Source organism: Variovorax sp. FG153, from assembly GCF_057809595.1.
In genome coordinates this window covers 1-53,914 of the sequence record NZ_JBMDKG010000057.1, presented here as the reverse complement: position 1 = coordinate 53,914, position 53,914 = coordinate 1, and the positions used below count along the sequence as shown (strand labels likewise).

Here is a 53,914-nt window from a genome sequence, read left to right as displayed (position 1 = left end):
TCGATTGGTGCAGCGGTGACGGGCCTCGCCAACTGGACAACCTGCTCTGGCTCGCGTCGGACCTCGCTCGCAAGGCCGGGGAGCTGTTTCAGCTGAGCGAGCTGGCGCGACGAGGACCGCTCGAGACTGGCGGGTAAGTACCGATCCGCGGGCCGCGGTTTCCCGGCCCGCCCTCTCAGGCCTGAACGCCCGAAGCGAGCACTGCATCGGCGTACGACGACAGCCTCCGGATCGTCTCCCGCATGTCGCCTTCTGTCGCATCCGGATGAATGGCGCAAATCCGCAGCACGGTTCGATTGCGCAAGCGCGTCGTCAAGACCGTCGCAAAGCCCTCCTGAAGTGCTCGCGATGAAATCTCGCTGTTCAGCGCATCGAGCGCCTCCGGGCTCATGGCCGCATGCGTCATGCAGAAGGTGACGATGCCCAATTGCGCGGGCGACACGATGTCCCAGCGAGGATCCTTCTCGAGCTCGTCCTGAGCCCAGGCTGCCAACCGGCAACCATGCGCAATGGCCTCGCCCATGGCGTCCGACCCCAGCACCTGCAAGGTGAGCCACAGCTTCAGCGCGCGTGCCGGTCTCGTGAGTTCCACGCCGAGGTCCCAGAAATTGATCTGGTCGGCGTCGGTGTCGGCCTGCGCATCGAGCAGGTATTCGGGTCGGGTATGGAAGACCTGCGAGAGGTGCTTGCGCTGACGCACGAAGACCATCCCGCAGCCATACGTCTGGAACAGCCACTTGTGCGCATCCCAGCTCAGGCTGTCGGCCTCGCCGATGCCGTCGAGCAAACCCCGATGCGATGGCGACAGCGCGGCGGATGCGCCGTACGCTCCATCCACGTGCATCCACATCTCGTGTGCATCGCACAGCGCGCGAATCCGTCGCAGTGGATCGATGCTGCCGGTGTTCGTCGTGCCCGCGCTCGCAACCACGGCGAAAGGCCTGAGCCCATCGGATATGTCCTGCTCGACCGCGGCCGCCAGGGCCGTCATGTCCATGCGGAACGCGGCGTCGGTGGGCATGCGGCGAATCTGATGCGGCAGCAGCCCGAGGATCTTCAGACCCTTGGCAACGGATGAATGGGTTTGCTCCGAGACGTAGACAACCCCTTGCAGGCGCTGCGCCGGCTCGAGCTTGAAGTCGCGCGCCATCGCAAGCGCCGTCAGGTTGGCCATGGAGCCCCCCGACACGAACAGGCCACCAGCCGAAGGCGGGAGTCCGACCTGCGCCGCCAGCCATCGGATGAGCGCCGCTTCGATGACGCTGGCCCCCGAACTCTGCAGCCAGCTGCCGGCGTGGACGTTGTGAACGGCGGTCAAGTAGTCGCCCAGGGCCGACAGCGGCGAAGACGGTCCCGGAATGAAGGCCAGGAACCGGGGATGGTCCATGCGCGCACGCCAGGGGTAGATCTCCTCCAGCATCTGGTCGACCACCTCTTCCAGCGGCCGGGCCCCTGCGGGCACGCCGATCGCGCGAAGCGACTCGGCGCTGGCGTGATCGATCACGTCCACCGTACGTTGTTGGCGGGATGAAGGGCCGATCGGGCTCATGCGAGACAGGACCCGCGCCCATGCTTCCGGTGGCACCTCTCCGAGCAGGCGGCTGGGTGGGGCTCCTTCTGATGCCGAGGGAGGAAGGGCGAGGTCCGAAAGTGCAGGCATGTTGTTCACCGAATGATGTTCTGTCTTTGGCTTATTATCCCGAACGTCATTCAGCCGCCCTAGCGCTTTCAGAACCATGGCCAAAAATACGAACCAGCTTCAACCGGAGAGCAAGGCACCCGCCCGGCTGGACGCCGTCGACCGAAGACTGTTAGGGCTTCTGGCGAACGACAGCACGCTCAGCTATGCCGCGCTGGGCGAATTGCTTCACCTGTCGGCGCCCGCGGTGCACGAGCGGGTGAAGCGGCTCAAGCGCGACGGGGTGATCCTCGCGACCGTGGCGCGCCTCGATGGCGCGAAGCTGGGGCGGCCGCTGCTGTGCTTCGTGCAGGTGATCACCAGCACCGTCAAGCGTGCCCGCCAGATCGCGGCGCTCGAATCGCTTCCGGATATCGAGGAGATCCACATCGTCACCGGCGACAGCGGCCTCCTGTTGAAGGTGCGCACGCGCGATGCGCAGGCGCTGGAAGTGCTGCTGGCGCGCATCCACGAGGTCGAGGGCGTGGAAGGAACGCGCACGCAGATGGCGCTGCGCTCGCTGGTCGAACGCGGGCCCAGTCCGCACGCGGCGGATTGACGACAGGGCCCGCGCGCTCGGCTCAGCGCAACGACCTGAACGCCGCCCGCACCTCACGGCTGAACAGCTCCGGCTGTTCCCAGGCGGCGAAGTGCCCGCCGTTGTCGACCTCGTTCCAATAGATGAGCTTGTGATAGGCCCGGTCCGCCCAGCTGCGCGGCGCCTGATAGATCTCGCCCGGAAACACCGTCACGGCCGCGGGCAGCGAGATGTCCACCGCATTGAAGTTGTTCGAGTGGTCCTCCCAATAGATCTGCGCCGCCGAGGTCGCGCTGTTGGTGAGCCAGTACAGCGAGATGTCGTCGAGCATCTCGTCGCGCGAGAGCACGCGCTCGGGCACGCCGCCCGAATAGGTCCAGGTCGCGAACTTGTCGTAGATCCAGGCGGCCTGGCCCACGGGTGAGTCGGCGAGGGCGTAGCCCAGGGTCTGCGGGCGCGTGACCATCATGGCGGAGTAGCCCGAACTGTTCCTGTAGAAGTCGTCGAGCTTGTCGAAGGCGGCGCGTTCCTTCGGCAGCAGGCCGGCGGGCGCGGGGCCGCCGGCGGCGAGGATGGCGGCGATTTCGGCGGGCACGGTGCCGGGCATGTTGACGTGGATGCCGATCAGGCCCGGCACCTTCTGGATCGCCATGCGGTGCGAGATCACGGAGCCGCAGTCGCCGCCCTGCGAGACGAACTGCTTGTAGCCGAGCCGCGCCATCAGCACGCCCCAGGCGCGCGCGATGTGGTTGGAGTCCCAGCCGGTGGCTTCGGGCTGGCCCGAGAAGCCGAAGCCCGGCAGCGAGGGCAGCACGAGATGGAACGCGTCTTCGGCGCGGCCGCCGTGCGCGGTGGGGTCGGTCAGCGGGCCCACGACCTTGAGCAACTCGAAGATGGAGCCGGGCCAGCCGTGGGTCATGATCAGCGGCATCGCATCGGCGTGGCGCGAGCGGATGTGGGCGAACTGGATGTCGAGGCCGTCGATGGTGGTCACGAACTGGGGCACGGCATTGAGCCGCGCCTCGCCCTTGCGCCAGTCGTAGTCGGTGGCCCAGTAGCGCACCAGCGACCGCAAGGTGGCGAGGCGCACGCCCTGCGAGGTGTCGGCCACGGTCTCGGCGCTGGGCCAGCGCGTGGCGGCGAGGCGTCGGCGCAGGTCGACGAGCGCCTCCCGATCGACGGCGACGCGGAAGGGCCGCACCGAGGTGTCGTCGGGGCCGGTGGCCGAAGGCGGGCGCAGCATGGCGAAGGCGCCGGTGGCGGCCGACGCGGCGCTGAAGGCCATCGAGGTGGCGAGCAGGCGGCGGCGCGTGAGGGAGGAAATCGGTTCGGTCATGGCGTGGTCTCTGTGAAGTGAAAGCCACTCGATTGAAGCCAGCCGATGTATCCCGCATGTGTGAAGAATCGGCCGATTCGCATGCCTGTGTATTCGAAGCACGGCGCGACACACGGCCATACAAATCCACCGCGCGCCGGCTCCGCGAAGCCCGTGTCGGCGCTGTGGCTCGGGTATCCTCGGCGCGCCCCGACGCCCGCAGACCCCCCCACCCGCCATGAGCGACGCACCGCCCTCCGGGGCCGACGACATCCTTCACTTCGGTCCCTTCACGCTGCGCGTGGGCGAACGCCTGCTCGCGCGCGACAGCGAACCGGTGGAGCTCGGCGGTCGCGCGATGGACGTGCTGCTGGTGCTGGTCGCGAAGGCCAACGCGATCGTGAGCAAGCAGGAGCTGATGGCGCGCGCTTGGCCCGGCATGGTGGTGTCCGACGGCAGCCTGCGCTACCAGATCACGATGCTGCGCCAGGCCTTGAACGACGGCCAGGACGGCGCGCGCTACCTGTCGAACGTGGTGGGCCGCGGCTACTGCTTCGTCGCGCGTGTCACGCGTGGCGAGGCCGTGGCCGAGGTCCGGGCCGACGCAGCAGCCGCGGTGGGGCCGATCGAACCGGGCCTGCCGGCGCAGCCGCTGGAACTGCTGGGCCGCGCCAAGGACCTGGCGGCGATTCCGGCCCAGCTCGCCCGGAGCCGCTTCGTCACCATCGTGGGCTCGGGCGGCGTGGGCAAGACCTCGGTCGCGATCCGCGTGGGGCAGGACATGTTGAGCGGCTTCGACGGCGCGGTGGTGTTCGTCGACCTCTCGATGCTGGCCGACCCCGGCCTGGTGCCGAGCGCCATCGCCTCGATGCTCGGGCTGTCGGTGCGATCGGCCGATCCGGTGCCCAGCCTCATCGCCTACCTGCGCGGGCGGCGGATGCTGCTGATCCTCGACAACTGCGAGCACGTGATCGCGGCGGCCGCGTCGCTGGCCGAGCGCATCTTCCAGGCCGCGCCCGGCATCCACCTGCTCGCGACCAGCCGCGAGGCGCTGCGCGTGCCGGGCGAGCACATCCATCCGCTCGACCCGTTGGCCATGCCGCCCGACCAGCCCGGCCTGCTCGCGCGCGACGTGCTGCTGTATCCGGCCACGCGCCTGTTCGTGGACCGGGCCGGCGCGAGCGGCGCGATGCCGGCGCTCGACGATGCCGACGCGCAGGTCGTCGCGGGCATCTGCAGGAAGCTCGATGGCCTCGCGCTCGCGATCGAACTCGCGGCGCGCCGCGTGACCACCTATGGCCTGCGCCAGACCGCCGCGCTGCTGGACGAGCGGCTGGCGCTGTCGTGGCTCGGCCAGCGCACGGCGCGGCCGCGCCACCAGACGCTGCAGGCCACGCTGGACTGGAGCTACGAGCTGCTCGACCCGCGCGAGCGCGCGGTGCTGTGCCGGCTCGCGGTCTTCGTCGGCCGATTCTCGCTCGAGGCCGCGCGGCAGGTGGTGGCCGACGAGGCGATGACGCAGGCACAGGTGGTCGACGCGATCGCGAGCCTGGCCGAGAAATCATTGCTCGCGGTGCATCGCGCGGGCGGCTCCGCGCAGTACCGCCTGCTCGAGAGCACGCGCGCCTATGCGCTCGCCAAGGCCGATGCACACACCGCCGAGGCGAGCGCGCGCCGCCATGCGCTGCACTTCCGCACGCGGCTCGAGCGCATGGCCGCCGAGCACGATGCGTTCTCGGGCGACACCGCGCGCGCCTCCGACCTGGCCGACCTCGGCAACGTGCGCTCGGCGCTTGCGTGGTGCTTCGACCGCGGCGGCGATAGAGACCTGGGCCTCTCGCTGGCGGTGGCGGCCGTGCCGGCCTTCATGGCGATGTCGCTGCTGGCCGAGTGCCATGCCTGGTCGAAGCGCGCGCTGGCCGAACTCACGCCCGCCGCGCGCGGCAGCGCGGTGGAGATGCATCTGCAGGCGGCTGTCGGCCTCTCGCAGATGTTCACGCGCGGCAACAGCGACGAGGTGCGGCATGCGCTCGAGCGCAGCCTGCAGGTGGCCGAGGCGCTCGGCGACGGCGCGAGCCAGGTCCAGCTGCTGGCGCGGCTGCAGATCTTCCACGAGCGCATCGGCGATTTCGTGGAGTCGCTGAGCCATGCGAATCGCTGCGCGCGCGTGGCGGCCTCGATCGACGACCCGACCGCCCGGGCCATCGCGGATTCGCTCGTGGGGCTGTCGAACCACCTGCTGGGCGACCAGGCCGGCGCGCGGCATTTTCTCGAGGCCGCGATCGCGGGGTCGACGCTGTCGCAGCAGGGCACCAGCATCTACTCGGGCTTCGACTTCCACAACCGCGCCTGCATCTCGCTGGCCCGCACCCTGTGGCTGCAGGGCCATCCCTCGCAGGCGATGGCGCTGGCACAGCGCGCGGTCGAGGAGGCACGCGCGCTCAACCATCCGGTCACGCTGTGCATCGCGCTGATCTGGGCCGTGTCGGTCTATCTCTGGGCTGGCGATCTCGAGCGCGCCGAGCGCGACATCGACAGCTTCATCGCCTTCGCCGAATCGCATTCGCTCACGCCCTACCTCGCGGTGGGCCGCGGCGTGAAGGGCGAGCTCTGCGTGCGGCGTGGCGACGCGGAGCAGGGCGTGCGCGCGCTGCAGGGCTGCCTGGTCGAGCTGCGCGAGTCGCGTTACGAACTGCTGACCTCGGCCTTCAACCTCACGCTCGCGGAAGGCCTGGTCATGACCGGCCGGCACGACGAAGCCCTGGCCTTGATGGACGACACGCTCGCGCTGGTCCATGCCAAGGGCGACCTCTACAACCTGCCGGAGCTGCTGCGCGTGAAGGCACGCGCGCTGTCGGGCGGGCCGGCGCCGCGCCTCGCGCAGGCGCGGCAATGTCTCGACGAAGCGCTGGCGGTCAGCCGCCAGCAGGGCGCGCGCTCTTGGGAGCTGCGCGTGGCGATGGACCTGGCGCGGCTGTGGGCCGATGGCGAGCGCGCGCAGGAGGGCCGCGATCTGCTCGCGGGGGTGTTCGCCAACTTCGCCGAGGGCTTCGAGACGACCGACCTGCAGGAGGCCGCGCGCCTGCTCGACGGCGCGGAGGATGCGGTGGGCTGAGGGCAACCGCCGCCGTCCCGCTCACTAAAGCTGCACGGCCTCCACCGTCGTCGCCAGTTCCCGCAGCCGCCGCAGGCAGTCGCCCTCGGGATAGCCGAGCACCTTCTAGCGCGGCACGGCCAGCGGCAGTCGTTCGAGCAGGTGGCCCGCATGCCACGGCCAGCGGCAGTCGTTCGAGCAGGTGGCCCGCATGCTCGGCGAAATGCGGCCACGCGACGATGGTCGGGGTTTCGCCCGCGACCTCGCAGAGAAAGACCAGGTCGGCTTCGGGCAGCCAGGTGTCGACGCCCTTGGGCAGCACCGCATAGCTGACCAGCGCGCCATCGGATTCGCGCCGCAGCAAGCTGTGCTTGGCGACGAAGACGTCGACGCCCGAGCTTTCATGCGCCTTTTCCAGCACCCCCTGCTGGTCGTTGTAGTCGACCGCCTTTTCCTCGCGAAGCAGCGCCGTGAGCTGCACGCCGGCCTGCCCGGGCGGGGTCCACAGCGACCAGGTCCTGTCGCGCAGCCTGAACATCTCGGCGCTCAGCGGGCGCGATTGCTCGCGCAGCACCCGGCGCGCGGTGGCGATCATGGTCTCGAGCGCCGCCGCATCGCCGGCACCGCAGAGCAGCAGGCAGGTGCGGTTCGGCGCCATCGCCACCGGGTCGCCATCGAGCGGCAACTGCCAGGCCAGTTCGTGCAGGAAGATGCGGCCCGCGTCGTAGTAGTCGCCGTAGTTCGACACGTAGAGCCCGGGCGCGAGCTGGCCGAAGGCCGGCGCGGCCTTGTGGCGCAGGTTGTCGACCGCGATCTCGCGTCGGGCAGCAGGCGTTGCAGCTCCTGCAGGAGCAAGCGGGCGACCTGTTCGGTGCCGGGCTTCCGGTCGAAAAGGCGGCGGATGAATGACAGCAAGTTCCCCTCCTGCGAACCAGTATAGGCAGCGCCCGTGTCACGCCGGCCCCTCTTTCCGGGCGAGGTCGGATGCTACGGAGAATGTATGATTCATATATGTTTCGTATATTCGACATGCATTGAGGTTCGAGCATCCATGGCTTCCGGCATCCACATCAAGTCCCCCGAAGAGATCGAGAAGGCGCGCCAGGCCGGCCGCCTCGCGGCCGAGGTGCTCGCCATGATCGAGCCGCACGTGGTGCCGGGCGTGAGCACCGAAGCGCTCGACCGCATCTGCCACGACTACATCGTGAACGTGCAGGGGCTCGTTCCGGCCAACGTGGGCTACCTGGGGTATCCGAAGACCATCCTCACCTCGGTGAACCAGGTGGTCTGCCACGGCATTCCCTCGCCCGACAAGATCCTGAAGAAGGGCGACATCGTCAACATCGACGTGGCCGTCATCAAGGACGGCTGGTTCGGCGACACCAGCCGCATGTACTTCGTCGGCGCGCCGAGCGTGCTCGCGCGCCGGCTGGTGGAGACGACCTACGAGGCGATGCGCGCCGGCATCCTCGCCGTCCGGCCCGGCGCCACGCTGGGCGACGTCGGCCATGCGATCCAGTCGGTGGCGCAGCGCGAGCGCTTCGGTGTGGTGCGCGAGTTCTGCGGCCATGGCATCGGGCAGGTCTACCACGAGGACCTGCAGGTGCTGCACTACGGACGCCGCGGCGAGGGCCTGCGGCTCGTGCCGGGCATGGTGTTTACCATCGAGCCGATGCTCAACGCAGGCGGGCGCGAGATCCGCCACCTGCCCGACGGCTGGACGGTGGTGACGAAAGACCGCTCGCTCTCGGCCCAGTGGGAGCACATGGTGGCGGTCACGCCAGAGGGCCACGAGGTGCTCACGCGCTGGCCCGACGGGACCGGAAGCTACCCGCCGGTCTGAAGGCCGTTCGTCGAAGCGGTCCGCATCCGTAGACATCGATGGCGGCCCGGATGCGCGAATCTCCTACTTTTGCCGAGCGAGATGGCTCCCAGTCTGTGTGCATCTGTCTTTCAAGGAACCGACGCACATGGCAACCAGCAGCATCCTCGGCGGCGAGCACGCCCCGACCGCCCCCAAGGGCACCGACGCCGACGCCCTCGGCCCCAGCGATTCCAGCGACAGCGGCAGCGATGCCGCGGGCGTCGACCGCGCCGTCACCGACGGCGGCGAGGAGCCCGCTACCAACGCGGACATCCTGCCCGACCGCGTGGGTGTGTTTCCGGACGCCGCGACGGAAGTCGCCGAGGCCGTCGACGATCCCGAAGCGCTGAGCGCGGAAGAACTTGCCGACGAGGACGGCGAGGACGACGAAGAAGAGACCGCCTGATGCCAGGCGTTCCCGATGCGGCCGCGCGCCTGAAGCACACGCTGCGCCACGTGTTCGGCCATGCTCGCCTGCGCGCGGGCCAGGCCGAGGTTATCGAGCGCGTGATGGCGGGCCGGTCGACGCTGGCCGTGATGCCCACCGGCGCCGGCAAGTCTCTGTGCTACCAGCTGCCGGCCTTGCTGCTCGAAGGCCGCACGCTGGTGGTGTCGCCGCTCATCGCGTTGATGAAGGACCAATGCGACAAGCTGCAGGCGCTGGGCATCGGCGCCGTGCAGGTCAACAGCGCACTGAGCGCCGAAGAGCTGGAACGGGCCGAACAAGCGATCGACGACGGCAGCGCGCGCATCGTGCTGGTCACGCCCGAGCGGCTCTCGGACCCCGCGTTCGTGCGGCGCTTGTCGACCCATCCCGTGGCGTTGGTCGCGGTCGACGAAGCGCATTGCATTTCCCAATGGGGCCATGACTTCCGGCCCGCCTTCCTCGAGATCGGCCCGGCCGTCCGCGCGCTCGGCGGCCCGCCCGTGCTCGCGCTCACGGCCACGGCGGGCGAGGAGGTGGCGGCGGACGTCATGAAGAACCTGGGCATTCCGCGCGCCGGCGTGATCGATACCGGCGCCTACCGCGCCAACCTGCAGTTCGCGGTCGAGCAGATGACGCAGGAACAGGATCGCCAGCGCCGCATCGTCGAACTGGTGCGCGAGGAGGCCGGCAGCGGCATCGTCTACGCCGCCACGGTGAAGGCCGCGCAGGAGGCCTTCGATGCCCTGAAGGCGGCCGATCAATCGGTCGCGCTTTACCACGGCAAGCTCGGTGCGCGCGAGCGCGCCGAGGCGCAGGAAGCGTTCATGGCGGGCAGCGCGCGCGTGATGGTCGCCACCAACGCCTTCGGCATGGGCATCGACAAGCCCGACATCCGCTTCGTCGTGCATTGCCAGATGCCCTCGAGCCTGCATGCCTACTACCAGGAGGCCGGTCGCGCGGGCCGCGACGGCGAGCGCGCGCGCTGCGTGTTGCTGTTTCACGCCAAGGACCGGTCGGTGCAGCAATTCTTTCTCGCGGGCCGCTATCCGCAGCTCGAGGACCTCGATGCCGTGTACCGGCAACTGCTCGCGGAGCCACCCGAGTCCGAAGGCTGGACCGCCGCGAACCTGCTCGATGCGCTGGAGCGTCCGCGCACGCGCATGCAGGCGGCGATCGCCTTGCTGCGGCAGCAGAAGCTGCTGGCCATCGACCGGCGCGGACGCATCGCGCTGCGCCAGGCGATGGCCGAGCGCGCCGACTTCGGCGCCATGCTCGACGGCTACAAGGCGCGGCGCGAGCAGGACCGCGAGACCCTCGAGCGCATGCTGGCCTATGCGCAGTCGGGCCAGTGCCGCTGGCAACTGCTGCTCGACGACCTCGATCCCTCGGCCACGGCGAAGCGCTGCGGCACCTGCGACAACTGCCGGCGCATCGCGGCGCACGAGGCCGCGATGGCGCAGCCCATCGTGGTGAGCGAGCCAACCGCCAAGGTCGCGAAAGCCGCGACGCGCGAGCGCATGCCCTTCGCCGAGAGCGATCCCGTGAAGGTCAAGCGCTTCGGCGCCGGCGTCGTCGTGTCCTCGACCGACGGGATGGTCACGGTGGCTTTCGAGGATGGCAGCCGGCGCTGCTTCCATCCCGACTACGTGAGCCGCCGGAGAGCGGCGCGCAAGTCGCCCGCCGTACTCGCGATGTCGGGCGCCGCTAGCTTCGCGGTGCCCGTGCCGGCCTGATCCGCCGCGTGCGGCGCATCGCCAGCGCCATGAACAGCGCGCCGCCGGCGAACATGGCCAGTGGCGATGCCAGCCGGCGCGGCGCGCGACGGACAGGCCCGGGCGGCGCGCGACCGGTCGCGACCTGGCTGTCCGTGCCCGCCTCCGCCTGCCGTGCGGCTTCCTCCGTGGCCGCCTGCGCCTTGCCCGCGGCCACCGAGCCATGGGCATTGGCATAGACCTTGGTGAACTCCGCGCCCAGGAGGAAGATCTGCGCCGCGTAGTAGACCCAGGCCAGCAGCACCACCAGCGAGCCCGCGGCCGCGAAGGATTCGTTGACGCCGCTCTTGCCGAGGTACAGGCCGATCAGCACCTTGCCGATCTCGAACAGAACCGCCGTCACGAGGGCGCCGATCCACACGTCGCGCCAGGCAATGGGAGCGCTCGGCATGAACTTGAAGATCATCGCGAACAGCACGGTGAGGATCGCGAGCGAGACCAGGACGTTGAGGCCCTGCAGCAGCGTCTCCCATCCCGGCAGCAGCGCGGCGCTCCAGCTTCCCAGGGCGGCCAGCGCGGCGCTCACCACGAGCGAGACCATGAGCAGGAACGCGAGGCCGAGGATCAGTCCGAACGACAGCACGCGCGCGCGCAGGATGCCCCACACGCCCTGCGGCTTCACGCGCTCGGGCACGTGCCAGATGCGGTCGAGCGCGCTCTGCAACTCGGCGAAGACCGTGGTGGCGCCGACGACCAATACGACGATGCTGATCGCGCCCGCAATCAGGCCACGCGAGGGCTCGCTGGCGCTTCGGATCAGCCCCTGCACCGCCAGCGCGCCTTCTTCGCCGATGAGGCACGAGAGCTGTGCCGCGATCTGGCCCTGCACGGCTTCGGCGCCGAACAGCGCGCCGGCCACCGCGATCACGATCACCAGCAATGGCGCCAGCGAGAACATCGTGTAGTACGAGATCGCCGCGCCCATGCTCGGCGCGAAATCGTCGATCCATGCCATCACGGCGTCCTTGCACAGGCGAAGAAGACCGGGCGAGCGGGCGGTGCGGGTCGAGGAAGAGGCCATCGCCGACACCGTGCCCGCACCCTCGCTCGCCGGCCGTAGGAAACCGGCGGTTCATGGCGTGGGTCGCGCGGGGTGCGCATTGGCTGACAGGGGAGGGCGCGTATCCCCCACCCGGGCCGATACGGCATGGCGGTTCATTGAAGTCTTCTCTTTATCACTTCAGGAAAGACTTCTTCATGAACCGAATCACCCGAATCCTTTGCGCGAGCGGTTTCGCGCTGGCCGTCGTGCCCGCCCTGGCCCAGTCCGGTGGCAGCGGCGGTGGCGGCGGCGGGCCAGGCCTGAACAGCTCGGACAGCGTCGCGACGCAACCGAAGAATGGCGGGACCTCGGCCGCCACCCAGCCTTCGGCGACCAGCCAGGGCAATTCGATGTCGGGTGGCAACCTGAGTCCGCAGGGCAAGGCGTCGAACCAGAAGACGCGTCCGGGCACGAGTTCGTCGACGGGCTCCCGAATGGGCGAGAACCCCAACACGCAATCCACGGGACAGGGTCGGACGACGAGTCCTCAGTAAGCCGGCGTGGGGATCACTCCGGCTCGATGCCGGCGGCCTTGATGACCTCGCTCCACCGGCGCGACTCGCTGGCCTGAAACCGTGCGAGCTCCTCGAGCTCGGGCGTCCATGCGGAGGCGCCCGCGGCCTGCAGGAAGCCTTGCGTCCGGGGCCCGACGACCGCCGCGGCCAGCGCCTCGCGCAGCTTCGCCACCACCGGCGCGGGCGTGGCGGCCGGTACATAGGCGGCGAACCAGTAACCGAGGTCGTAGCCCTTGAGGCCCGACTCGTCGAACGTGGGCACGCCAGCGAGGGCCGGCCTGGCCGAAGAGACGGCGATCGCGCGCAGGCGCCCGCCCTCGATCTGCGGAATGCCGGTCACGGTGTCGACGATCATCATGTCGAGCTGCCCGCCGATGAGGTCGGTCATCGCGTTGGGGTTGTTGCGATAGGGCAGGTAGAGGAGGTCGGTGCCGCTCATCTGCTTGAACATCTCGCCGGCGATGCGGCTCGACGAGTTGCCGGCGCCGAACGAGAGCTTGCCCGGTGCCGCGCGCGCGGCGGCGATGACGTCGGCGAGGGTCTTCAGGCGCGAATCCGGCCGCACCACCAGCACCATGCCGCCGCGTCCCAGGCCGGTCACCGGCTTGAAGTCCTTCACGGGATCGTAGGGGAGCTTCTTGAACAGGTGCGGGTTCGCGACCTGCGTGGTGTTGGTCGTGATCAGTACCGTGTAACCGTCGCCCGCGGCGCGGGCCACCTCCTGGCTCGCGATGAGCCCGCTCGCGCCGCCCTTGTTCTCGACGACGACCGGCTGCTTGAAGCGCTCCGCGCCAGCTCGACCGACTCGTCGCGCTCGCGGGGCGAAGCGAAGTAGTAGGTGTGGTCGCCGCGATCGAGCGCGAGCCCGAACGGCATCACCAGCCTTCCCTCGGCGAGGTCCTTCTCGACCAGCGCCTTCTGCGCCATGGCCACGCCATGCCCCTCGACCGCCGCCTGGTAGGACAGCAGCGAGGTCTCGTACTTCATGCCCTGGTAGGCGTTGACGCCGGGCGCGCCGGCCGCGCGCAGCCACAGGGCCCAGTCGTCGATGCGCGCGAGCGAATGCAGCAGCGTCTCGGAGGCCAGCTCGTGCGGCTCCCGCGGCACGGCGGCGCCCACGCGCGGCGCCATCACCGGCACGAGTTCGTTCGGCACCAGCTTCTGCACGATCAGCCGCGGCCAGTGGCCGTCGCCGAGTTCGATGCCGGCGTCGATGTCCTCGCGGCTGAAGTCCAGCGGCGCCGCCGATGCGGTCAGCTGGACGTCGATGCCCGGATGCAGCTGATGGAAGCCCGCGAGCCGCGGAATAAGCCAGCGCACCGCGAAGGTGGCCGGCGAGCGGATCCGCAGCACGCGCCGCCGGTAGCCGCCACCCATCGCGGCGTTGGTGGTCTCGCGCAAGGCCATGAAGAGCGGCGTGATCTCCGCCAGGTATTTCGCGCCCGCGGGCGTGAGAGACAGGCCGCCATGCTCGCGCCGGAACAGCTGGAAGTTCAGGAACTCCTCGAGCACGCGGATCTGCCGGCTGACGGCCGCCGGTGTCACGAACAGTTCCTCGGCCGCCTTCGAGATGCTCAGGAGGCGCCCCGCGGCCTCGAACATCTTCAGCGGGTTGAGCGGCGGCAGCGGCGTCATGGTCTTCAGTGCGCTGCCACGTACAGCGCATGCGGCGAGGGATCGGGCCGCGCGAAGGCCTCGCGCATGCGCGCGGCCTCTTCGGCCGGGCCGCGGCCGAACATGCGCTTGAACTCGCGGCTGAACTGCGAGGGGCTTTCGTAGCCCACCTGCGCGCTGGCATGCGCGGCCGTGACCTGGTGGCGCGCCATGATCAAACGGGCCTGGTGCAGGCGCGTGGTCTTCAGGTACTGGATCGGCGAGGTCGAGGTGACGGCCTTGAAGTGCGCATGGAACGAGGTGGGGCTCATGCCCGCTTCGTCGGCGAGGCCGTCGATGTCGAGCTTCCGGTCGAAGCGCGCATGGATGGTGCGTATGGCCTTCGCGATCTTGCCGAAGTGGCCCTGGCGCGTGAGCGAGGCCCGGATGGCGCCGCCCTGCTCGCCGGTGAGAACGCGGAAGTAGATCTCGCGCACCAGGTCGGGCCCGAGGATCGGCGCCTCGAGCGGCGAGTTCATCGCCTCGAGGAAGCGCAGCACGGCGCGGGCCAGGCGCTCGTCCATCGGGGTCGACATCAGGCCCCTGGGCGTCGCGCCTTCGGCCAATCCGTGCTCTTCGAGCTTCATCATCAGCTCGGCCGCGACCTGGAAGTCGAGGCGGAAGTAGATCGCCAGCAGCGGCTCCTGCGCCGATGCGTCGGTGTCCATCGAGAAGGGAACGGGGACCGACACGGCCAGGTAGTGCTGCGCGTCGTAGAGATAGACCTCGTCGCCGAGGAAACCGCGCTTGCGGCCCTGCAGCACGATGACGATGCCGGGTTCGTAGAGCACCGGCGCGCGTGCCAGCGGCCGGTCGGAGCGCAGGATCCGGACATCGGGCAGCACGGTCAGGTTGTAGCCCTCGATCGGTGCCAGGGGCTGCACCAGGTCGACCATCTGCCGCTGCACAGGGGAGACCTTGGGCGGTGCATTGCGTGGACGAGCGTCGTTCATGGGAGCCGCGAATCTGCCACAGCCGGGCCGCCGGGTCCACGGCTTTGCAGTTTTAGGCAAGCCATGTGTGCGACTCGGCATATCGCGACCGTGCTGCGATTTCTACGATCGGTGCCTGATCTTCAAGGAGCCGACCATGACACAGACCACAGTAAAAACCTTCCTCATCACGGGCGTCAATTCGGGATTCGGAAAAGCCTTCGCGGCAGCCGCCCTCGCGCAGGGGCACACGGTGCTCGGTACCGTCAGGAGCGAAAGCCACAAGGAAGCCTTCGAGCGCGGCGCGCCCGGCCGATCGCATGCCGTGGTGCTCGACGTCACCGATTTCGACGCGATCGAGCGATCCGTTCCCCGGTTGATCGCCGAGCACGGGCCCATCGACGTGCTGATCAACAACGCGGGCTACGGGCACGAGGGCACGCTCGAGGAGTCCAGTCTGGCCGAGATGCAACGCCAGTTCGACGTGAACGTCTTCGGCGCGGTCGCGATGATCAAGGCCGCGCTGCCCTCGATGCGCACTCGCCGCCGCGGCCACATCGTCAACATCACCTCGATGGGCGGCTTCATCACCATGCCCGGCATCGCCTACTACTGCGGCAGCAAGTTCGCGCTCGAGGGCATCTCCGAGGTGCTCGGCAAGGAGGTCGCGGGCTTCGGCATCCATGTCACCGCCGTCGCGCCGGGCTCGTTCCGCACCGACTGGGCGGGGCGCTCGATGGTGCGATCGGAGCGCAGCATCGCGGACTACGACGCGCTCTTCGATCCCATCCGCGAGGCCAGGCAGGCCAAGAGCGGGGCGCAGACCGGCAATCCCGCGAAGGCGGCGCAGGCACTGCTCGCGCTGGTCGATGCGCCGAATCCGCCGGCGCACCTGCTGCTGGGCACCGACGCGCTCGCGCTCGTGCGCGCCAAGCTCGCGGCGATGTCAGAAGAGATCGATGCCTGGGAAGCGGTGACGCGCTCGACCGATCACGCCTGAGGTTCGCGCAGCAGCGCATGCAGCGCCGCGGCCATGTGGGCCTGCATGGAAGCCGCGGCACCGGCCACGTCGCCCTCGCAGATGCGCGCCACGAGTTCGGCATGGCCGTCCTGCACCTGCTGCAGGCTCTTGCGAGTCTTGCGCCGCTCCATGCCCTGGCGCGACTGCGATTCCAGCGACGCGCGGATAGATCCGATCATCTGCCACAGCAAGGGGTTGCCGCTGGCGCGCGCGATCTCGACGTGCAGCTCGGTGTCGAGCGCCGCATAGGTGGCCGGGTCGTGCAGGCAGCCCTGCATGCGGGTCACCAGCGCCGTCATGCGCTCGATCTGGGCCGGCTGCCGGCGCGCGGCCGCGAGCGCCGCGGATTGGCCTTCGAGTGCCGCGCGCACGGCCATCAGGTCCTCGGTGGAGTTGTCGAGCACCTGCAGCGCGCGTGCGAAGTAGATCGACATCGCGGTGGCGTCGAGGTCGCGCCGGATGATCGGGCTCTTGCCGTTGGCGATGTCGACCACCCCCATGCCCTTGAGCGTGCGCAGCGCCTCGCGTACTACGGGCCGGCTCACGCCGAGGATCTCGGCCAGCCGGCCTTCGCCGGGCAGCGCGGCGCCGGGCGCCAGCCGCGAGCGCTCGATGTAGCCCAGCAGGCTCTGCACGGCCTGCTCCGAGAGCGGCACGCGCTCGAGCTTGTCCAGGACGAAGGGGTGGGCGGTCATCGTCTACCTATCATATAGGGTGAGAGCTTGCGACCCACGCGGGCGCCCCGTTCAATCGGGCCATTGATTACCGGCCGACCGAACGAACGAGACAAGCATGTGGAAAGACGATGACGAGCTGTTCCAGCTCATGAAGACCAAGCTGTTCCCCGCCGTCGTGGGCGACATCCTCGACACCATGGGGCTCTTGCGGCAGTTCCTGCCGCCCGCCATCAGGCCGGTGGAGCGCTCGATGGTGATCGCGGGCCGCGCGATGCCGGTGCTCGAGACCAACTGCTTCGCGCGCACCGAGCCCGAGGGCAAGACGCCGCTGAGCCGGCAACCCTTCGGACTGCTGTTCCAGGCGCTCGACGATTTGAAGCCCCACGAGGTCTATGTCGCGACCGGCTGCGCGCCGCAGTTCGCACTCTGGGGCGGGCTCATGACGACACGCGCCCAGCACCTGAAGGCGGCGGGCGCGGTGCTCGACGGCTATTCGCGCGACACCAACGAGGTGCTCGAGTTGGGCCTGCCGGTCTTCTCGCTCGGCGGCTATTCGCAGGACCAGGGCCCGCGCGGCAAGGTCGTCGACTACCGCGTGCCGGTGGAGATCCAGGGCGTGCGCGTGCGTCCGGGCGACATCGTCTTCGGCGATCAGGACGGCGTGCTGATCGTGCCGAAGGAGGCCGAGGTCGAGGCCTTGCGCCGCGCGCTCGAGAAGGCCAGTACCGAGAACGCGGTGCGCACCGCCATCCGCAACGGGATGAGCACGGTCGAGGCCTTCGAAACCTTCGGCGTGATGTGACGGGACCGCCTCGCCTCTCTCTCGTACCCCGCCGCCCATTCACAAGGAGACTCAGATGTTCGATTCGATGTCGCGCCGGCAACTGCTGGCGGTCGCGGCCGGTGCCGCCATGGCCGGCCTGTCCGGTGCCGCCGTGGCGCAAAGCGCCGCGGAAATCCAGAAGAAGGGCCAGCTCACGGTCGGGCTGCTCGTGGACTTTCCGCCCTACGGCACCACCAATGCGCAGAATCAGCCCGACGGCTACGACGCCGACGTCGCGCGGCTGCTGGCCAAGGACCTCGGCGTCAAGCTCAACCTCGTGCCCGTCACCGGCCCCAACCGCATCCCGTTCCTGCTGACCAACAAGGTCGACCTGCTCGTGGCCTCGCTCGCGATCACGCCCGAGCGCGCCAAGCAGGTCGACTTCTCGGCGCCCTATGCGACCGCCACCGTGATCCTGTACGGCGCGAAGAAGGTCGACATCAAGAGCGCGGCCGACCTCAAGGGGCGGCGCATCGGCGTGGCGCGCGCGAGCGTCCAGGACGTGGCGCTGACCGCCATGGCACCCGAAGGTACCGAGATCCGCCGCTTCGACGACGATGCCTCGGGCATGCAGGCGCTGATCTCGGGCCAGGTCGATGCGATCGGCTGCTCCACCACCGTGGCCGCGCAGATCGCCAAGCGCGTGCCGCCCGATACCTACGAGAAGAAGTTCACCGTGCGCGAGCAGGTCATGGCCATCGCGATGCGGCCCGGCCAGGCCGAGCTGAAGAAGACGCTCGACGAGTTCGTCGCGCGCAACCGCGCGAATGGCGAGCTCAACAAGCTGTATCAGAAGTGGCTGGGGACGGACTTTCCGGTGATTGCGGCGTCCTGAGATCGTCGACCCGACGGGCGCGGCGCGCGCCGGTTTTGCGTTAGGGTCGAGGCATGAACCCAGCGCCTGTCTCGCCCCTTCTCGTCGTCAGGAACCTGGGCTTCGCCTACCCCGGCCGGCCCGCGCTCCTGTCCGCCTGGAGCGCCAGCATCGGCGCCGGGCTGACCCAGATCCACGGCGACGACGGGAGCGGAAAGTCGACGCTCCTGCGGCTGCTGGCAGGGCGCGTTCGCGGCGAAGGCCAACTGAACCTTGCTGGAGCGCGCCTGGACGAAGACCGGGACGCCTATGCCGGGAACGTGTTCTTCGTCGACCCGGAGACCGATGCATTCAACGAGGTCCTGGCGAAGCAGTGCACCGCGTCGTTGAGTGCCGGCGATCCAGGCTTCGATGCATCGAAGTGGCAGGCGCTCGTGGAGGGCTTCTCCCTGACGCCGCATCTCGAGAAGCCGATGTACATGCTCTCCACCGGGTCGAAGCGAAAGGTCTGGCTGGCGGCGGCGCTCGCATCGGGACGCGCGCTCACCTTGCTCGACGAACCGACCGCGGCGCTCGATGCCAACTCGATCCGCTGCCTGTGGCGCGCCCTCTCCGAGAGCGCCGGCCGATCCGACCGCGCGATCGTGATCGCCAGCGCCGAGCGAATCGAGTCCGTACCGCTTTCGGGTCGGATCGAGCTGCCGTCACCATGAGCTAGCGCTCGGTGGCCGGCGCGGTCCACAGATCGCGTGCCCGGTCAGAGCTGTGTTTCGATCGCTGCCTTGTCGATCACCGACCACACGTCGCGGATCCGCTGGTCGACGACCTCATAGAAGACGTTCTCCGCGAACGCGATGCGCCGTCCATTCACCGCCAGTCCCATGAACGTGCCTTCGGGCGTGCACTCGAACACGAGCCGGCTCGCGACGCGCGGCGGCTCGCTCACGAGAAAGTCGATGACGAAGCGCAGATCGGGAATCTGCGCGAAGTCGTTCTCGAGCATGTCCCTGTAGCCGGCGAGGCCGAGCCGGACGCCGTTGCGCCGGACGTCCCGGTGCACGAAGTCGCCCAGGCGCGCCCAGTCCTGGGCGTTGAGGCAGTCGATGTAGCGGCGGTAGAAGATGGCGAGGTCGGAGGCGGTCATGCAGCACAGCATAGGAGCCGGCATGCGCCGCGTCGCGTGCCTGGCGGCGAGAAGGCGCATTTGCCGGCAGTGCGCCGACAGGGTTCCCCGAGTCTTCAAGGTGTGACGCAGTTCTCATTCCGTGCCTGCCAGCCCGCGATGGTCTGGTTTTCCCTAGGAATTTGGCAATGTTAAGCGCTTGCGCAAGCGCTTACGTCGTTGAAAAATGCCTCCAACGGCGGTGAATGCCGTTTTCAAGGAGGCACGAGTGCTAATAAAGATTCGCCACGCCGCGGCGTGCATCGCCGTCGTGTTCGCCCACGCGGCGGCGCCCGGCGCCTTCGCTGCCCAGCCCGTCATCGGCCTGGTCACGAAAGCCGACACCAACCCCTACTTCGTGAAGATGAAGGAAGGCGCCAAACAGGCCGCGGACGCCGGTGGCGCGAAGCTGCTCACGGGCGCCGGCAAGTTCGACAACGACAACGCCGGGCAGGTCACGGCCATCGAGAACATGCTCGCGGCGGGTGCCACGACGCTGCTCATCACCCCGAGCGACTCGAAGGCGATCGTGCCGACGATCAAGCGGGCGCAGGCCAAGGGCGTGATGGTGATCGCGCTCGACAGCCCGACCGATCCCATCGAGGCCAGCGACGCGCTCTTCGCGACCAACAACTACACGGCCGGCGAGTTGATCGGCCGGTATGCGAAGGCGGCACTCGGCGGGAAGCCCGCGAAGATCGCGACCATCGACCTGTTCCCCGGGCACCCGGTGGGCGCGCAGCGGCACAACGGCTTCCTCGCGGGCTTCGGCCTGCCCGGCGTGGCCGATGCCAGGAGCAACCAGCTGTCGACCGCGCCCGAGGTGGTCTGCATGGCCGACAGCTACGGCGACCAGCCGCGCGGGCAGACCGCGATGGAGAACTGCCTGCAGAAGTCTCCCGACATCAACCTCGTCTACGCGATCAACGAACCCGCCGCCGCCGGCGCGTACCAGGCGCTGAAGAAGGCGGGCAAGGAGAAGGGCGTCGTCATCGTCGCGGTCGACGGCGGATGTACCGGCGTGAAGAACCTCAAGGCCGGCATGATCGACGCGACCTCGCAGCAGTACCCGCTGCGCATGGCAAGCCTCGGCGTCGAGGCCGGCATCGCCTTCGCCAAGACCGGCAAGAAGGCCAGCGGCTACACCGACACGGGCGTCACGCTGATCACCGACAAGCCGATGCCCGGCATCGACAGCAAGGACAGCGCCGTCGGCCTGGAGCTGTGCTGGGGCGCCAAGTAGGCGCACGCGCGAGCACCCGGCCACCGTTCACCCGTTTCTTCCTCCAGCCGCCATGGCTCGCATGGCGGCCGGGCGCAGCCATGCCGCACGCAGGGCACCACCGCCAACCACGAGGCCGCCATGAGCCATGCATCCCCCACTTCATCGTCGCTCGGCCGAACGGCCGGCCCGTCGCCGGGCCCGAGCCTGCGGCATCGCCTGCCCAGGCTGTCCTCCCTCGGCCCGGTCATCGCGCTGCTGCTGGCCTGCACCTTCTTCTCGTTCCAGAGCGATCGCTTCCTGAGCGTCGAGAACTTCTCGCTGGTGCTGCAGCAGGTGATGGTGGTCGGCACCATCGCCATCGGCCAGACCCTGGTGATCCTCACGGCCGGCATCGATCTCTCGTGCGGCATGGTGATGGCGCTCGGCGGCATCGTCATGACGAAGCTCGCGACGGCCGCCGGCCTCGATCCCTACCTCGCGATCGCCTGCGGCATGCTGGTGTGCGTGGCCTTCGGCCTGCTCAACGGCCTGCTCGTGACACGGGTGCGGCTGCCGGCCTTCATCGTCACGCTCGGCACGATGAACATCGCGTTCGCGATCACGCAGCTCTACTCCAACGCGCAGACCGTGACCGACCTTCCGTCGCCGCTGACCTGGTTCGGCGGCACGGTGTCGGTGGGCGGCGTGGAGATCAACTACGGCACCGTGCTCATGCTCGGCCTCTATGCGCTGATGGGGTGGGTGCTGCGCGACACGCGGCCCGGCCGCCATGTCTATGCGGTGGGCAACAACCCCGAGGCCACGCGCCTGACCGGCATCTCCACCGATCGCGTGCTGCTCGGCGTCTACATGGTCGCCGGCCTGTTCTACGGCATCGCGGCCCTGCTGTCCGTCGCGCGCACCAGCGTGGGCGACCCCAACGCGGGGCAGACGGAGAACCTCGACGCCATCACGGCCGTGGTGCTCGGCGGCACCAGCCTGTTCGGCGGGCGCGGCCTCCTCCTGGGCACGCTGCTCGGCGCGCTGATCGTGGGCGTGTTCCGCAACGGGCTCACGCTGATGGGCGTGTCCTCGGTCTACCAGGTGCTGATCACCGGCGTGCTGGTGATCCTCGCGGTGGCCACCGACGAACTCTCGCGCAAGAAGGGATGAACATGAACGCCAGAACACCTCCCCCGCTCGTGATGCAGGCGCGCGGCCTGGTCAAGCGCTACGGCCAGGTCACCGCGCTGGACGGCGCCGACTTCGACCTGCGCGCCGGCGAGATCCTCGCGGTGATCGGCGACAACGGCGCGGGCAAGTCCTCGCTGATCAAGGCGCTGTCGGGCGCGACCATCCCGGACGAGGGCGAGATCCTGCTCGACGGCCGGCCCGTGCAGTTCAAGTCGCCGATGGATGCGCGCCGCAAGGGCATCGAGACGGTGTACCAGGACCTCGCCGTGGCGCCCGCGATGACGATCGCCGAGAACCTGTTCCTCGGTCGCGAGCTGCTGCGCGACAGCCTGCTGGGCCGGCTGTTCCGCATCATCGACAAGAAGCGCATGCTGGCCGAAGCCGAGGCGCACATGAAGCTGCTGCAGATCGGCATCCGCTCGATGGTGCAGGCGGTGGAGACGCTCTCGGGCGGCCAGCGCCAGGGCGTGGCGGTCGCGCGCAGCGCCGCCTTCGCGCGGCACGTGGTGATCCTCGACGAGCCCACGGCCGCGCTCGGCGTGAAGGAGGGCAACATGGTGCTCGAGCTGATCCGGCGCGTGCGCGACAAGGGGCTGCCGGTCATCCTGATCAGCCACAACATGCCCCACGTGTTCGAGATCGCCGACCGCATCCACATCGCGCGGCTCGGCCGCCGCGCCGCGGTGGTCAACCCCAACGCGATCGGCATGAGCGACGTGGTCGCGGTCATGACCGGTGCGAAGCGGCCCGAGGACCTCCCCGCGGAGGCACTGGCTTGAGCACGATGCATCCAGGGAGCTCCCCGTTCGAGGGAATAATCGTGTCCGCCCGGCTTTTGGCGCCGGGCGATCAACAGGAGCAGCTTCCCCTTGCCAACCATGAACGACGTCGCGCTCGCGGCGAAGGTCTCCACAGCCACCGTGTCGCATGTGCTGAACGGCACCCGCGTGGTCCATCCCGACACGGTGCGCGCCGTCGAGGCGGCGATCGCCAAGGTCGGCTACACGCCGAACATCCTCGCGCGCTCGCTGGCGCGCTCGGCCTCGAGCACGATCGGCGTCGCGATCGCGGCGGTGTCGAACCATTACTTCTCGGGCACGGTGCATGCGATCGAAGCCGAGTGCAGCCGACTCGGGCTGGCGATGCTGTTCGTCGACACGCACGACGATCCGGCCCAGGAGCTGCGGGCCATCAAGACGCTGCACCAGCGCCGCGTGGACGGCATCCTGTTCGCCCCGGCCGCCGATCCCGAGCGGCGGGCACTGAAATACCTGCAGGAAGCCAACGTGCCCACGGTGCTGGTCGACCGGCTCATGTCGACGGACTTCGACCAGGTCGGCGTGGAGAACGTGGCATCGACCGCGCAGATGGTCGCGCACCTGGTCGGGCATGGCCACCGACGCATCGGGTTCGTCTCGGGGGCGCCGGAGCTCTCGACCTCCATGGAACGCCTGCAGGGCTACCGCGACGCGCTGGCGCAGGCCGGGCTGCCATGGGATGCATCGCTGGTGCGCGAGGGCCAGTCGACGATCGGGCCGGCGCGCGAAGCGGTGAAGGCGCTGCTGGCGCTGCCCGAGCCGCCGACGGCCATCGTCTCGGCCAACAACCTGATGACCATCGGCGTGGTCAGCGCGATCCGCGAGGCGGGCCTGGACATCCCCGATGCCGTGGCCGTGGTGGGCTTCGACGATTTCGACTGGGCCGAGTACTTCGAGCCGCGCCTCACGGTCATGGCGCAGCCGGTGCAGGACATCGGCCTGCGCGCGATGAAGCTGCTCAACAAGCGCATCAAGACGCCCGACGGTCCACGGCAGACCGTTCGCCTGGCGCCGACCTTCATGGTGCGCCGTTCCTGTGGCTGTGCCTAGCCGACGCTGACCGGCGCGCCATGCGGGGAGTGATCCCCGCATGAGCACGAACGTTTCGCTGGGGATCGATCTCGGCACCTCCGCGGTGAAGGTGCTGCTGCTGGACGAGGACGGCACGGTGCTCGGCCATGTCGACAAGCGCCTGCCGATCTCCCGTCCGCAGCCCGACTGGTCGGAGCAGCATCCCCGCCAGTGGTGGGCCGCCGTGCGCGAGGCGCTGGCCGACCTGCGCAACGCCTGTCCGCGGGCGTGGCCGTGCATCGCCTGCATCGGCCTCACGGGCCAGATGCACGGCGCGGTCGTGCTGGACCGCGACGACCAGCCGATCCGCCCGGCGATGCTGCACAACGACGGGCGCGCGGTGAAGGAAAGCCGGGAGATCGAAGCCGCGGTGCCGCAGGTGGCGGCGATCGCCGGCAGCCGGCCGATGGCCGGCCTCACCGCGCCCAAGCTGCGCTGGATGGCGCGGCACGAGCCCGAGCGCTTCGCCGCCATCGACTGCGTGCTGTCGCCCAAGGACTACCTGCGGCTGCGCCTGACCGGCGAACGCGCCACCGACGTCTCGGATGCGGCGGGCGCGCTGTGGTTCGACGTGAAGCGGCGCTGCTGGAGCGAACCGCTGGTCGCGGCCAGCGGCCTCGCGCTCTCGCAACTGCCGCGCGTGCGCGAGTCCATCGAGCCGGGCGCGACGCTGCTGCCGCAGGTCGCGGCCGAGCTCGGCCTGGCGGCCGGCGTCGTGGTGGCTGCCGGCGGCGGCGACACGCCGGTGTCGGGCCTGGGCATCGGCTCGATCGAACTGGGCGACGCCTTCGTCAACCTGAGCACCAGCGCATCGATCGTGGCCGTGACGGGCCACGCCGCCATCGACGAGGCGGCATCGATCCACGCCTGGTGCCATGCGCTGCCCGGGCGCTGGTACCAGATGGGCGCGATGCTCTCGGGCGCGAGCTGCCTGCGCTGGATCAGCCGCGTCGTCGGCGAGCCCGACGAAGACGCGTTGCTGCGCGTGATCGAAGGCAACATGGCACGAGGGGGCCATCCCGCGCAGGCCTTGCATCCGGCACAGGCGCCCCTTTTCCTGCCCTATCTGTCGGGCGAGCGCACGCCGCACAACGACGTGGACGCGCGCGGCGTCTTCTTCGGCCTGTCGCACGACACGAACGCCGCGCTGCTCGGGCACTCGGTGCTCGAAGGCGTGTGCTTCGGGCTGCGCGATGCCATGGCCGCGATCGAGTCGACCGGCACGCGCATCGCCTCCCTGGCCGTCGTCGGCGGGGGCGCCCGCAGCATCTACTGGACCGAGATGCTCGCCAGCGTGCTGGGCAAGCCGGTGCACCGGCTCGCGGGCGGCGAACTCGGCGCCGCGCTGGGCGCCGCGCGGCTGGGCTGGCTCGCGCTCGGCCACGACCCACGGGCCGTGTGCAGGCCCGCGCGCGTGGTGTCGCGCCACCAGCCCGACGAAGCGCTGGCTTCGATGTTCGACACCCGCTACCGGAGTTTCCGCGACATGTACCGCGCCCTGGCCCCCCTGTTCGGCGCGCGTGCGCAGGCGCTTTCTCCCCGCTTCATGGAGTCCGTGCAATGAGCATCGCCACCGCCTTCGCCCCCGTCGCCCGCGCCACGTACGCGCCGGCAGGCGCACCGCATCCGCGCGAGCTGCACGAGGCCACCTTCGAACACGCACTGCTGCGCGACCCGGCGCTGGGCTTCGAGACCGCGCCATCCAGCGGCATCGGCTGCCTCGTGCACGGCGCGCCGTCGCGGCTGGACCGTTGGCACTACCACGACGAATACGAGCTGCACCTGGTCGTCAAGACCCGGGGCAAGGCCTACATCGGCGACGAGATCGTCGATTTCGCGCCGGGCTTCCTCGCGCTGATCGGTCCCTCGGTGCCGCACCATTTCGTCTCCCACGACATACCGGCGGGCGGCGTGGCCGTGCGAAGCCTGGCGATCCAGTTCGGCGACGATGCCTTGCGGCAGGCGGCGGGCCTGTTCCCCGATCTGGGCGAGGCCTTGCGCCTGCTGGAGCAGGCACGCCACGGGATCGAGTTCGCGGGCATGGGGGAAGAGATCCGCGAACACTTCCACCGCATCCGGGCCTACCGCGGCCTGGCGCGCTTCGCGGAGCTGGTGGCACTGCTGAGCTACCTCGCGACCTGGCCCGAGAGCCATCCGCTGTCGATGGACCGCGCGCTCCCGCGGCCATCGCAGGAAGTCACCGAACGGCTGTCGAGCCGGATCGACAAGGTGGTCGGCCACATCTGCGAGCACTACATGGAAGACCTCACGCTGGGCGGGATGGGCGAGCTCGCGGGCATGGGCGCGCAGACTTTCTCGCGCTCCTTTCACCGGGTGATGGGCTGCACCTTCGTCGAGTTCGTGACGCGCACGCGCATCACCAAGGCATGCCACCTGCTTCGTCACACCGACCAGCAGATATCGAGCATCTGCTACCAGGTCGGGTTCAACAACATCTCGAACTTCAACCGCCACTTTCGCCGGCTTCGCGGGATGACCCCGGCGGCGTACCGCAGCGACAAGGCATTCCTCCAATCGGCCGGCGCATAGCCGCAACCAGCGAGCACTCCATGCAAGATCTTTCGTCTCCCTTCACGGGGAGTCCCCGCGGCGTGGCCGGACTGCGCGGCGTCACCAAGCAGTTCGGCGGCACGGTCGCGCTGAGCGATGCATCCTTCGACCTGATGCCCGGCGAGGTGCTGGCCCTGCTGGGCGAGAACGGCGCGGGCAAGAGCACCTGCGTGAAGCTGCTCGCCGGTGTGCACCAGCCCACGCGCGGCGAGGTGCACGTCGGCGGCGAGCCGGTCACGCTGCGCTCGCCGCTCGATGCCCAGCGCATGGGCATCGCGGTGATGCACCAGCACCCGGGACTGTTCGCCGATCTCTCGGTGGCCGAGAACCTGTTCATGGGGCGGCAGCTCAAGAGCCCGCTCGGCGCGCTCGACCATCGCCGCATGCATGCCGAGGCCGAGCGCCTGCTCGAGACCGTGGGCCTGTCGTGCGCGCCGCGCACGCCGCTCGGCCGGTTGCGCAGCTCCGAGCAGCAACTGGTGGAAGTGGCGCGCGCGCTGTCGGTGCAGGCTCGCGTCCTGATCATGGACGAGCCCACCGCCGCGCTGACCACGCGCGAGGTCGACCGGCTGTTCGAGGTCGTGGCCCAACTGCGCACCCGCGGCGTGGCGATGATGTTCGTGGGCCACCGCATGGAGGAGATCTACCGCGTGTCGGACCGCGTGGCGGTGCTGCGCGACGGCCGCATCGTCGAGGTCGCGCCGGTGGCCGACATGCCGCACGACCGCGCGGTGCGGCTGATGATCGGGCGTCCGCTGGCGGACCTGTATCCGGCGCTCGCGCCGCCGGCCGGTCCGGTCGTGCTCGAGGTGGAGCAACTCGGGCGCGACGGTGCGTTCGAGGACGTGTCGTTCGACCTCCAGGCCGGCGAGATCCTCGGCATCGGCGGGCTGGTCGGCAGCGGTCGCACCGAGATCGCCCGCGTGCTCTTCGGCATCGACCGGCCCACCAGCGGGCACATCGTGCTGGCCGGCGAGCGCCGCGTCTTCGCCTCGGCCGCCGAGGCGATGGAGGCGGGCATCGCCTACGTGTCGGAGGACCGCCTGGGCCAGAGCCTGGTCATGGACTTCGGCATCCTCACCAACGCCACCCTGGCGGTGCTCGACCAGGTCAAGCGCGCGGGCCTGGTGAACCGCGAGGCCGAGCTGCGCGCGGTCACGCCGCACCTGGACCGCCTGCGGCTTCGCTACCGCAGCTACGACCAGCCCATCGGCGACCTCTCGGGCGGCAACCAGCAGAAGGTGGTGCTGAGCAAGTGGCTGGCGACCGGCCCGAAGGTGCTGATCCTCGACGAGCCCACGCAAGGCGTCGACGTGCAGACCAAAGCCGAGGTGCACGCCATGATGGCGGACCTGGCGCGCGGCGGCATGGCGATCGTGATGATCTCGTCGGAGCTGCCCGAGTTGCTGGGCATGAGCCATCGCGTGCTGGTGATGCGCGAGGGGCGCATGTCGGGCAGCTTCGACCGTTCCAAGGTCACGCAGGAGTCGGTGATCTATGCGGCCACCGATGCGGGGCGGGCGAGCGCGGCCGCATCGGCGGCGCCGCGCGTCGACGTGGCGATGCCGACCCCCGTGGCCACCGCCGGACGAAACACCGCCGCGCGGCGGCTGTCCGCCGCACTCCCGCGGCGCGAACTGGGCCTGCTCGTGGTCATCGCGGCCGTGGTGCTGGGCGTCTCGCTGCTGAACCCGCGCATGCTGAGCGCCAGCAACCTGAGCGCGCTGGCGATGGATGCGGGGCTGCTGCTGATCGTCGCGCTGGCGCAGATGCTGGTGCTGCTGACCCGCAACATCGACCTGTCCGTCGCCTCGGTGATCGGGTTGTCGGCCTATGTGGCGGCGGCATTGATGCGGGCGCATCCCGAGCTCGGCACGGCCGCTGCTATCGGCGCGGCCGTGGGCGTGGGCCTGGCCTGCGGGCTGGTCAACGGCGCCATCGTCACCTATGGCGGCGTGCCGGCCATCGTCGTGACCCTGGGCACGCTCGCGATGTACCGCGGGCTCGACAGCATGCTCGCGAGCGGCAGCCAGGTCAGCGCCGACCAGGTGCCGGCGTCGTGGCTCGAGGTGTCGAGCCGCGCGGTGATGGGCCTGCCGGCCACGGCCTGGTTCGCGCTTGCCGCGGCGCTGGCCGTGGCGCTCGGCCTGCGCTATGCGACCGTGGGCCGCGACGTCTATGCGATCGGCTCCAACCCCGATGGCGCGCGGCTGATCGGCATCCCGATCGGGCGCCGCGTGCTCGCCGTGTTCTGCATCGCCGGCATGCTGGCCGGCTTCACCGGCGCGATGTGGGCGTCGCGCTACGCGACTATCGATTCGCGCACCGCCTTCGGCTTCGAGCTCACCGTGATCGCCGCCGTGGTGGTCGGTGGCGTCGCCATCCGCGGCGGCTCGGGCTCCGTGCTCGGCGTGGTGCTGGGGGTGGTGGCGCTGCTGCTGATCCGCAACGGGCTGGTGCTGCTGCGCATCGATCCCTTGTGGCTGCAGGCCGTCTACGGCCTCGCGATCCTCGCCGCCATCACGATCGACGCGGTCGTGACGCGGCGCGCCAACCAACCCCGGCGCGTGACCAGGAGCCTCGCATGAACCGCTTCGTTCGATGGCTGGGCCGCGCGGCCGGCTGGGAAGGTTTTCTCGCGCTGCTGGTGCTGTTGGTGGCGGCCTACGGGTGGGCCCGCGTGCCGGGCTTCGCCACCTCGTTCAACCTGTCGCAGATCGCGGCGGGCGTCTCCGAGAAGGCGCTGCTGGTGCTGCCGATGGTGCTGCTGATCATCGCGCGCGAGATCGACCTTTCGGTCGCCAGCATCCTCGGCCTGTGCAGCGTGGTGCTGGGGCTGCTGCTGCGCGCCGAGGTGCCGCTGGCCGCCGCCGTGGCCGCCACCTTCGCGGTGGGCGCGGCCGCCGGCGCGATGAACGGACTGCTCGTCACGCGGCTGCTGCTGCCTTCGCTGGTGGTCACGCTGGGCACGATGGCGCTGTTCCGCGGGCTGAGCTACATCCTGCTGGGCACCGACTCGGTCAGTGAATTGCCAGCCCTGCTGACCGATTTCGGGGTCGACAACGTGCCCGGAACGGCCGTGCCCTGGATCTTCGTTCCCTTCCTGCTGCTGGCTCCCGTCTTCGCCGTGTTCCTGCACCGTACCGCGACCGGCCGGCGCATCTATGCCATCGGCGGCAATCCCGACGTGGCGCTCTACACGGGCATTCGCGTGGCGCGGCTGCGCATGGGCATGTTCGTGGCGAGCGGGCTGGTCTGCGCGCTGGCCAGCGTGGTGCTCACCGCGCGGCTGTCGAGCGCGCGCGCCAGCAACGGGCTGGGCTTCGAGCTCGATGTCATCACCATCGCGCTGCTCGGCGGCATCAGCGTCTTCGGCGGGAGGGGGCGCATGGGCGGCGTCTTCTGGGCCCTGGCGCTGGTGGCGTTGATCCGCAACCTGCTCGCGCTGAACCAGACCGGCGGCGACGCGCAGGGCCTGGCCATCGGCTTCCTGCTGATCTTTTCGCTGTTGCTGAGCAACGGCATTCGCAGGCTGGCGAACACCGCGTTCGCGCGACGGCTCGTCCAGCGCTTTTCCAACCGCCGGATCGAAGGACCGGTTCCCTGAGGAGACAACCATGACACTGAAGAAGACCCTCGCTTGCTGCCTGATCGCCTGCGGCTGCATGGCCGCGGCCCTGCCGGCCTCGGCGGCCGACCCCGCGTGCCTGAAGGCGCCGGGCACCATCGGCTTCCTGCCGAAGATGGACACGGACCCCTACTTCCATGTGGCGCGCCAGGGTGCGCTCGAGGCGCAGAAGGAGATCGGCGGCAAGCTGATTCAGCAGGCGCCCTCGACCGCCACGGCCGATGCGCAGATCGAGTTCGTGAATGCGCTGGTGGCGCAGAAGGTCGACGTGCTCGTGGTCTCCAGCACCGACGCGAACGCGCTGGCACCGGCGCTGCGGCGCGCGCGTGCCCAGGGCGTGCGCGTGATGACCTACGACTCCGATGCGACCAAGGAGGCGCGCACGCTGTTCATCAACCAGGCGCGTTCCGACAGCCTGGCGCTGCAGATGCTCGACAGCATGGGCGCGTTGATCGGCTACAGCGGCGAGTTCGCGATCCTGTCGAGCACGCCCACCGCGACCAACCAGAACACGTGGATCTCCGTGATGAAAGCGCAACTCGCGAACAATCCCAAGTTCGCGCAGATGAAGCTGGTGCAGGTGGCCTACGGCGAGGAGAGCGAGCAGATCAACCAGCAACAGGCGCTGGCACTGGCCGAGGCCTTCCCGAACCTCAAGGGCATCCTGGTGCCGGCGGGCATCGGCCTGCCGGCGGCGGCGCGCGCGCTCGAGCAATCGGGCGGCATCCAGAAGATCAAGCTCACGGGCGTCGCACCCGCGACCTTCATGAAGAAGTACATCGAAGCCGGCTCCGCGCAGGACATCTGGTGGAACGTGAGCGACCTCGGCTATCTCGCCTACCACGCCGCACAGCAACTGGCCCAGTGCAAGATCACCGGCAAGAAGGGCGAGAGCTTCACGGCGGGCCGCCTGGGCAGCTACACCATCCTCGACAACGGCGAGATCGTGCTGGGAGAGGCCGAGATCGTGACGCCGAAGAACCTGCAGAAGTTCAAGTTCTGAGCCGGTCCGGCCGCGGTGGGCGCCGTCAATCCATCGAGAAGCCCGAGGCCTTGATCACCGGCGCCCAGATGGCGGTCTCGTCCTTCGCCTTCTTCGCGAGCTCCTCGGGCGAGCTGGGCTTGGGGTCGAAGGCGAGCTCGCCCAATCGCTGCCGCACCTCGGGCAGGACCAGCACGCGGCGCATCGCGGCATTCCAGCGCTCGACCGAGGCGGCCGACGTGCCGGCCGGTGCATAGAGGCCGAAGAAGCCGCGCGCGACGACCTGCTTGAACCCCAGCTCGAAGAACGTCGGCACGTCGGGAATCCGCGGGTCGCGCGTGTTGCCCGGCACCGCGAGGATTCGCACCCGGCCGTTGCGATGCATCTCGAGCATGTCGGTCAGGGTGTTGATGCCCGCCGACACGTGGCCGCCGATCATGGCCGTCAGCAGCGGCGGTCCGCCTTGAAACGGCACATGAACGAGGTCGACGCCGATGTCCTTGCCCACCATCAGGCCGATGAAGTGCAAGGGGCTGCCCGGTGCCGGCGAGCCGAAGTCCGCGCGCGGGCGATTGGCGCGTGCCCATGCGACGTATTCGGGAAAGCTCTTCGCGCCCGTCTCCGCGCCGGTGGCGAACGCGAAGGCGAACTCGGCGACAAGGGAGATCGGCACCAGGTCCGCCACTTCGTAGCCGGGCTTCCTGAAGACCAGCGGGTTCGTCGTGACCAGCGCGTCCGGCGCGAGCATCACGACCGAGCCATCCCGAGGAAGACCCTTGAGCGCCATCGCCGCGATGCGGCCGCCGGCACCCGGGCGGTTGTCGACGAGCACGGGCCGCTGGAAGTCCAGGCGCAACTTGTCGGCCAGCAGGCGTGCGATGGTGTCGGCCGATCCGCCGGCCGGGAATCCCACCACGATGCGCAGGGGCCCCTCGCCGGATTGCGCATGGGACGCGGTGACCGTCGCCCACGTGAGCGCGGAGAGAAGAAGCGCTCGCAACAGGCGTGAATGAAATCTCATGGCTCTACTCCCCACGACAGGTGGATGGACCGAAGGTCGACACGGCGAACTGCCGGTGCCGTGATCGAAGGCTAAGGTCGCGCCCGCGCCCCGCACTATCGAAAACTGGCAAACATCGCGCCGCGGCCCCGGATACCGGCCCGATCTTGTTGTCAACGCAATGGCTGGAAGCTACGCTGAACTTCTCTTCGCATCGGCTTCACACCATGGATTGGTCACTTCCCTACGCATCGCATCGCATGCCGACCCTGGCACGCAACGTGGTCTCGACCTCGCAACCGTTGGCCGCGCAGGCAGGGCTTTCGATGATGCAGATCGGAGGCAATGCCGTCGATGCCGCGTTGGCGACGGCCATTGCATTGACGGTGGTCGAGCCCATCATGAACGGCATCGGCGGCGACATGTACGCGCTGGTCTGGGACGGCCATGAACTCCATGGCCTCAATGCCACCGGCGCGGCACCCGCAGCCTGGTGTCCCTCGCGTTTTGCGGGCCGCACAGAGATGCCGCGCGTCGGTTGGGATTCGGTCACGGTACCCGGCCAGGTGGCCGGATGGCTGGCGTTGTCGGAGCGCTTCGGCGTGCTGCCGTTCGAACGCCTGTTCGAACCGGCGATTCGTTACGCGCGGGAGGGGTTTCCCGTGTCGCCGGTGATCGCCTCGGTCTGGCCCCAGCTCGCCGCCCTGGTGGCCGACCAGCCCGGCTTTGCCGATGCCTTTCTGCCGGGCGGGCGGGCGCCGCGAGCGGGCGAGCTCTGGCGCTTCGCCGATCAGGCCCGCACGCTTGCCGAGATTGCGCAGAGCCGTGGCGAATCGTTCTATCGCGGCGAACTGGCCCAACGGATGCTCCAGCATTCCGAGGCCCACGGCGGCGCACTGAGCGCCGAGGACCTGGCCGCGCATCGGGTGGAATGGGTCCAGCCGCTGGCCTTGCGCTACCGCGACTTCACGCTGCACGAGATTCCGCCCAATGGCCAGGGCATCGCGGCCCAGGTGGCGCTGGGCATGCTGCGGCATTTCGATCTGCGGGCCAGTGGCCTCGATACCGCAGCGACGCTGCATCTGCAGATCGAGGCCATGAAGCTGGCCTTCTCCGATCTGCACGCACATGTCGCCGATCCGCGCTCGATGAAGGTCAGTGCGAGTGCGCTGCTCGACCCCGACTACCTGGCCGCACGCGCCGCTGCCATCGATCCCACGCGCGCGGGCCGGCCGCGGGCCGGAACGCCCAGGGCCGGCGGCACCGTGTACCTGGCCGCGGCCGACGCGGCCGGCATGATGGTCTCGTTCATCCAGTCGAACTACTACGCCTTCGGCTCGGGCATCGTCGTGCCCGGCACGGGAATCTCGCTGCACAACCGAGGATGGAACTTCAGCCTCGTGCCGGGACATCCCAATGAAGTGGGGCCCGGCAAGAAGCCCCTGCACACGATCATTCCCGGCTTCGTGACCGGCCCCGACCACCAGCCCGTGATGGCCTTCGGCGTCATGGGTGGGTTCATGCAGGCGCAGGGCCATGTACAGATGATGTGCAGGCTCGCGGACTTCTCCCAGAACCCGCAGGCCATGAACGACGCGCCGCGGTTCATGGTCTCGCCGCTCGACGGCAGCGTGAAGCTCGAAGCGCACATGCCCGCGGAAGTCGCCGAAGGGCTGCGGACCCGGGGGCATGCCGTCCAGATACTGCCGACCGGGCATCTGGATTTCGGTGCCGCGCAACTGGTGCAGCGCGGCGGCGAACATTTCTACATCGCCGCCTCCGACGGGCGGCGTGACGGCCTGGCCGTTGGCTACTGAGCGTCGGACACGAGTCAGCCCAGCAAGGCCGCGCGCACCGCGTCGAAGCTCGCGCGATCGGCGGTGCAGATCAGCCCGCCGGTCCGGTGCGCGGGCCGGTATGCCGAGCCGTCGTGATGCGCCGCGTAGCCGCCCGCCTCGCGATGCAGCAGCCAGCCCGCCGCATGGTCCCAGGGCATGAGCTTGTTGTAGAACAGGGCGTCGATGTCGCCCGCGGCCGCGAGCCGATATTCGTGCGCGGCGCAGCGGAACCAGTTGGTCATGCCCAGGCGCGACAACCGTGCGTTGACTTCGCTGCGCAGAGGCTCGGGCAGGAAGTTCGTGCCGACGATGGCTTCCATCTTCTCGACGGGCACCGCGGGCGCGACCTGCAATGGATGCCTTGCGCCCGAGGCCGATTCGATCCACGCGCCGCCGCCACGGATCGCGAAGGCCGTGTCTGCGCGCACCGGGTCGTGGATCGCCGCCGCGATCACCTCGCCCCGCGCGGTCACCGACGCCATGGTGCCGAACAAAGGCAGGCCACTCGCGAAGTTCTTGGTGCCGTCGAGCGGATCGACGATGAATGCGAGCTCGGCGTCGTCGATGGCCTCGAGCAATGCGGGCTCGCGCGCGCAGGCCTCCTCGCCGATCAGCACGGCCTCGGGGTGGCGCGTGCGCAAGCCGGCGAGCACCGCGGCCTCGCAGGCCTCGTCGGCGTCGGTCACGATGTCGAAGGACGAGGTCTTGCGCCGGCGGTCGACGGTGTGGAGCGTGCGGAAGCGCGGCATGATTTCTTCGCGCGCGGCAGTGGCGAGAAGCGATCCCAGGAACGCGAGGTCGTCGGAGGTGAAAAGCGAAGCGGACATGCGAGGTACCGAAGGAGTGGGCTCGCGGGGAGGATAAGGCGGTTCCTTCAGCCCCGCTTGAGTTCCGGCAACACCTCTTGCGCGAACAGCCGCATCCCGCGCATCGCCACCGCGCGATCGATCACGCCGTTGCCATTGAAGACGCAGCGCAGTTGCCGGATGCCGGTGCGCGCGACGAGGGTCTGTATCTGTTCCAGGCACGAAGCCGGATCGCCGACGATCGCCTGCGAGCGCAGCACCTCGGCAGGATCGCGCATCGCCAAGGTGCCAGGGGCCTGCCCGCGCAGGATCGCGAAATGCTCGCGCCGGCGATGGAGCAGGGGCAGCAGCGCGTGGAACTGCCGACGCGCCTCGACCGGGGTCGCGCCGATACAGACGTAGCGCGACAGCGAGGAACGCGCGAGGAAGGAGGCACGTCGCGGTGCCACCGCTTCAGCATCGAGCGAAGCGAAGGCCGCCTCCACATGCGCGAGCTGCGCCGGCTCGGGTGGCTCGAGGCTCAGCAGCAGCGGCAGGTCCTCCGTGACGGCGAAGCGCATCGTCTCCTCGGTCGAGCCCGCGATGTACAGCGGCGGTGCCGAGGTCGAGAGGTGGCGGATCTGCTGCGCATCGAAGCGCCAGGGGCCGTCGCTCGACGACACGCTCTCGCCGCGCAAGGCCGCGATCACCAGGCGGCAGCCCTGCGCGAAGCGCTCGCGCGTCTGCTGCGGATCGATCTCTAGCGCGCGCAGGGTCGATGCATCGGTGCCACGCCCGAGTCCCGCGTCGAAGCGGCCTTCGCTCTGCAGCGCCAGTTGTGCGATCTCCTCGGCCAGCAGCAGCGGATGGTGCAGCGGCACCACCAGCGCGGAGATGCCGATGCGCAGCCGTTCGGTGCGCGAGAGCAGCGCGGCGGCCAGCAGCAGCGGCGAGGGATAGGGGCCGCCTTCGGCGAGCAGGCGGAATTCGTGGAACCAGGCGCCGTCGAAGCCCAGCCGCTCGGCTTCCTCGAAGAACGCGAAGAACTCGCGCGACGGGCCGAGCGTGGCCTCGCGCGACCAACCTGCCAGGTCGATGCGCAGCGCGCGTGCGGTCATGGCGCGGGAGCGGCCGTGAAGAAGCGCAGGCCGCCGCTCGAGAAGGCGGCGATGCCGGGGCCGTAGGCCTGCGCCAGGCATTCGTCGCTCAGCACTTCGGCCGGCGTTCCGGTCGCCACCAGCCGGCCCTGGCCGAGCAGCGCGAGCCGGTCGCACCAGGTGCTGGCGACATGCAGGTCGTGCAGCACCACGAGCACGGCGCGCGTACGGGCGCTGTCGCGCAGCAGGGCCATCAGGCGGTGATGGTGCGGAATGTCGAGGTGGGCCGCGGGCTCGTCGGCCACAAGCAGGCGCGGGTCGTGCGCGAGCGCGCGCGCCACGCCGACGCGGGCGCGCTCGCCGCCCGACAGCGAGGCATGGCGGCGGTCGATCAGCGCGTCGAGCTCGAAGCGCGCGACCAGCGCGGGATCGGGCGGGCGGCCCGGGCGCTGCAGCTGCAGCATCTCGCGCACCGTCAGGTCCCAATGGCTCTCGCCGTGCTGCGCGACATAGCCGATGTGGCGCGCGAGCTCGGCCGGTTTCCACTGGTCGAGCGCGCGCCCGAGCAGCGCGATGCGGCCCTCGCGCGGACGCACCAGCCCGAGCGCGGCACGCAGCAGCGTGGTCTTGCCCGAGCCATTGGGGCCGACGATGCCGAACAGGCCGCGCTCGGGGATCGCGAGGTCGATGCCGTCGAGCAGGGTACGGCCCGAGGCCTGCACCCGCAGGCCTTCGAGGCGCAGGGCGTCGGCTGTCATCCGCGCCTCCACAGCAGCAGCGCGAGGAAGAAGGGGCCGCCGATCAGCGCCGTCAGCAGGCCAGCGGGGATCTCGCTCGGAGCCATGGCCGAGCGCGCCAGCGCATCCACCAGCACCATGAGGGCGCCGCCCGCGATGGCGCAGGGCACGGTGAGCCGCGCATGCAGCGGGCCGATCCACCAGCGCATCACGTGCGGCACGATCAGGCCCACGAAGCCGATCAGGCCGCCCCAGCTCACGGCCAGCGCCGTCGCGAGCGAGGCCACGAGCACGGCACGCGCCGAGAAGGAGGCGGCGCGCACGCCCATCGCATGGGCCGTGTCCTCGCCCAGGCCGAGCGCGTCGAGGCCGCGGCCCAGGGCGCGCACCAGCAGCACCAGCACCAGCAGCACGGGCGCGAGCACGGCGATCTCGGCGCTCGTGGGCGTCTGCACGCCGCCGAGCTGCCACGAGATGATGGCGCGCAGGTTGGTCGACTCGTCGCCGAACACGATCACGATGAGGCTGCGCAGGGCGGCCAGGATCGCGGCCAGGCCGACGCCCGCGAGCAGCAGGCGGTTGCTTTGCCAGCCACCGCCGAGCCTGCCGGCCAGCAGCACCAGCCAGCTCGCGCCCCAGGCGCCCGCGAAGGCCAGCACCGGCAGGCTCAGCGCGGTGGGCACCAGCGCCGGCAGCAGCAGCGAGACCGCGGCGCCCACGGCCGCGCCGCTGGCGCTGCCGAGCAGGTAGGGTTCGGCCAGCGGGTTGCGGAACACGCCCTGGAACACCAGGCCCGCCAGCGACAGGCAGGCACCGACGAAGAAGGCCCCGGCCACGCGCGGCGCGCGCCACACGCGCACGAGTTCGGCCTGCAGGGTGCCGGTGCCCCACCACTGGGTGGGCCAGACCGTGGCGGCGCCCACGCTCAGCGCCAGCGCCACGGCCGCGGCCAGCAGCAGGAGCAGCACGAGCCACACCGTGGTCGCCGATGCGCGTCGGCCGTCGGCGGCGTGCCTCATGCGAAGCGCTCCGGATGCAGCGCGCGCGCGTACTGCTCGACGGCCTCGATCTGGCGCGGGCCGGGAATCAGCTTGTGGCCGCGCTCGAGCACGACCACGCGGTTCGTGCGCACGGCGCGCAGCGTGTGCCAGCCGGGGCGCTGGCCGATCAGCGCCGGATCGCGCGGCACCTGTTGCAGCGAGACGATTACGTCGGGGTCGCGCGCGAAGATCGCCTCGGCGCTGACCTGGGCCGCGCCCTGGAGGTCGGCGAACACGTTGCGCCCGCCGGCCCAGCCCAGCGCGTCGTTGGCATAGTGGCCCGTGCCCACGGTCTGGAAGGCACCGCGCGCGGCGGCGGCGGTCTCGAAATAGACGCTGCGGCGCGGCGCGCCGTCGAGCCGGCGTTCGATCGCGGCCAGCCGCGCCTGCATGTCTTCGCGCACCCGGCGGGCCTGTTCGTCGGCACCCGTCGCGCGCCCGAGCAGGTCGATGTTGCGGAACACCGAGGGCAGGTCCGGATGCGCGAGCACCACGCAGGGAAGCTTCGCGCGGTCGAAGGCATCGACCAGCGACAGCGCCGAATGGTGCGAGGGCGTGACCACGAGCAGGTCGGGCTGGAAGGCGGCCACCGCCTCGGCCGAGTAGCCGAGCGCGCCGCCGATGCTGGGCTTGCTGCGCACATCCTCGGGCCAGCGCACGCGCCCGCCGATGGCCACCACCCGGTCGGCCAGGCCCAGCGCCCAGGCCAGCTCCACGTTGCTCGGGAACACCACCACGATGCGTTGCGGCGCGCGCGGCACGACCACGCGCCGGCCCAGCGCATCGACGAGCTCGCGCGGGAAGCCGGCCGACGGCGCCTCCTCGGCGCCCGCGGGCAGAACGGCCGTCATGCACACCATGCCGAGGATCGCGTCGCGCCGGTTCACGCTCAGAAGGTGTAGCGCGCGCGGGCGAACACCGTCCTCGGTGCGCCGGCGTTGCCGGCTTCCTGCGCCGACAGGTCGTCGGCGATGTAGTACTTGTTCGTCAGGTTGTTCACTCCGGCCTGCAGTGTGAGCGAAGGATTGACGCGGTAGGCCACGGCGACGTTGAGCAGCAGGTAGCCGGGCAGCTTCTGCGGATTGACCGCATTGTCGCGGAGGTAGCGGCTGCCCACGTAGCTCGCGGTGCCGGTCACGGCCCAGGCGCCGTGCGCATAGGTCAGGCCCGCGCCGGCGATGTTGTGGGCCGACATGCGCACGCGATAGCCGCCGAAGTTGGTGCTGCGCGCGCCGCTGTCGGTGTAGGTCTGGAAGTCCTTGAGCCGCGCGTCCTGCCAGGTGTAGTGCAGGTAGCCGTTCCAGCGCGGCGAGAGCTGGAACTGCAACTGGGTTTCGATGCCCTTGGTGCGCGAGGTCGCGTTGCTGAAGACGAAGGAGTCGGGGCCGTTGCGGTAGGAGCGCTGGCCGTCGATCTTCTCGGCCTCGAACAGGCTGAGCTGGTAGCTCCAGCGGTCGTCCGCCGCGCGGCCCTTCAGGCCCACTTCCTTGCTGCGCGTGATCTCGGGCCGCAGGATGTCGGGCACCACCACGCCGCCGCGCGTGTTGAGCGCCACCGCCTGCGGCCGGAAGCCTTCGCTCCAGTTCGCGAACACGGCGTGCGAGGAGGCATCGCCCTGCAGGAACAGCCAGTCCACGCCGGCGCGCGGGCTGGTGTGGCTGCCTTCCTGCGCCGAGATCACCTGCGTGCCCGTGCGGCCGAGCGTCTGCTCGAAGCGGTCGTGGCGCACGCCCAGCGTGAAGCCGACCGGGCCGTACTCGAAGCGGTCCTGCAGGTAGACGCTGCGCACCTCCTGGTCGAAGCGCGAGGAGGTGATGCTGCCGCGCACGCCGCGCGGATCGTTGCGCACGTTGCTCACGGGGATGTCGTAGAACGGCCCGCGGTAGGTGGGCGCGTTGCTGAAGCTCGGCGAGTCGAGGCCTTGCCAGCCGCGCTCGAGGTTGAAGCCGGCCTGGAACTCGTTGCTCCAGCCCTTGCCCGCCATCAGGTGCGTGGCGGCGAGCTCGTGGTAGACGCCGCGGTCGGCGGTGTAGCTCTCGGAATAGCCCTTGCTCACGGCCGCGGGCGGCGGAACGATGGTGATGCCGCCGGCGAAGAAGCGGTTGTAGCGCGCGAAGCTGCTCAGGTGATTGATCGACCAGCCGGCGCCGAGCTCGAAGCGGTTCTTCCACGAGAAGGACTGGTAGTCGCCCGTGACGTAGGAGTCGGGAATGCCGTAGTTGTCGCGCGAGGTGATGCCGAAGATCGGCTTGCCGTTGACCAGCGGCACGATCGAGCCGCGGTCGCCGCGCACGCGCGTGTCGTAGAGCTGGAAGCCGGTGGTCCAGTTGCGCGTGACGGCGAAATCGCCGCCGACCAGCAGGGCCGACTGCGCGCGGCCGGCGTCGCGCTGGAAGCCGTTGTAGTCGCTGTTGGCCACGCCCACGTAGAGGTTGCCGCGCTCGAAGTCCCAGCGGTAGCGCAGGCTGCCGTCGAGGCGGCCGTAGCTGCCGACGGTGGCCGTGAGGCTGCCGCCCGCGCGCTCGGGCTTCATGAAGAACTGCGCCACGCCGCCGATCGCGTTCTTGCCGTAGAGCGCCGAGGCCGGGCCCTTGATGAACTCGAGCCGGTCGACCAGGTCGGGCGCGATCAGCGTGATGTCGGCATTGCCCTGCAGCAGGCGCAGCGGCACGCCGTCCATCAGCACCAGCACGTCCTGCGTGTCGCGCAGGCCGCGGGTCTCGAAGCGCGAGTAGTAGTTGCCCTGCGTGCCGTACTGCAGGCCCGGCACGCTGCGCAGCGTGTCCTCGAGCGTGACGGCGCCCACCGCGTCGAGCTGCGCGCGTTCGACCGAATAGGTGGCGAAGGGCAGGCGCAGCGTGTCGGCTTCCTGGCGCGTGGCGGTGGAGATCGTCTTGCGGTCGCTGACGGTGGTGGGCGGCAGCGAGCCTTCGGCGTCCTGCGCCGAAGCGACCGAGGCGAGCAGCATGACGCCGGATCCGATGAGGGCTTGGTGGGGTCTGACGCGGCCGCGCCGGGAGATGTTGCGCACGAGGGTTTCCTTCGGGCCCGCGCTCCCGCGGGCCATGAGAACAACCGGACGCCGAGGGGACCCGCCAGCGACCGGCCCCGCGCCCATGCGTGACCGATACGGCTTGCCTGCACTCCCGCAGCGACCGAACGAGGCGAAGGCCGGTATCCGGGCTTGCGGAGCGCCGCGGTGCATCGGGGAGATGCGCCGTTGCCGCGATCCTCGCCTTCCCATGCCGGGGCACAGTGGCTGACGATGCCCGCGAGGGCATCGACCGTGAGAACCGCGAATCCGCCGACCGTTGCGGGGGCAGCGCAGGACTGGGGCCTGGAGGACCCGTCACCTGCTTCCCGTTTAACGCCGGTCGAGGGACCGGCGCACCTTCGCGCGTGCCGGCTTGGGTGATGCTTTCGTTTGCATCGGCCGGCGGGGCGGATTATAGGAGCGGGTCTTGCGCCGCCCGGCGCGAAAAGCTCAGGGCGCGGGCGTGGGCGTGTGTGGCAGCCGCACCGTGAACACCACGTAGCCGTCGTCGTGCGCATAGCCGATGCTGCCGCGGTGCGAGCGCACGATGGCCTGCGCGATGTGCAGCCCCAGGCCCAGTCCGCCCTTGTTGCGCTCGTTGGGCACGCTGCGCTGCTTGAAGGCGCTGAACAGGTCGGGCACCAGCGCGGCATCGATCGGCGGCGCGCGATTGGCCACGCTGAACACCACGTGCGTGTCGACCTGCTCGAGCCGGATGCGCACCGCCTCGCCGGGCAGGCCGTGGTGGCGCGCATTGCTCACGAGGTTGCCGACCAGCTGCGCCATGCGGTCGGGGTCGGCCAGCACGGGCAGCGTGCTGGGCGCCTCCAGCTCGAGCTGCGAGCCGGGGTAGGCGGTGCGCGACTCGTCGACCGCGTCTTCCAGCAGCCGTGCCAGGTCGATCTGCGCCGGCACCACCTGCAGGCCCATGCCGCTTTGCAGGCGCGAGGCATCGAGCACCTGGCCGATCAGCCGCGCCATGCGGCTGCTCGAGGTCTGGATGCGCTGGCCCAGCCGCGCGCCGGCGTTGCTGCCGTCGGGCAGGCTGCGCTCGAGCAGCTTGGCCGCCATCGTGATCGACTGCAGCGGATCGCGCAGGTCGTGGCCGAGCACGGCCAGCAGCTCGGTGCGGGCCTTGTAGGTGTCGGCCAGCCGCGCCGCGCTGGCGCGGATCAGCTCGTCGCGCAACTGGCGCGCGAAGTCGAGGTCGTTGGTGCCCCAGGGCACGCTGGTGTCGCGCACCGTCTCCTTCCACACGTCGAAGGAGCCGCGCGGCGTGAGCCGGGGGCCGAGCGGGCCGCTCACGTAGTGCTTCTCGGGCTTGCCGCCCCAGCTGATGGTCTCGACCTGCTCCTTGCGCGCGAGCACCAGCCAGCCGTTGTCGATCGCGTCGAAGCGCAGCGCGAGAAAGCCGCACCACACGCCGCCCAGCGAACGCAGGTTCTCGGGCAGCCGCTCGCGCTCGTGCAGCGCCACGATCTCGTCGCCGTTCGTCGACGCGGTGAGCCACTGGATCAGCGCCGCCGCGGCCTCGCGCGGCATCTCGCCCTCCACGTGCAGCCGCGACTGCTCGGCGATGACCGCCGCCTGCGCGTCGAAGGCATCGGCCAGCGGGCGCGCCAGGCCGATCAATGCGCTGAAGGTGTCCTCGGCATGCAGCACGGCCTCGATCAGCGAGCCGCGCAGTTGCGCCGCGCTCGAGGCCCGGCCCGCCTGCTCGCGCGACAGCAGGCTCTGCACGTTCGAGGCCAGCACCTGCGCGAGCACGTCGCAGGCCATGCGGATCGCGTAGGGCACCTGGTGGGCGCTGCGATGGTGGCAGGCCAGCATGCCCCAGAGCTGGCCGTTGATGACGATCGAGATGCTCATCGACGCGCCCACGCCCATGTTGCGCAGGTACTCGATGTGGATCGGCGACACGCTGCGCAGCGTGCAGTGGCTCATGTCCAGCGGCGGCAGCTGCGGATCGGCCACGTCGAGGCCGACCGGCGCGGACTGCACGTCCGCGATCAGGCGCAGGGTGTTGATCACGTAGAGCCGGCGCGCCTGCGCCGGGATGTCGCCGGCCGGATAGCGGCGGCCCACGAAGGGCTCGAGCGCCTCGTGGCGGCGCTCGGCCACCACCTCGCCGCTGTCGTCGTGGCGAAAGCGGTAGGCCATCACGCGGTCGAAGCCCGTGAGCTGCCGCACCGCCTCGACCGAGAGATTGAGCAGGCCGTCGATCGAGCCCTGGCGCTTGAGCCGGTCCATCGCGCGGTGCGCCTTGAGCGCGAAGTCCGACACCGCGTCCGCCGTGGCGTCGCGGGCCTCGAACTCGGCCACCAGCTCGTAGCCGACGCGGTGCAGGATCAGGTCGAAGCGGCGTTCGCCGAGCGTCACCTCGAGGTTGATCGGCGAACCCTCGCCGGTATCGACCGCGACGCCGTTGGCCTCGTGCAGCGCCTCGTGCACCAGCGCGTCGCCCATGAAGTGGCCGGCCGACAGGCGCTCGCCCAGGGCGGGCGCCGTGTCGCCGAGCAGCGCACGGGCGTTGGCGCTGACGCGCGTCAGCGTGAGGGTCGAGGCGTCGAACGCGAACAGCGCGCCATGGTGCTGCACGAGGCCCGGGATGTGGATGGGCTCGCTCTCGCAGTTGGCCAGGGTGACGGGCTGCGTCGGCGTGGGGTGGGGCGGCCGTTCCAAGTGGCGGTGGGCGTCTTGCGCGTTGAGTGAGGGGAGGGAGCCGCGGACCGCGCCGGGCGCGGGGAGGGGACATGGCATTTTGCCTGAGGCCGGGCGGGCGTCGGCCGGGCTTTACCGTGGGGGCGGGTGGGTTCCGGGGCGAAAATGGCGCCGGGCCTCGCGAGGAGGCCCGCACTTCCTCCCTGAAAGACAACCTGCATGCAATCTGCCGACGCGGCGACCTTCGACGAGGCCTACTACCGGCGCTACTACTTCGACAAGAAAACGAAGGTGGTCGACCCGCAGCACGCCGAGCGCCTCGCGGCCTTCGTCTGTTCGTACCTCAAGTACCTGCGCGTGCCCGTGCGGCGCGTGCTCGACATGGGCTGCGGCATCGGCCACTGGCGCGATGCCATCGCGTTGCATTTTCCGAAGGCCAGCTACCACGGCGTGGAGTTCAGCGAGTACCTGTGCGAGCGCTACGGCTGGGAGCGGGGCTCGGTGGTCGACTACCGGGCCAGGGAGCGCTTCGACCTCGTGATCTGCCAGGGCGTGCTGGCCTACCTCGAACCCTCCGATCTCAAGAGCGCGCTGCGCAACCTGGGGTCGCTCAGCGCGGGTGCGCTCTACCTCGAGGCCGTGACGCAGGAGGACTTCGAGCAGGACGTGGTCGACGAGGACCTCAGCGACCCGCGGCTGTTCCGCCACCGCGCCCAGGTGTACCGGCGCGGGCTGACGCGCGGCTTCAAGGAAATGGGCGGCGGCGTGTGGTTGAGCCGCCAGGCGGAGGTGCCGACCTTCGCGCTGGAGTGCGCCGACGCCTGACCCGCGGCGCGCCGGCTCAGGGCTCCGCGAAGAACTGGCTCGGCGTCTGCCCGAAGTGCTTGCGGAACATGGTGGCGAAGGCGCCGGGGCTGTCGTAGCCCAGGCGCAGCGCGATGTCGATGATCTTCTCGCCGCCGGCCAGCAGTTCCAGCGCGCGCAGCAGCCGGGCCTGCTGGCGCCACTGGCCGAAGGTCATGCCGGTCTCCTTCGCGAACAGGCGCTGGATGGTCTTCACGTCGAGCGACAGCCGTTCGGCCCAGTCGGCCAGCGTGGAGGCATCGTCCAGGCGCTGCTGCAGCCGTTCGCAGATGCGCAAGAGCCGCGGATCGGCGGGCATCTGCAGGTGCAGCGGCAGCACCGGAAGGCCGCGCAGCTCGTCGAGGATGAAGCGCATCAGCCGGCCGTCGCGGGTGCCGGGTGCATAGGGCTGCTTCACCTCCATCGCCGCGCGGATCAGTTCGCGCAGCAGCGGCGGGATGCCCACGGCCTGCGTGGTCGTCAGGGTGCGGGGCGCCACCTCGGGCTTCACCAGCAGGCTGCGCATGTGGACCTCGCCGACGCAGCGGATCTCGTGCGCCATGCCCGCGGCCATCCAGATGGCGCGCGTGGGCGGCACCACCCAGCGGCCGGCCTCGGCCTGCACCACCATCACGCCGCGCAGGGCATAGATGAGCTGGTGCTTGGTGTGCTGGTGCGACCGGATGTGCCAGCCGGCGGGGTAGTCGGTGGCGCGGCCCGCGATCGGCGAGGACTCGCCCTCGATCTCGCGCAGCACCTCGGGCAATGACTTGGGACGGCGCGGGAGGTTCATGTCCTTTTTGCGAAAGGTGTTGGTCGGTTGGCGCAAGACAGGCGAGGCGCATCCTCCCATAATTCCGGGGCGCCGGCGGCCCGTTCCTCCCGAACTCGCGCCCCTCGTGCCGGCCGGTCCCGTCTCCCCAGTGTGAAAGTCCCCATGCCGCCTTCCGCGACCGCCCCCCTCGAATCCCAGGCCACGCCAGTGAGCGTTGCCGCCGCCAGCCCCGCGAAGGCCAAGCCCGCCTTCGGCATCCTGGGCGCCATCAGCAGCGCGCACATGGTCAACGACATGATGCAGTCGCTGATCCTCGCGATGTACCCGATCCTCAAGGGCGCGTTCTCGCTGAGCTTCGCGCAGATCGGCCTGATCACGCTGACCTACCAGCTGACGGCCTCGCTGCTGCAGCCGCTGATCGGCCTGTTCACCGACCGACGCCCGCAGCCCTACTCGCTGCCCATCGGCATGACGGCCACGCTCATCGGCCTGCTGCTGCTGGCGTTCGCGCCCAGCTTCGGCATCGTGCTGCTGGCCGCGGCCTTCGTGGGGCTCGGCTCGTCGATCTTCCATCCGGAGTCCTCGCGCATCGCGCGGCTCGCCTCGGGCGGGCAGCACGGGCTCGCGCAGTCGGTGTTCCAGGTCGGCGGCAACCTCGGCACGGCCATCGGGCCGCTGCTCGCGGCCGCGGTCATCGTGCCCTTCGGCCAGCACAGCGTGGCCTGGTTCGGCCTGGCCGCGCTGCTGGGCATCGGCCTGCTGCTGCAGGTGAGCCGCTGGTATGCCTTCCATCACGTCACGGCCGGCGTGCGCAAGAAGGGCGCGGTCGAGTCGCCCTATTCGCGTCGGGTGGTGCTGGGCGCCATCACGGTGCTGCTGGTGCTGATCTTCTCGAAGTACTTCTACGTCGCGGGCATCAGCAGCTTCTACACCTTCTACCTGATGGACCGCTTCGGCCTCACGGTGCAGAGCGCGCAGCTGCACCTGTTCTTCTTCCTGTTCGCCTCGGCGGTGGGCACGGTGCTCGGCGGGCCGGTCGGCGACCGCATCGGCCGCAAGCCGGTGATCTGGGTGTCGATCCTGGGCGTGGCGCCGTTCGCGCTGCTGCTGCCGCACGCGGACCTGTTCTGGACCACCACGCTGACCATCGTCATCGGGCTGGTGCTGTCCTCGGCCTTCTCGGCCATCCTCGTCTACGCGCAGGAGCTGATGCCGGGCAAGGTCGGCATGGTCTCGGGGCTGTTCTTCGGCTTCGCCTTCGGCATGGGCGGCCTGGGCGCCGCGGTGCTGGGCCTGCTGGCCGACCACACCAGCATCGCCTTCGTCTACCAGGCGATCGCCTACCTGCCGCTGCTCGGCGTGGTCGCGGCGCTGTTGCCCGGAAAATCGCGCAAGTCGTAGCTCCCCCTTGTCCGCCGCATGCCCTCCACCCGAATCTTTCGCGGCGCCGATGCGCTGATCGAATGCCTGCGCGCGGCCCGCGTCGCGCGCATCTTCACGCTCTCGGGCAACCATGTCATGCCGGTGTTCGACGCGGCCTTCGGCTCGGGCATCGAACTCGTGCACGTGCGCCACGAGGCCAGCACCGTGCACATGGCCGATGCCTGGTCGCGGGTGTCGGGCGAGGTGGGCATCGCGCTCGTCACCGGCGGTCCCGGCCATGCGAACGCCGTGGCCGCGCTCTACACCGCGCAGATGGCCGAGGCGCCGGTGGTGCTGCTGTCGGGCCATGCGCCCAACGACCAGTTGGGCCAGGGCGCGTTCCAGGAGATGCGCCAGGCCGACATGGCCGAGCCGGTCTGCAAGGCCTCGTGGTGCTGCGCCAGTGCCGACGCGGTGGCGGGCGATGTGGCCAAGGCCATCCGTATCGCGAAGTCGGGGCGGCCCGGCCCGGTGCACCTGAGCCTGCCGAGCGATGTGCTCGAGGGCGCGGCCACCGTGCCCGCTTTCGGCCCGGAAGCGTTCGCTTCGGAGCCGCTGTTGCTGGATCCGGCGCTTGCGTCCCAATTGGTCCGGCAACTCGCCGAGGCCGAGCGCCCACTGATCCTCGCGGGCCCGTCCTGTCTCACGCGCGACGGGCGCACGCTGATCGCCGCGCTGGAGCAGGCCACGGGCGTGCCGGTCGCCGGCATGGAGAGCCCGCGCGGCATCGGCGATGCGAGCCTCGGTGCCTTCGCGCAGTTGCTGGCGCGCGCGGACTGCGTGCTGCTGCTGGGCAAGCGGCTGGACTTCACGCTGAAGTTCGGTGCCGCGTTGGCGGCCGATGCGCAGGTCCACCAGATCGACGCCGATGTGGATGAACTCGCGCGCAGCCGCCGTGCCCTCGGCGAGCGCCTGCGCACCGAAGCGCAGGCCGATGCCTGGCCCGCGATGCAGGCGCTGACAGCGGCCGCGGCTCGCGCCCGGGATCCGTCGTGGCTGCGGGAAGCGCATGCATGGCTGGCCTACCGCCCAGCGGCCTGGGACGACGCACGCGCCTCGCTGCCGCGGCGCCTGCACCCGGTGCAGATGCTGCGGCCGCTGCAGGCCCTGCTCGACAGCCATCCCGAGTCGGTGCTGGTCTGCGATGGCGGCGAGATCGGCCAGTGGGCCATGGCCTGCCTGAGGGCGCCGCACCGCGTCAACAACGGCGTGGCGGGCGCGATCGGCGCCGGACTCGCCTATGCGCTCGGCGCGCGCTGCGCGCAGCCCGAGGCGCCGGTGATCGCAGTGATGGGCGACGGCACCGTGGGCTTCCACATCGCCGAGTTCGACACCGCCATCCGGCACCGCCTGCCCTTCGTGGCGGTGGTGGGCAACGATGCGCGCTGGAACGCCGAATACCAGATCCAGCTGCGCGACTACGGGCCTGAGCGCCTGATCGGTTGCGAGCTGCAGCCCACGCGCTACGACGCGGTGGCGCAGGCCTTCGGCGCGCACGGCGAACTCGTCACTGAGGCGCACGTGCTGCCCGACGCGGCACGGCGCGCGCTCGCCAGCGGCAAGCCCGCCTGCCTCAACGTGATGATCGAGGGATTGCCCGCGCCGCAGATCCGGCGCGAGGCTTGAGAGGGCGCGGGCCACGAGCGCCCGAAGTCAGTCGATTGGCGCCGCAGGGATAGTGCGGTCCATTCCAGCGCGATCAAGAATTTCACCGCCTCTGGAAGAAGGCGTGGTCCCCGCTCCGGCTCAGGCGTGGGGTCTTGTGAATTCGAACCGAACACGTTGGAGACACATCTTGACCAAGACAGAGAATCTCGCGCGGTGGATCCGCGCGCTGCTCGTGACACTGGCCTGCGGCGCACTCGCCTCGTGGGCCCAGGCGGCCACCGACATTGCCAACACCCTCGTGCGCACCTGCTCGAACCAGCTCGATGGTTCGCAGTACGGCGACGCCGTGCTCGACGGCTTTCGCGGCAGCCGCTTTCCCTCGCCGAAGACCGGCGGCTTCAAGGTCACTTCCGTGCAGCAGGTCTGGCTTGCGCTGCCGGCCTACTGCCTGGTCAAGGGCACGATCCAGCCCACCTCACCCGCCGGCGTCGACCCGGCCGTGAAGGACCCGAGCTACCGCGTGCGCGACATCAACTACCAGATCTACATCCCTGCGCAGTGGAACGGCAAGTTCGTGCAGCTCGGCGGCGGCGGCTTCGCCTGGAAGTCCGACGTGGTCGCCGCCGGCACGCAGACCAGCCAGCAGTTCGCGCTCCCGCTGCAGGGCGTGGCGCTGGCCAACTACGCCGTGGTGCTCAGCGACGCGGGCGCCGACGGCTCGAACGGCGCCTTCGATCCCGACTTCGTGCGCCCGGGCCGCAACCTCGCCGATGTCGCCAAGCAGGAGATGGTGAAGAACTTCGGGCAGGACTCGATCAAGAAATCGCTCGACGTCGGCCTGTACCTGCTGAAGAAGCTCACCGGCGCGGCACCCACCGACACCTACTTCGTCGGCATCTCCACCGGTGGCCGGCAGGCGCTCAAGGCCATCGCCAACTGGCCCGACGCGTATGACGGTGTCGTCGCGGGCGCGCCGCCGGTCGACGAGACCAACCTGCTGAAGACCTTGCAGGTGCCCGACGCGGTCAACGACTGGACGACCAACTGGGCCAGCGCCTCCGCCATGCTCACCAGCCTGTTCGGCCAGGACGTGTCGCCCCAGACCCTGAGCGACGGCATGGGCGCGACCTCGCGCTACCTGGCGGACGTCGCGATCGAATCGGGCGCCGACTACGACGGCTACCACCGTCTGCTCGACCAGCTGGCCCCGGTGTGGAACGTGCGGCCCGACGAGCTCGTGCCCTTCCTGCGCATGTCGGCACGGCAGAAGCGGGAGGGCGGCAAGGGCAAGAAGATCGTGATCTACCAGGGCACCTCCGACTTCCTCGTGCCCTGCACGCAGGCCGGCGAATTCGTCAGGCAGCTGAACGGCCTGCCCGCGGGCGGACAGGTCGCGGCCGCCGACATCCGCAACACCGTGCGCGCCTATTTCGTCGAGGACTACAGCCACGGTTTCTACAACACGAATGCGGTGCTCAAGCGGCTCGGTCTCACGCCGCTGCAGTTGAACTGGAACGCGCTGGCCGATCTCGACCGCTGGGTGCACGACGACCAGGCGCGGGGTGGGGCGCCTTCGCTGGCGCGCAATGCATCGGGGGAGATTCCGACGGGGCAGGCCTTGAGTGCTTGGAGGTGCGTCGCGGCGCCCTGAGAAGGGTCACCGGCTGGGGCCTGGCGCGCGGAGATCGGCGATGCCGGATGTTCCGAAATTTCGTCGAATATCGAAAAAGAACGAAAAAACGGAACATGCGTCGGCCGTCATGTGTCGGTGGTCAAAGTTGCTGCAATGGATCGGCTCGCAGCTCAATGGCTTGCGCATTGTTCTTGACCATCGCGTGCGCAGCGTTGTTCGAAGTTCATGCGCCGAGAGTCAACTTTCCAGGGATGTTGCTGGTCCATTGCCCTCCGCGCAGCCCCTTCGCCACAACCACTCTCGAGGATCGCAGTGCGAGCGATTGACGGTGCTGTGTGATAGCAAAGGCCATTGCGATGACAGAGTTCGTCATGGCGCAAGTTTGTGGCCCGGCCCACCCGCTGCCGCAGCTGCCTCCTCGTAAGCGCCTGGCCATGTCATCGAAACCGGAAGCATGCGCACGCGGCTAGACTTCCGCTATCGCCAGAACCGGACATTCGCAGCAACATCCAAATGGACGTCACACGCATCCAACGCTCGGTCTTCTACCGCTACCAGTACGTGACCGGCGCAACATCTGTGTTGATTTCCGTTCGATTTGGGAAGACACCGCCAAATGGCCCAAAGGTAGTTCGGTTGCTTGCAATGGACCGATCAGAAAGCGATATTCGGTTCGACCTGCAGAATCACGTTTCCGAGATACTTGCCGGCGTGGCCCGGGCAAATTCTGAATGCGGAACCGGCCTCGAAGTGGAAGTAATTGAAGTGGTCCCAGATGACTACCCAGGGAACGGACACGCGGAGCACGTCGCTCACCAAATTGCCTTGGCCGTAGGTCGGGGAGAGATATAGCCGCAGCCGGCCGTAACCAGTCCTGCCAACTCCGCCTCCAGTAGAACCATGCAACGACGCACTCTGTATGCGTACGTGGACGGCTCTGACCTAGAAGACGTCGCCACGGCCATCGAGGAAAGGCTCCTCGTTCTTGCCGCAGCGACAGGCTGGGTCACCTGCAAGCCAACCGTGGTGAATCAGAGGACAAACGTGCCGGGCAGCCGCCCAGGAGACTTGCCCGACTGGGACCTTGGCGTCAACTTGCCGCTGCCGGACCCAGGCGCAGAGCCTGAAGGGTGGTTCGGCGACGCTGAGCACATCGTCGGGCACTTGGCAAAGCTTTACTCGGCGTTTGACCGCGAGTTCGTTATCGGCATTGCCGACAACTTCAGGGGCGTCTCCGAGGATCTCTTTTTCGTCGAGTCCGGCATGCCGGACCTAGAAAGGCTGCGTAGCGCTATCGGTGTTCCCGGCGGCTAGCATCGGCGGCCTGCAGCCATAACCAGCCGGTCGCTTGGCCCTCAGAACTCAAGGGAAAGCAGTCATTCGCAACGCGGTTCCAACATCGGTCGCCAGTATCACCGCCGCTACTGTTGAAGCGCGTGTACACCAACGGCATGCGCGCCAAAAATCGCCGCAGGGAAGCCTTTAATATTGAAGCGCTGGCGGTCAAGGCCGTTTCGTTCAAGAGCCGAGGAATCATGGAAAGCGAAAACAAGCCGCGCGAGGAGGAGCAAACCTTCGCCATCTTTGCACTGCCTGACGACTATGCCTATCACATCGGGCAGGTAGCGAGCATTGGTTCCAACGGACTGAGGGTGGTTCGCAAGCAACTGTCGATGACGACTCCGTACAGGATCGAGGTCGTGCCTGCGTCAAATATTGAGCGGGTGGAATATAAGAGCGGTTTGGTAATGGTACGAATCGTGGCTGGTGTCCTGGTGTTGCTGCTGTTGGTCGGCATCCTCTACTACTTGGGCGTCTACTGGGACCGCCTTGAGCCGGGCACGACCATTCGGGTCGGCCTGCTCGGGCTTGCGGGGATTTATGGGTTGAAGTGGGCCTTCATGTCGCGGCAGCACCAACTAACATTTCACCTACGCGACGGGAGCCGACTCCGCTGGCGTTCCCGCTCGGGCGACTTCAAGTACAAGGAGCGCGTAGCGGGTCGTGCGGTTGAGCACCTAAGAGAGCTTGGATTGCTGGCCCGCAGTTCTGCGTAGCGGTCTCGGGCCCGACTCGGCCAGAAGCCGACCTTCGACAGCGGCTCGCAGTCGTGTAAGAAATGAGGAGATTGGAACGACGTGGTGGTACGTAAAGACGAGGTGACGGTAGATCTGAGCGACGTGAGCAGTTCACTTGAACTTCAGAATCGACTGATTACCTCGCTCGGCTTTCCAGGGAGGTACGGCCGGAACAGGGACGCTTTCTGGGACGCAATCACAGGGTTGGTAGACATGCCGCACCGGTTGCGATTTGTCGGCTGTCCCGACTTCGCAGACCGCCATCCGCGTGATGCGAAGCAACTCCGTGAGTGCTTTGCCAGGATGCGAGCCGAACTACCAGCCCATGCCGCTGTCGTTGCCTATGACTAGGGGGCGGGACGCGGCCAGAAGCGGACATTCGAACGCGATCTTCAACATGAATTCATTGACTTGGGACGACCTTTTCGTCGATGCAGCGCGACTCGATTTCAACAGTCTGCTACTGGAGTGGCCCGGGCTGGTCAAAGGGCAGATTCGACCAATCGGGGCCTCTGTATTTGGGGACCTGTTCTTTGAATTGAGGACGGGTGAGGTGCAGAAGATCGACGTCCTTGAGGGCGGCGTTCATTCCGTCGCTGAGAGCTTCCAGCAGTTCACTGGGTTGATGAACTCGCGAGAGTGGCAAGAGCAAAACCTCTTGAGCCAAGGCGTCGCACTGCTCAAAGAGCGAGGCGTTGAGCGTGGCCTGGACCAGTTCTATGGATTCGCGCCCCACCCGACGTTTACTGGGAAGATCGATTGGTCCAAGGTGATGCCGCTGGATGCCGTCGTGTGGAACTCGATTTGTGCGCAGTCACTCGGTGGGGCTGCGGCGCCAGAGCCACACCAGGTAGACACTCCGAAGCCCAAAGGTCCATGGTGGAAGTTCGGTAAGACCTGAATGCAGAGCATCGAAGCAGCCCAACCTCGAAAGTCTGCTTCGGTCACGGCCCTACCTTGGTCCTCTGGCAGCATCCGGCCACAACCAGTCTATCGGGAGCAGCCATTGAGTCGAGCCGTGGAGGATCCAAAGACATGACTGAAATAGCTGTTTTCTCGGTGTGGGCCAAGATTCGCGCGGACGCTAAGCGAGAGTTTCGGAGGTGGATGGCCACCCAGACCGGATGGAGGGAAATCGACGTTCACCGACTGCTAGGCGCAGCAGTGGATGCCGGTCAGCCGGTTGAACTCTTCCAATCCCTGGGATGGGAGGATGCGCACGTTGAGCTGGGAAGACTGCCGGCATTCGTCGAAGCCGGAACCGAGAAACTGACAGTGGCTTCGTTTGCTCCAGGAGAGCACACACCATACTGCGCCGCTCATTCCCTATACACGTGGAACCGAGGATGTCCTGTTTGCGAAGACAACTACATCCATAGGGGGGCGAGGCACTGAGTCGGAGCCACACAGAAGGCTTTCATGAGTGAACGCTTTCGAAGCATGCAATAGCCTTTTAGGGCCCCTTCGCGACGGCTGAGTGACCGGCTACAGTCGGCCACTTCCCGTCATTCGTTGCGACCGGCGGAATCCGGCCAAGACCAGACTTTCGTGGTCGGGGCAGAATGCGCTTAAAAGCGGCCGTTCTCAGGGGACGAGATGAAATTTCGCATCGAACACATCTTTCACCAGCAGCGCCCTGTGTCGCTCTTTGCGCGACAACTCGAACCGGGTGAATTCGCTGTATCTGAGAGGTCTCGCTTAGGTGGAGTGCCCATCAAGCCTTATCTATCCCAACCTCGGGCGCTGACCGCGGACGGGCAGCCGGACATGACGGTCTTCACGTTCATGCTCGCCACTGCCAACGACTTGCCGAGACTTCAGGTAGGCCAAGATGCTGAACTCGAAGATGCGTGACGCGTCTCGGCCAGAAGCTGTCACTCACCGACGACCTCTTTCGGATTGCCGATCGATAGGATCGTTGCCCACCCACCCCTTCTAGGTCGAAGAACCAATGGCTGACTCGACGCTTCGGGCTCTAGCCGAGTCTCAGAATTTCGTACTAGCGCACAGCTACGAGTCAGTGGTCGTCATCGATAAGCGCGATGGTAAGAAGCGAGACGCTGGAGATCACTACGGCGATCCCGTCGCGGGACTTATAACGCCCGACGAGCGATGGTTTGTGAGCGTTGGAGAAGGCGTCCAGTGCCTCTGTGCCGATGGTCGACTTGTGAAGTTCTTCCACCGGGGCCGCCCGCCCTCGGACGGTGTGCTCTCCAAGGTCGCATCTTCAGTGAGTGCAGTTCATCTGACTTCTGACCATACCCTGCGAATCACTGTCGACTCGAACAGCGATGAGACGTCCGAGTGGTTGATCAACCTCGATGCAGGGGTTGTGACGAGAGTGAACTGACGCTTCGGCACGCGAAGACGCTTTTTCGATGCGAACGGCGGCTTTCGGGCTGTGGGATGCCGTATCCAAAAGCCTGCTCAGGGCCCGTTCACGACGGCGGTGCGACCGGCTACAGTCGGCCAGAACCCGTCATTCCGAGAGCAGGACCAATTCGCCCATAGCCGTAAGCGTCCGGTGAACTCGCCTTGACGGCGATGTCGACGATCAGCTCTGCCGCC

48 protein-coding genes, 1 pseudogene and 1 riboswitch are annotated in these 53,914 nt (G+C 68.9%); of the genes and pseudogenes, 30 read left to right on the top strand and 19 right to left on the bottom strand.

Annotated elements, in window-relative coordinates:
* Positions 1–175: 175 nt before the first annotated feature.
* A complete protein-coding gene (locus ACODT0_RS36985) occupies positions 176–1,549 on the bottom strand; it encodes a pyridoxal phosphate-dependent decarboxylase family protein (protein WP_489043594.1) in 1,374 nt (457 codons plus the stop codon).
* Positions 1,550–1,736: 187 nt separating this feature from the next.
* Between ACODT0_RS36985 and ACODT0_RS36980 the strand changes: the two genes are divergently transcribed.
* Entirely contained in the window at positions 1,737–2,237 is a 501-nt protein-coding gene (locus ACODT0_RS36980) for an Lrp/AsnC family transcriptional regulator (protein ID WP_489043593.1), read from the top strand.
* 22 nt (positions 2,238–2,259) lie between these two features.
* On the opposite strand, the gene ACODT0_RS36975 is transcribed toward ACODT0_RS36980, so the two are convergent.
* A complete protein-coding gene (locus tag ACODT0_RS36975) occupies positions 2,260–3,552 on the bottom strand; it encodes an epoxide hydrolase family protein (protein ID WP_489043592.1) in 1,293 nt (430 codons plus the stop codon).
* Positions 3,553–3,769: 217 nt separating this feature from the next.
* On the opposite strand from ACODT0_RS36975, the gene ACODT0_RS36970 reads away from it, so the two are divergent.
* The 5 genes from ACODT0_RS36970 to ACODT0_RS36950 all read left to right on the top strand — a co-directional run bounded on the left by ACODT0_RS36970 (position 3,770) and on the right by ACODT0_RS36950 (position 10,649).
* Entirely contained in the window at positions 3,770–6,646 is a 2,877-nt protein-coding gene (locus tag ACODT0_RS36970) for an ATP-binding protein (protein ID WP_489043591.1), read from the top strand.
* Positions 6,647–6,836: 190 nt separating this feature from the next.
* Positions 6,837–7,565, top strand: a complete 729-nt coding sequence (locus tag ACODT0_RS36965) for a hypothetical protein (RefSeq protein WP_489043590.1) — start codon at positions 6,837–6,839, stop codon at positions 7,563–7,565.
* A 111-nt stretch (positions 7,566–7,676) separates the two neighbouring features.
* Positions 7,677–8,468 carry a type I methionyl aminopeptidase gene (gene map, locus ACODT0_RS36960; protein WP_479668874.1) on the top strand — a complete coding sequence of 264 codons (792 nt, stop codon included), beginning with the start codon at positions 7,677–7,679 and terminating at the stop codon, positions 8,466–8,468.
* 127 nt (positions 8,469–8,595) lie between these two features.
* The gene (locus ACODT0_RS36955; protein ID WP_479668875.1) at positions 8,596–8,895 is read left to right on the top strand and encodes a hypothetical protein; all 300 of its coding nucleotides are present in this window, start codon (positions 8,596–8,598) and stop codon (positions 8,893–8,895) included.
* Complete coding sequence (locus ACODT0_RS36950) at positions 8,895–10,649, top strand: RecQ family ATP-dependent DNA helicase (protein WP_489043589.1); 1,755 nt, start codon at positions 8,895–8,897, stop codon at positions 10,647–10,649. Before ACODT0_RS36955 ends, ACODT0_RS36950 begins: the two co-directional genes overlap by 1 nt.
* Here ACODT0_RS36950 and ACODT0_RS36945 read toward each other — a convergent pair.
* Positions 10,621–11,643: a YihY/virulence factor BrkB family protein gene (locus ACODT0_RS36945; RefSeq protein ID WP_489043588.1), complete on the bottom strand. Its 1,023-nt coding sequence runs from the start codon at positions 11,641–11,643 to the stop codon at positions 10,621–10,623. The genes ACODT0_RS36950 and ACODT0_RS36945 overlap by 29 nt on opposite strands.
* Before the next feature lie 242 nt (positions 11,644–11,885).
* Here ACODT0_RS36945 and ACODT0_RS36940 point away from each other — a divergent pair, with 242 nt between their 5' ends.
* Complete coding sequence (locus ACODT0_RS36940; RefSeq protein ID WP_489043587.1) at positions 11,886–12,224, top strand: hypothetical protein; 339 nt, start codon at positions 11,886–11,888, stop codon at positions 12,222–12,224.
* A 13-nt stretch (positions 12,225–12,237) separates the two neighbouring features.
* Here the strand turns inward: ACODT0_RS36940 and ACODT0_RS36935 are convergent.
* The 3 genes and pseudogenes from ACODT0_RS36935 to ACODT0_RS36925 form a co-directional block, all read right to left on the bottom strand.
* Positions 12,238–12,999 (bottom strand): annotated as a pseudogene (locus ACODT0_RS36935) (Bug family tripartite tricarboxylate transporter substrate binding protein); the annotation flags it as partial.
* The gene (locus ACODT0_RS36930) at positions 12,927–13,880 is read right to left on the bottom strand and encodes a LysR substrate-binding domain-containing protein (protein WP_489043586.1); all 954 of its coding nucleotides are present in this window, start codon (positions 13,878–13,880) and stop codon (positions 12,927–12,929) included. The pseudogene ACODT0_RS36935 and the gene ACODT0_RS36930, both read right to left, overlap by 73 nt.
* A 5-nt stretch (positions 13,881–13,885) precedes the next feature.
* The gene (locus ACODT0_RS36925) at positions 13,886–14,851 is read right to left on the bottom strand and encodes an AraC family transcriptional regulator (RefSeq protein ID WP_489043585.1); all 966 of its coding nucleotides are present in this window, start codon (positions 14,849–14,851) and stop codon (positions 13,886–13,888) included.
* Between the two features lie 136 nt (positions 14,852–14,987).
* On the opposite strand from ACODT0_RS36925, the gene ACODT0_RS36920 reads away from it, so the two are divergent.
* Positions 14,988–15,830, top strand: coding sequence for an oxidoreductase (locus ACODT0_RS36920; RefSeq protein WP_489043584.1), 843 nt, complete (start codon positions 14,988–14,990; stop codon positions 15,828–15,830).
* Here the strand turns inward: ACODT0_RS36920 and ACODT0_RS36915 are convergent.
* Positions 15,821–16,546 carry a FadR/GntR family transcriptional regulator gene (locus ACODT0_RS36915; RefSeq protein WP_413765107.1) on the bottom strand — a complete coding sequence of 242 codons (726 nt, stop codon included), beginning with the start codon at positions 16,544–16,546 and terminating at the stop codon, positions 15,821–15,823. The two genes, ACODT0_RS36920 and ACODT0_RS36915, sit on opposite strands and share 10 nt — an antisense overlap.
* A gap of 97 nt (positions 16,547–16,643) precedes the next feature.
* On the opposite strand from ACODT0_RS36915, the gene ACODT0_RS36910 reads away from it, so the two are divergent.
* Genes ACODT0_RS36910 through ACODT0_RS36900 form a run of 3 tightly spaced genes read left to right on the top strand, consistent with a single transcriptional unit; the run spans position 16,644 to position 18,878 of the window.
* Positions 16,644–17,330: an RraA family protein gene (locus ACODT0_RS36910; RefSeq protein WP_203207963.1), complete on the top strand. Its 687-nt coding sequence runs from the start codon at positions 16,644–16,646 to the stop codon at positions 17,328–17,330.
* Positions 17,331–17,385: 55 nt separating this feature from the next.
* Positions 17,386–18,186: a transporter substrate-binding domain-containing protein gene (locus ACODT0_RS36905; protein WP_209547073.1), complete on the top strand. Its 801-nt coding sequence runs from the start codon at positions 17,386–17,388 to the stop codon at positions 18,184–18,186.
* Positions 18,187–18,239: 53 nt separating this feature from the next.
* Positions 18,240–18,878 (top strand): ABC transporter ATP-binding protein, encoded by a 639-nt coding sequence (locus ACODT0_RS36900; RefSeq protein ID WP_489043583.1) that lies wholly within the window; start codon positions 18,240–18,242, stop codon positions 18,876–18,878.
* Positions 18,879–18,922: 44 nt separating this feature from the next.
* Here the strand turns inward: ACODT0_RS36900 and ACODT0_RS36895 are convergent, their stop codons facing one another.
* Positions 18,923–19,309 (bottom strand): ester cyclase, encoded by a 387-nt coding sequence (locus ACODT0_RS36895; protein WP_489043582.1) that lies wholly within the window; start codon positions 19,307–19,309, stop codon positions 18,923–18,925.
* 205 nt (positions 19,310–19,514) lie between these two features.
* On the opposite strand from ACODT0_RS36895, the gene ACODT0_RS36890 reads away from it, so the two are divergent.
* From ACODT0_RS36890 to ACODT0_RS36850, 9 genes are all read left to right on the top strand, one after another.
* Positions 19,515–20,570: a sugar ABC transporter substrate-binding protein gene (locus ACODT0_RS36890; RefSeq protein ID WP_489043581.1), complete on the top strand. Its 1,056-nt coding sequence runs from the start codon at positions 19,515–19,517 to the stop codon at positions 20,568–20,570.
* A 120-nt stretch (positions 20,571–20,690) separates the two neighbouring features.
* Entirely contained in the window at positions 20,691–21,704 is a 1,014-nt protein-coding gene (locus ACODT0_RS36885) for an ABC transporter permease (protein ID WP_489043580.1), read from the top strand.
* A 2-nt stretch (positions 21,705–21,706) separates the two neighbouring features.
* Positions 21,707–22,504: an ATP-binding cassette domain-containing protein gene (locus ACODT0_RS36880; protein WP_261216354.1), complete on the top strand. Its 798-nt coding sequence runs from the start codon at positions 21,707–21,709 to the stop codon at positions 22,502–22,504.
* A gap of 99 nt (positions 22,505–22,603) precedes the next feature.
* Positions 22,604–23,593 (top strand): LacI family DNA-binding transcriptional regulator, encoded by a 990-nt coding sequence (locus tag ACODT0_RS36875; RefSeq protein WP_489043595.1) that lies wholly within the window; start codon positions 22,604–22,606, stop codon positions 23,591–23,593.
* A 40-nt stretch (positions 23,594–23,633) separates the two neighbouring features.
* Entirely contained in the window at positions 23,634–25,178 is a 1,545-nt protein-coding gene (xylB, locus tag ACODT0_RS36870) for a xylulokinase (RefSeq protein ID WP_489043579.1), read from the top strand.
* A complete protein-coding gene (locus tag ACODT0_RS36865; protein WP_489043578.1) occupies positions 25,175–26,164 on the top strand; it encodes an AraC family transcriptional regulator in 990 nt (329 codons plus the stop codon). Before xylB ends, ACODT0_RS36865 begins: the two co-directional genes overlap by 4 nt.
* Positions 26,165–26,184: 20 nt before the next feature.
* Positions 26,185–28,773 (top strand): ATP-binding cassette domain-containing protein, encoded by a 2,589-nt coding sequence (locus tag ACODT0_RS36860; RefSeq protein ID WP_489043577.1) that lies wholly within the window; start codon positions 26,185–26,187, stop codon positions 28,771–28,773.
* The gene (locus ACODT0_RS36855) at positions 28,770–29,792 is read left to right on the top strand and encodes an ABC transporter permease (RefSeq protein WP_413765114.1); all 1,023 of its coding nucleotides are present in this window, start codon (positions 28,770–28,772) and stop codon (positions 29,790–29,792) included. The genes ACODT0_RS36860 and ACODT0_RS36855 overlap by 4 nt, the downstream gene beginning before the upstream one ends.
* Before the next feature lie 10 nt (positions 29,793–29,802).
* Positions 29,803–30,816 carry a rhamnose ABC transporter substrate-binding protein gene (locus tag ACODT0_RS36850; RefSeq protein ID WP_413765115.1) on the top strand — a complete coding sequence of 338 codons (1,014 nt, stop codon included), beginning with the start codon at positions 29,803–29,805 and terminating at the stop codon, positions 30,814–30,816.
* A gap of 25 nt (positions 30,817–30,841) precedes the next feature.
* On the opposite strand, the gene ACODT0_RS36845 is transcribed toward ACODT0_RS36850, so the two are convergent.
* A complete protein-coding gene (locus tag ACODT0_RS36845; RefSeq protein WP_489043576.1) occupies positions 30,842–31,816 on the bottom strand; it encodes a Bug family tripartite tricarboxylate transporter substrate binding protein in 975 nt (324 codons plus the stop codon).
* Between the two features lie 206 nt (positions 31,817–32,022).
* On the opposite strand from ACODT0_RS36845, the gene ACODT0_RS36840 reads away from it, so the two are divergent.
* Positions 32,023–33,612 carry a gamma-glutamyltransferase family protein gene (locus tag ACODT0_RS36840; protein ID WP_489043575.1) on the top strand — a complete coding sequence of 530 codons (1,590 nt, stop codon included), beginning with the start codon at positions 32,023–32,025 and terminating at the stop codon, positions 33,610–33,612.
* Positions 33,613–33,626: 14 nt separating this feature from the next.
* Here the strand turns inward: ACODT0_RS36840 and ACODT0_RS36835 are convergent, their stop codons facing one another.
* The 7 genes from ACODT0_RS36835 to ACODT0_RS36805 all read right to left on the bottom strand — a co-directional run bounded on the left by ACODT0_RS36835 (position 33,627) and on the right by ACODT0_RS36805 (position 43,008).
* Positions 33,627–34,460 carry an inositol monophosphatase family protein gene (locus ACODT0_RS36835; RefSeq protein WP_489043574.1) on the bottom strand — a complete coding sequence of 278 codons (834 nt, stop codon included), beginning with the start codon at positions 34,458–34,460 and terminating at the stop codon, positions 33,627–33,629.
* A gap of 47 nt (positions 34,461–34,507) precedes the next feature.
* Positions 34,508–35,536 carry an LLM class flavin-dependent oxidoreductase gene (locus tag ACODT0_RS36830; protein WP_489043573.1) on the bottom strand — a complete coding sequence of 343 codons (1,029 nt, stop codon included), beginning with the start codon at positions 35,534–35,536 and terminating at the stop codon, positions 34,508–34,510.
* Positions 35,533–36,273: an ABC transporter ATP-binding protein gene (locus ACODT0_RS36825; protein WP_489043572.1), complete on the bottom strand. Its 741-nt coding sequence runs from the start codon at positions 36,271–36,273 to the stop codon at positions 35,533–35,535. Before ACODT0_RS36825 ends, ACODT0_RS36830 begins: the two co-directional genes overlap by 4 nt.
* Entirely contained in the window at positions 36,270–37,271 is a 1,002-nt protein-coding gene (locus tag ACODT0_RS36820) for a FecCD family ABC transporter permease (RefSeq protein WP_489043571.1), read from the bottom strand. The genes ACODT0_RS36825 and ACODT0_RS36820 overlap by 4 nt, the downstream gene beginning before the upstream one ends.
* A complete protein-coding gene (locus ACODT0_RS36815) occupies positions 37,268–38,179 on the bottom strand; it encodes an ABC transporter substrate-binding protein (RefSeq protein WP_489043570.1) in 912 nt (303 codons plus the stop codon). Before ACODT0_RS36815 ends, ACODT0_RS36820 begins: the two co-directional genes overlap by 4 nt.
* 2 nt (positions 38,180–38,181) lie before the next feature.
* The gene (locus tag ACODT0_RS36810; RefSeq protein WP_489043569.1) at positions 38,182–40,260 is read right to left on the bottom strand and encodes a TonB-dependent siderophore receptor; all 2,079 of its coding nucleotides are present in this window, start codon (positions 40,258–40,260) and stop codon (positions 38,182–38,184) included.
* Positions 40,261–40,444: 184 nt separating this feature from the next.
* A riboswitch (cobalamin riboswitch) is annotated at positions 40,445–40,702 on the bottom strand.
* 74 nt (positions 40,703–40,776) lie between these two features.
* Positions 40,777–43,008, bottom strand: a complete 2,232-nt coding sequence (locus tag ACODT0_RS36805; protein ID WP_489043568.1) for an ATP-binding protein — start codon at positions 43,006–43,008, stop codon at positions 40,777–40,779.
* Positions 43,009–43,206: 198 nt separating this feature from the next.
* On the opposite strand from ACODT0_RS36805, the gene ACODT0_RS36800 reads away from it, so the two are divergent.
* Positions 43,207–43,812: a class I SAM-dependent methyltransferase gene (locus tag ACODT0_RS36800; RefSeq protein WP_479668907.1), complete on the top strand. Its 606-nt coding sequence runs from the start codon at positions 43,207–43,209 to the stop codon at positions 43,810–43,812.
* 16 nt (positions 43,813–43,828) lie between these two features.
* Here ACODT0_RS36800 and ACODT0_RS36795 read toward each other — a convergent pair whose 3' ends face one another.
* A complete protein-coding gene (locus tag ACODT0_RS36795; protein ID WP_489043567.1) occupies positions 43,829–44,623 on the bottom strand; it encodes an AraC family transcriptional regulator in 795 nt (264 codons plus the stop codon).
* A 144-nt stretch (positions 44,624–44,767) separates the two neighbouring features.
* On the opposite strand from ACODT0_RS36795, the gene ACODT0_RS36790 reads away from it, so the two are divergent.
* The 3 genes from ACODT0_RS36790 to ACODT0_RS36780 all read left to right on the top strand — a co-directional run bounded on the left by ACODT0_RS36790 (position 44,768) and on the right by ACODT0_RS36780 (position 49,286).
* Complete coding sequence (locus ACODT0_RS36790; RefSeq protein WP_489043566.1) at positions 44,768–46,006, top strand: MFS transporter; 1,239 nt, start codon at positions 44,768–44,770, stop codon at positions 46,004–46,006.
* 18 nt (positions 46,007–46,024) lie between these two features.
* Complete coding sequence (locus tag ACODT0_RS36785) at positions 46,025–47,653, top strand: thiamine pyrophosphate-binding protein (RefSeq protein WP_489043565.1); 1,629 nt, start codon at positions 46,025–46,027, stop codon at positions 47,651–47,653.
* Between the two features lie 169 nt (positions 47,654–47,822).
* Positions 47,823–49,286 (top strand): tannase/feruloyl esterase family alpha/beta hydrolase, encoded by a 1,464-nt coding sequence (locus tag ACODT0_RS36780; protein ID WP_489043564.1) that lies wholly within the window; start codon positions 47,823–47,825, stop codon positions 49,284–49,286.
* Positions 49,287–49,922: 636 nt separating this feature from the next.
* On the opposite strand, the gene ACODT0_RS36775 is transcribed toward ACODT0_RS36780, so the two are convergent.
* The gene (locus ACODT0_RS36775) at positions 49,923–50,084 is read right to left on the bottom strand and encodes a hypothetical protein (RefSeq protein ID WP_489043563.1); all 162 of its coding nucleotides are present in this window, start codon (positions 50,082–50,084) and stop codon (positions 49,923–49,925) included.
* A gap of 84 nt (positions 50,085–50,168) precedes the next feature.
* On the opposite strand from ACODT0_RS36775, the gene ACODT0_RS36770 reads away from it, so the two are divergent.
* From ACODT0_RS36770 to ACODT0_RS36750, 5 genes are all read left to right on the top strand, one after another.
* On the top strand, positions 50,169–50,582 hold the full coding sequence (locus ACODT0_RS36770) for a hypothetical protein (RefSeq protein WP_489043562.1): 414 nt from the start codon (positions 50,169–50,171) through the stop codon (positions 50,580–50,582).
* A 113-nt stretch (positions 50,583–50,695) separates the two neighbouring features.
* The gene (locus tag ACODT0_RS36765; RefSeq protein WP_489043561.1) at positions 50,696–51,325 is read left to right on the top strand and encodes a hypothetical protein; all 630 of its coding nucleotides are present in this window, start codon (positions 50,696–50,698) and stop codon (positions 51,323–51,325) included.
* A gap of 81 nt (positions 51,326–51,406) precedes the next feature.
* A complete protein-coding gene (locus ACODT0_RS36760) occupies positions 51,407–51,697 on the top strand; it encodes a barstar family protein (protein ID WP_489043560.1) in 291 nt (96 codons plus the stop codon).
* A 46-nt stretch (positions 51,698–51,743) separates the two neighbouring features.
* Complete coding sequence (locus ACODT0_RS36755) at positions 51,744–52,247, top strand: hypothetical protein (RefSeq protein ID WP_489043559.1); 504 nt, start codon at positions 51,744–51,746, stop codon at positions 52,245–52,247.
* A gap of 695 nt (positions 52,248–52,942) precedes the next feature.
* Positions 52,943–53,200 (top strand): hypothetical protein, encoded by a 258-nt coding sequence (locus ACODT0_RS36750; protein WP_489043558.1) that lies wholly within the window; start codon positions 52,943–52,945, stop codon positions 53,198–53,200.
* Between the two features lie 163 nt (positions 53,201–53,363).
* Here ACODT0_RS36750 and ACODT0_RS36745 read toward each other — a convergent pair whose 3' ends face one another.
* On the bottom strand, positions 53,364–53,528 hold the full coding sequence (locus ACODT0_RS36745) for a hypothetical protein (RefSeq protein WP_489043557.1): 165 nt from the start codon (positions 53,526–53,528) through the stop codon (positions 53,364–53,366).
* Between the last annotated feature and the right edge of the window lie 386 nt (positions 53,529–53,914).

What these genes read in the sequence shown, in the direction of transcription:
- ACODT0_RS36985 (WP_489043594.1), bottom strand. Translation starts at nt 1,549, where the DNA reads ATGAGCCCGATCGGCCCTTCATCCCGCCAACAACGTACGGTGGACGTG.
- ACODT0_RS36980 (WP_489043593.1), top strand. Translation starts at nt 1,737, where the DNA reads ATGGCCAAAAATACGAACCAGCTTCAACCGGAGAGCAAGGCACCCGCC.
- ACODT0_RS36975 (WP_489043592.1), bottom strand. Translation starts at nt 3,552, where the DNA reads ATGACCGAACCGATTTCCTCCCTCACGCGCCGCCGCCTGCTCGCCACC.
- ACODT0_RS36970 (WP_489043591.1), top strand. Translation starts at nt 3,770, where the DNA reads ATGAGCGACGCACCGCCCTCCGGGGCCGACGACATCCTTCACTTCGGT.
- ACODT0_RS36965 (WP_489043590.1), top strand. Translation starts at nt 6,837, where the DNA reads ATGCTCGGCGAAATGCGGCCACGCGACGATGGTCGGGGTTTCGCCCGC.
- map (WP_479668874.1), top strand. Translation starts at nt 7,677, where the DNA reads ATGGCTTCCGGCATCCACATCAAGTCCCCCGAAGAGATCGAGAAGGCG.
- ACODT0_RS36955 (WP_479668875.1), top strand. Translation starts at nt 8,596, where the DNA reads ATGGCAACCAGCAGCATCCTCGGCGGCGAGCACGCCCCGACCGCCCCC.
- ACODT0_RS36950 (WP_489043589.1), top strand. Translation starts at nt 8,895, where the DNA reads ATGCCAGGCGTTCCCGATGCGGCCGCGCGCCTGAAGCACACGCTGCGC.
- ACODT0_RS36945 (WP_489043588.1), bottom strand. Translation starts at nt 11,643, where the DNA reads ATGGCATGGATCGACGATTTCGCGCCGAGCATGGGCGCGGCGATCTCG.
- ACODT0_RS36940 (WP_489043587.1), top strand. Translation starts at nt 11,886, where the DNA reads ATGAACCGAATCACCCGAATCCTTTGCGCGAGCGGTTTCGCGCTGGCC.
- ACODT0_RS36930 (WP_489043586.1), bottom strand. Translation starts at nt 13,880, where the DNA reads ATGACGCCGCTGCCGCCGCTCAACCCGCTGAAGATGTTCGAGGCCGCG.
- ACODT0_RS36925 (WP_489043585.1), bottom strand. Translation starts at nt 14,851, where the DNA reads ATGAACGACGCTCGTCCACGCAATGCACCGCCCAAGGTCTCCCCTGTG.
- ACODT0_RS36920 (WP_489043584.1), top strand. Translation starts at nt 14,988, where the DNA reads ATGACACAGACCACAGTAAAAACCTTCCTCATCACGGGCGTCAATTCG.
- ACODT0_RS36915 (WP_413765107.1), bottom strand. Translation starts at nt 16,546, where the DNA reads ATGACCGCCCACCCCTTCGTCCTGGACAAGCTCGAGCGCGTGCCGCTC.
- ACODT0_RS36910 (WP_203207963.1), top strand. Translation starts at nt 16,644, where the DNA reads ATGTGGAAAGACGATGACGAGCTGTTCCAGCTCATGAAGACCAAGCTG.
- ACODT0_RS36905 (WP_209547073.1), top strand. Translation starts at nt 17,386, where the DNA reads ATGTTCGATTCGATGTCGCGCCGGCAACTGCTGGCGGTCGCGGCCGGT.
- ACODT0_RS36900 (WP_489043583.1), top strand. Translation starts at nt 18,240, where the DNA reads ATGAACCCAGCGCCTGTCTCGCCCCTTCTCGTCGTCAGGAACCTGGGC.
- ACODT0_RS36895 (WP_489043582.1), bottom strand. Translation starts at nt 19,309, where the DNA reads ATGACCGCCTCCGACCTCGCCATCTTCTACCGCCGCTACATCGACTGC.
- ACODT0_RS36890 (WP_489043581.1), top strand. Translation starts at nt 19,515, where the DNA reads ATGCCTCCAACGGCGGTGAATGCCGTTTTCAAGGAGGCACGAGTGCTA.
- ACODT0_RS36885 (WP_489043580.1), top strand. Translation starts at nt 20,691, where the DNA reads ATGAGCCATGCATCCCCCACTTCATCGTCGCTCGGCCGAACGGCCGGC.
- ACODT0_RS36880 (WP_261216354.1), top strand. Translation starts at nt 21,707, where the DNA reads ATGAACGCCAGAACACCTCCCCCGCTCGTGATGCAGGCGCGCGGCCTG.
- ACODT0_RS36875 (WP_489043595.1), top strand. Translation starts at nt 22,604, where the DNA reads ATGAACGACGTCGCGCTCGCGGCGAAGGTCTCCACAGCCACCGTGTCG.
- xylB (WP_489043579.1), top strand. Translation starts at nt 23,634, where the DNA reads ATGAGCACGAACGTTTCGCTGGGGATCGATCTCGGCACCTCCGCGGTG.
- ACODT0_RS36865 (WP_489043578.1), top strand. Translation starts at nt 25,175, where the DNA reads ATGAGCATCGCCACCGCCTTCGCCCCCGTCGCCCGCGCCACGTACGCG.
- ACODT0_RS36860 (WP_489043577.1), top strand. Translation starts at nt 26,185, where the DNA reads ATGCAAGATCTTTCGTCTCCCTTCACGGGGAGTCCCCGCGGCGTGGCC.
- ACODT0_RS36855 (WP_413765114.1), top strand. Translation starts at nt 28,770, where the DNA reads ATGAACCGCTTCGTTCGATGGCTGGGCCGCGCGGCCGGCTGGGAAGGT.
- ACODT0_RS36850 (WP_413765115.1), top strand. Translation starts at nt 29,803, where the DNA reads ATGACACTGAAGAAGACCCTCGCTTGCTGCCTGATCGCCTGCGGCTGC.
- ACODT0_RS36845 (WP_489043576.1), bottom strand. Translation starts at nt 31,816, where the DNA reads ATGAGATTTCATTCACGCCTGTTGCGAGCGCTTCTTCTCTCCGCGCTC.
- ACODT0_RS36840 (WP_489043575.1), top strand. Translation starts at nt 32,023, where the DNA reads ATGGATTGGTCACTTCCCTACGCATCGCATCGCATGCCGACCCTGGCA.
- ACODT0_RS36835 (WP_489043574.1), bottom strand. Translation starts at nt 34,460, where the DNA reads ATGTCCGCTTCGCTTTTCACCTCCGACGACCTCGCGTTCCTGGGATCG.
- ACODT0_RS36830 (WP_489043573.1), bottom strand. Translation starts at nt 35,536, where the DNA reads ATGACCGCACGCGCGCTGCGCATCGACCTGGCAGGTTGGTCGCGCGAG.
- ACODT0_RS36825 (WP_489043572.1), bottom strand. Translation starts at nt 36,273, where the DNA reads ATGACAGCCGACGCCCTGCGCCTCGAAGGCCTGCGGGTGCAGGCCTCG.
- ACODT0_RS36820 (WP_489043571.1), bottom strand. Translation starts at nt 37,271, where the DNA reads ATGAGGCACGCCGCCGACGGCCGACGCGCATCGGCGACCACGGTGTGG.
- ACODT0_RS36810 (WP_489043569.1), bottom strand. Translation starts at nt 40,260, where the DNA reads ATGCTGCTCGCCTCGGTCGCTTCGGCGCAGGACGCCGAAGGCTCGCTG.
- ACODT0_RS36800 (WP_479668907.1), top strand. Translation starts at nt 43,207, where the DNA reads ATGCAATCTGCCGACGCGGCGACCTTCGACGAGGCCTACTACCGGCGC.
- ACODT0_RS36795 (WP_489043567.1), bottom strand. Translation starts at nt 44,623, where the DNA reads ATGAACCTCCCGCGCCGTCCCAAGTCATTGCCCGAGGTGCTGCGCGAG.
- ACODT0_RS36790 (WP_489043566.1), top strand. Translation starts at nt 44,768, where the DNA reads ATGCCGCCTTCCGCGACCGCCCCCCTCGAATCCCAGGCCACGCCAGTG.
- ACODT0_RS36785 (WP_489043565.1), top strand. Translation starts at nt 46,025, where the DNA reads ATGCCCTCCACCCGAATCTTTCGCGGCGCCGATGCGCTGATCGAATGC.
- ACODT0_RS36770 (WP_489043562.1), top strand. Translation starts at nt 50,169, where the DNA reads ATGCAACGACGCACTCTGTATGCGTACGTGGACGGCTCTGACCTAGAA.
- ACODT0_RS36755 (WP_489043559.1), top strand. Translation starts at nt 51,744, where the DNA reads ATGAATTCATTGACTTGGGACGACCTTTTCGTCGATGCAGCGCGACTC.
- ACODT0_RS36750 (WP_489043558.1), top strand. Translation starts at nt 52,943, where the DNA reads ATGAAATTTCGCATCGAACACATCTTTCACCAGCAGCGCCCTGTGTCG.